This window comes from Mesorhizobium sp. WSM1293 (genome assembly GCF_000513875.1).
Lineage (GTDB): Bacteria > Pseudomonadota > Alphaproteobacteria > Rhizobiales > Rhizobiaceae > Mesorhizobium > Mesorhizobium ciceri.
On the sequence record NZ_AZUV01000005.1, the window covers coordinates 287,097 to 344,341 of the forward strand.

Consider the following 57,245-nt stretch of genomic DNA (forward strand, 5'->3'; position numbering starts at 1 on the left):
CATCGCGAACGGCGGAGGCCAAGGCGTCCACCACACTGCGCTCGACGCGGTTGGCCAGATGGCGTGAATCGGCGATGTCCTCGAAGCCACGCCAGCGGTCGGATATCTCCTTGTCCTTGGCCAGCGTGTTGGTGATCAGCGTGAAGGTGCGCAAGTTCTTGCGGAAGGTCGTGGCCAGCGCCTCGGACGCCCGGCGGCGCACCTCGCCGTCGGCGTCCTGCAGACGGTTCAGCGCCGGCTCCAACGTCAATTCCTCGCCGTCGATGTGGAAGCGAAGGTCGGTCATCGTCTCGTCGAACAGGCGGTTCCAGGCGCCGCGTCCGGTGATCGACTTTTCGTGGAAGAGCTGCTCGACGCGGTCCTCGAGCTGGTAAGGCTTGTCCTTGCGCAGATCGAGCACCCATGGCCGATAGTGGCCGAAGGCGGGATCGCCGGCGAGCGCGCCTTCGATCGACGCATCGTCGATCAGGTTGAGTTCGAGCGCGAAGAACAGAAGGTGCGCGCTGGCGTCGGTCATCTTCTCCTGGATGTCGCCATAGAGCTTGGCGCGCTGGGGATCGGCGGTGTTTCCGGCATAAACCAGTCCCGCATAGGAGACGATGCGGCCGATCAGTTCCTCCAGCGCCTCGTAGGCGACAAGCGCCTCGCCCAGCCTGCCGGCGCTGCCGCGCTCGGCTTCGGCGGCCAGCGTACCCTTCCAGCGGCTCTCGAAGCTGGTGGCATCGGTGGCGGCCTTGGCGATGTCGCGCTTCAGCTCCGGCGCGTCCATGCCGGCATAGAGGTCGGCAAGGTTCCATTCCGGCAAGTCGCCCAGCTCGGCCGCGCCTTGACCCGACGCCGGCGCCGCCAGCCGCCGTGCGGAAACCATGTGCCCAGAATCCCTATGCATTGCCGACACCTTCCGTGGCCAAGGTTCAAGGAGAAACGAGAAGCCGGTCAAATCCTAAGGAATTCATTCACCGGGTTTTTTGAAACCTTATTTAGAACCCTGTGCCAAGATGGTCCACAGGGCAGAATTCCTCGGGCGGGCAGTCACACCAGTCATGACAGGTTCCATACTCATAGTCGATGACGATCCGGTGCAACGCCGGCTGCTCGAAGCGGCGGTGACGCGGTTCGGCTACAGCGCAATCGTGGTCGACGGCGGCGCGGCCGCTCTCGACATCCTCGATGGACCCGGCGCCCGCGAGGTGTCGGTGGTCATCCTCGATCTGGTCATGCCCGGTCTCGACGGTATCGGCGTGCTGAAGGCAATGCGCGAGCGCGACATCAACGTGCCGGCGATCGTGCAAACCGCGCAGGGCGGCATCGAGACCGTGGTTTCGGCGATGCGTCATGGCGCCTTCGATTTCGTCGTCAAGCCGGCGTCTCCCGACAGGCTGCAGGCATCGATCGGCAATGCGCTCAAGGTCGAGGCCGTCGAGGGCGAGGTCAAGCGCACATCGCGCCGGCGCGGCGGCCTCCTGACCTTCAAGGACATGATCACGCACAGCCCGGCCATGGACAGGGTGATCCGCCTTGGCCAGAAAGCGGCGGCATCCAACATTCCGATCCTGATCGAGGGCGAGTCCGGCGTCGGCAAGGAACTGGTGGCGCGTGCCATCCAGGGCAGTGGCGACCGCCGCACGAAGCCCTTCGTCACCGTCAATTGCGGCGCCATTCCAGACAATCTGGTCGAATCGATCCTGTTCGGTCACGAGAAGGGCTCGTTCACCGGGGCCACCGACAAGCACACCGGCAAGTTCGTCGAAGCGCATTCGGGCACGCTGTTTCTCGACGAGATCGGCGACCTGCCGCTCGACGTGCAGGTCAAGCTGTTGCGCGCGGTCCAGGACGGCGAGGTCGACCCGGTCGGTGGGCGCTCGACCGTCAGGGTCGACATCAGGCTGATTTCGGCGACGCACCGCAACCTCCTACAGCAGGTCAAGGACGGCAAGTTCCGCGAGGATCTGTTCTACCGGCTGAACGTCTATCCGATCTTCGTGCCGCCGCTGCGCGACCGCCGCGACGACATCCCGTATCTGGTCACCCATTTCATGGAGAAGGTCGCGCCGGCCGACCCGCACCGTCGCCTGCAAGGTATTTCGGCGGCAGCGCTCGCCGTGCTGCAGGCCTATGACTGGCCCGGAAACATCCGGCAGCTCGAAAACGCCGTCTTTCGCGCCTCGGTGCTTTGCGAAGGCGATGTGCTTGCCGCCGAGGACTTCCCGCAGATCCGGGCGCAAGTGGAAGGCACCGTCAACCTCGATATGGATGGCGACGCGCCGTCGCCGTCCTTGCCTTTGCAGGCGCGCGATGACGAAGCCTTGCCCGGCGAGGGCGGCCCGGCAATCGCGTTCGATCCGCCGGCAAGGCTGCAGCCTCGCTTCGGCACGTTGCGGGCGCTCGACGAGCGCGGCAATGTGCGGGCACTTGCCGATGTCGAACTCGAGATGATCAAGCTTGCCATCGATCACTACAACGGACAGATGAGCGAAGTCGCCCGCCGACTCGGCATCGGCCGCTCGACGCTCTATCGCAAGCTCAAGGAACACGGCATCGATCCGGAGACAGGCCGCGTCGATCGACTAGCCTCCTAAGGGCGATGCCGGGCTGAGCTTTGGCCCGGCTTCCGGCTTTGCCACAAGGCCGGCGCCAGCTTGCAATGCCACAACGGGCCTTGTATCGCCGTTTCAGCGGCATTGTGGCTGTCCCGTGGACAGCTCTGTTCACGCATTAAGGCTAGCGGTAACAGATCGTGTTCGGGGCGAAGGCGAAAATCTGATCTAAACCAGCGGTTTACCAAGAAACCTTGTGAACAATTTTTGACGGGATATCGCCACGGTGTTACCGCATTTCGGCTTCAATAAGCGATGATTAACCATTAGGATCGATATTCGGGTGTGCTAATGCCACATCCGTTTGGACAAATCCGGGGACAAACGGCAGCCTGCAAGGCCTTTTGATTTGAACAGAATCGAACGACACACAAACAGGCGGCACCATCATTTGAGCGTCTGGCCGAAGTGGCTGGCAGTGTTGGTTGTCGCTTTTGGTTTTGTTGCCGCGGCTGCGAGCGGAGCCAGCGCCGAAACACGGTCGCTGAAGCTTTATCATCTCCACACCCATGAGAAGGCCGAGATCGTCTACAAGCGCAACGGCCGCTACGTTCCCGAGGGTCTCCGCAAGATCAACATCATTTTGCGCGACTGGCGTCGCAACGAGCCGACCAAGATGGATCCGCGCCTGCTGGATCTCGTCTGGGAGGCGTATCGGGAAGCAGGTGCCACGGACTACATCCAGGTCGTGTGCGGCTATCGCTCGCCGTCGACGAACTCGATGCTGCGCAGCCGCAGCAGGGGCGTGGCCGAGAAGAGCCAGCACATGCTCGGCAAGGCGATGGATTTCTATATTCCCGGCGTGCCGCTGAAAAAGCTGCGCAACATCGGCCTCAAGATGCAGGGCGGCGGCGTCGGCTACTATCCGTCATCGGGTTCGCCGTTCGTCCATATGGATGTCGGCAATGTGCGCCATTGGCCCGGTATCAGCCGGCAGGAACTGGTCAGCCTGTTCCCCAATGGCAAGACGCTGCATGTGCCGAGCGACGGCAGGCCGCTGCCCGGTTTTGAGCAGGCGCTCGCCTCCTACAAGGCGCGCAAGGGTTCAGGCTCGCCGGCCATCGAGATGGCCAGTGCCGGCGGCAGCAGCAAGAAATCGGGTGGATTCCTGTCGGCTTTCTTCGGTGGCGGCGGCGACGACGAGGCCGACGACAGCGCCGATGTCGAGACCGCTTCGGCCGCCCCCCCGCCCAAGGCGAGAAACCTGAAGCCGGCAGCGGCGGCCAAGACCAGCAACCTCCCGGGCATCGCCATCGTGGCGCCGGAGAATGCGCGGCGCGCCGAGATTCCGCAGGTGACCGAACAGCAGGCTCCGGAGCCTGAACAGGACACGCCGGAGACGATCATCGCGGCATTGCCGGCCCGAAGCATTCCGCTGCCGGATTTCGCACCGCGGCCGAAAGCCGATGTCGGCGCGCAGCAGCCTGAGAATGTTCCCTTCGCGATGGCGGAGGCGACAGCCACCACCGAGCAGGCCGTGGCGACCGCGCATGCGCCGGCGAGCGTTCCTTTCGGCATGGCCGATGCAACGGCTTCGGCTGATGCGACCCAGGTCGCGGTCAACAACATACCGTTGCCGACATGGCGTCCCGACAATTCGCTGCCGGCCGCTCTGGCTGCGCCGCCCAGCAAGGATGTGCTGATGGCGCTGGCCGAGACGGCCGACCAAGGCAAGACCGCGACCGATGCGTTCTCGGTGCTGCCGACGGCGCGGCCCGAGATGGCCAGGCCGGACGCGGTCAAGGCCGTGCTCGACGAGGCCAATGCCCAGGTCGGTGCGGCCGATTACCAGCTTGCTTCCTTGTCCGGGTCCGAGCCGCGTTCGGCGTTCAACGATCCGGGCACCAACACCGCATCGCCGCGCGATGCTGTCGTGGCCCGCCCAGTCGGTTCCGATCCGGCCGCCGCGATCGGCGCCGGCGTCAAGACGACGCGCAAGGAATCGAGAGCCACCGCCCGCGACCTGAAGCCAGGCCCCAAGGCCATGGTGGTTGCAGCCGCACCGCAGGCCGCCCGTTGGGCCTTGACCAGCGGCGAGCAGGTCGCCACCGTTTCAAGCGCGACGACGGCGCCGGGTTACGCCTACAGCATCGTGCACACGCCGCCGAGCGAGGTCTACACCGCTGGTTTCCAGCCGAGCAGCCAGGTGGCCGATGCCAATCGCTTCACCGGCAACGCCGTCAAGTTCATGTCGGTAGCCCGCTTCCAGACCAAATGACGGCAAATCAACCGACAAAGCCGCGCCGGGCAACCAGCGCGGCTTTTTGCTGCGTGGCCGGATCCGGTCGCGCGGCCCGCCGGCTTCCGATCACACCGGCCTGACATTGCCGTGATCGTGGAACGCCTCGGGCCGTCAGCGGTTTCTCCCCCGTTCGTTCAAACCGGGGATACCCATGAAGAAGATTCTACTGGCATCGGTCATCGCGTTGGCAACCGCTTCGGCGGCCATCGCCCCTACGCAGGCGGAAACCATTGTCGTCAAGACCCACGATCACATGCACATGAAGAAGCACTGCCGGACCAAGGTTGTCACGACCTGGAAGCATCATCATAGGGTGGTCAGGGAAGTCAGGGTCTGCAACTGATCCGGCCAAGGCAGGCCTGGAAAAAACATCCGGCGGAAGCCCGGTCGACGCAAGTCGGCCGGGTTTTTCCATGCCGCCATGAAAGCCTTATTTTGTGAGCTTGCTCGCCGCGCGCGCCAAGCCTTCGATCTCGTCCCATTTGCCGGCCTTGACGAGGTCGTCGGGCGCCACCCAGGAACCGCCGACGCAGACCACGTTGGGCAGACTTAGATAGTCAGCCGCGTTCTTGGCCGAGATGCCGCCGGTCGGGCAGAATTTCACATCGGCGAGCGGCGAGGCGAAGGCCTTCAGCGAAGCGATGCCGCCCGACTGCTCGGCCGGGAAGAATTTCAGAAAGCGCAAGCCGGCTTCGCGCGCGGCCATGATCTCGCCGGGCGTGATCGCACCGGGCAGCAGCGGAACATCGCTGGCGGCGGCTGCCGACAGAAGCTCGCGGGTGATGCCGGGGCTGACGATGAAGCGCGAGCCCGCGGCGGCAGCCTCTTCGAACTGCCTGGCATCAAGAATGGTGCCGGCGCCGACGATGGCTTCCTCGACTTCACCAGCGACCCGCCGGATCGCTTCCAGCGCGTCGGCGGTCCTCAGCGTGATCTCGATCGCAGGCAGGCCGCCGCGCGCCAGAGCGCGGGCCAGCGGCACGGCATTGGCGACATCGGAGATCTTCAGCACCGGGATGACGGGCTGGCCGTTGAGGAGCGACAGAAGTTTTTCGGTCTTGCTGGGCATGTGTCTCTCCGTGGCGTGGGACAATTCAACCGATTAGCAGAAGGCCGTTTTCCTGTCCACGAAACCGGCCGTGTCGCGATGTCACGCGTCGCCCATACTCGCCAAGCCCAAGTTGACAAGGGTGGCTGCCGGCTCGATGGTGCCGACAGCTTTTGTCCGGGTGGCTTTTCAGGATAGGAATTTTTTCTTGACTCCCTGATCTCAGCTATGGTACAAATTCACCCATGGTGCAGATTTGCGCCAGTGACCCGCCGAACAGGATGCCTGCTTTGCCTTGAATCGGCTTGCTCGAGCGTCTAGTGGCTTCGGCGATGACATCACTTCCACTCCTTCGCGTCGCCGCGCTCTACCGGTTTGCCCGGCTCGACGCTTTCGAAGAACTGCGCGCGCCGCTCGCCGCATTCTGCTGCGGGCGCGGCATAAAGGGCACGCTGCTGCTGGCGCATGAAGGCATCAACGGCACCGTCGCCGGCAGCGAGACGGCAATTGCCGAACTGATCGCGTATCTCGAAGCCATCGAAGGGCTTGCCGGACTCGAGGTCAAGTACAGCGCGGCCGCGGACATGCCGTTCCATCGCATGAAGGTGCGGCTGAAGCGCGAGATCGTCACCATGGGTGTCGATGACATCGATCCTTCGAAAAGTGCCGGCACCTGCGTCGCGCCGGCCGACTGGAACGCTCTGATTTCGCAGCCCGGCACTGTCATCATCGACACGCGCAACGCCTATGAGGTGTCGATCGGCACGTTCAAGGGTGCGATCGACCCGGCCACCGCAAGCTTTCGCGAGTTCCCGGCCTGGGTGGAAACGCACCGGGCGGAGCTCGAAGGCCGCAAGGTTGCGATGTTCTGCACCGGCGGCATACGCTGCGAAAAGGCAACCGCCTATGTCAAATCGCTCGGCTTCGAGGATGTCTTCCATCTCAAGGGCGGTATCCTCAAATACCTCGAAGAGGTTCCGGCCGAACAGAGCCTCTGGCAAGGCGAGTGCTTCGTCTTCGACGAGCGGGTTTCGGTGTCGCACGGCCTTGCCGAGGGCGACGCGGAACTGTGCCGCGCCTGCCGCCACCCGCTGACGCCGGGCGAGCTGACGTCGCCCAAATTCGCTGCCGGTATTTCGTGCCCGCATTGCTTCGATGCGCGTTCGGACGAGGACCGCCAGCGTTATGCCGAGCGCCAGCGCCAGGTCGAGCTTGCGCAGGCGCGGGGCAGGGGGCCGCATATCGGCTCCTGATCCAGCATCGTGCTGCTGCAAAGCGGCTGCCTGTCATTGCAATGTCAAGTTTCGGGACCTACGTCTTCGACGTTCGAAACCCGCCCGTTGGCCGGGCAAATCCTGGAGGCACTGAATGTTCGATCCCAAGAAGCTTCTCGACGATCTGCTCGGCTCGCAAATCCCCGGCACCAGCGGCACTGTTCGCGACAAGGCGGGGCAGGCCGTGCAGATGGCCAAGGACAATCCGCTGGCCGCCGGTGCGCTGGCCGCGGTGCTGCTCGGAACCGGTACTGGCCGCAACGTGACGGGCGCCGCAGTGAAGCTTGGCGGACTGGCCGCGATCGGCGGCCTCGCCTACAAGGCCTACCAGAATTACAAGGCCGGCAACGCGCCCGCGGAAGCACCGGCGGCCAGTGAACCGGAATTGCTGCCGCCGCCCAAGGAACCCCCTTCCACCCGTCGCAGGCGCCGCAAGGCGAGGACGAATTCACGCTGACGCTGGTTCGGGCGATGATTTCGGCGGCGAAGGCCGATGGCCATATCGACGATGATGAGCGCCAGAAGATCGCCGGCAAGCTCAGCCTGGCCGGCATAGGCTCCGACGCCGAAAAGTTCCTGATGGCGGAGCTGGCAAGCCCGCTCGACCTCGACACGCTGGTGGCCGGCGCCAAGACCGATGCGCAGAAGCTCGAACTCTACACGGCGTCGCGCCTGACCATCGATCCCGACACACGCGCCGAGCGCGGTTATCTCGACCTGCTTGCCGGCCGGCTCGGCCTGCCGGACGCGCTGGTCGACCATGTCGAGGCGACGGTTTCGGCGGCCAAGGTGCCGGCCAAGGCCGGGACGTCACCCAATCCGCGCTGGTAGGCCAAAACGGCACAGGGGGCACTTTCCGGGTTAACCGCTCATTAACCCAGCAAGCGCATCATTCAACACAGTCGGATCGGCTTTTCCTCCTCCCAAGCCCGGTTCAGATCAGGGGCGGTCGCCAATGGCCGCCCTTTTTGTCGGTCCGGCCGGATGGACACGCTTGCCATCGCCGCCGTCATTTGCGATGCCTTCCTTTTCGAGCCACCCCCCCAAAATCAGTCGAGCAAGCGCAGCGCTGCCGGAGGACAATAGCCATGACCGAGCAAAGAACCGCCATCGTCACCGGGGCCGGCACGGGCATCGGCAAGAGCGTCGCCACGGCGCTGCTCAAGGCCGGCTGGAACACGGTATTCTGCGGACGCCGCAAATCCGTGCTGGATGCAGCCGTGGCTGAGGCCGGGTCCACCGGCGCCAAGGCCCTGGCGGTTGCCTGCGATATCAGCAAGGCAGGCGAGGTCGACGATCTGTTCGAGACCGTGGCGGCGGCCTTCGGCCGTGTCGACCTGCTCTTCAACAATGCCGGCATGGGCTACAAATCGACGCCGATCGACGAGATACCGGTCGAAGTGTGGAACGATATCGTCGGCGTCAACCTCACCGGTTCGTTCCTGTGCGCCCGTGCCGCCTTTGGCGCCATGCGCAAGCAGAAGCCGATGGGTGGCCGCATCATCAACAACGGTTCGGTGTCGGCCTATGCGCCACGCCCAGGCTCGGTGCCCTACACGGCGACCAAGCATGCCATCACCGGACTGACCAAGACGCTGGCGCTCGACGGTCGGCCCTATGACATCGCCTGCGGCCAGATCGACATCGGCAATGCGCTGACCGACATGGCGCAGCCGATGACGGTCGGTGTGCCGCAGGCCAATGGCTCGATCGCAGCCGAAGCGGTGATGGATGTTCAGCGCGTCGCCGACGCCGTCGTCCACATGGCCAGCCTGCCGCTCGACGCCAACGTGCTGTTCATGACCGTGATGGCGACCAAGATGCCGTTTGTCGGGCGTGGGTGAGCAGCCCGGTTCGCGTAAGCGAATTCATCGTGCCAGTGGCACGATGAAAGGCCGGCGAACGCTGGGACGCTGCGAAGCAGCGGGGACCCAGCCGGATGGTTTTATTTCCCCGCAAGCGGCACGCCGGGCTTGAACAGCAGAATGGGCCTGATCTCGTAAACGGCGGTGGGATTGACGCGGCGAAGGTCGCGGGCGATCGCGATGGCCTCGTCTCGCGTGGCGCAGTCGACGACATAGAGCCCGAGCAACTGTTCCTTGGTTTCGGCGAACGGACCGTCGATGATCACACCGTCGCCCGGGCCGCGCAGGGTGATGGCATCCTGTGTCGCGCCCAGACGCGCGGACGGTCCAAGCGTGCCTTCCTCATGAAGCCGGGTGTTGATCTTCAGCAGGTCGGCCATAAGTGCTGCATCTTCCTGCGGCGTCAGCGCCTTGATCGCATCTTCCACGTGATAGGCAAGGATTGCGTAGAACATTTTATGTCACCTGCTTCGATCCTGATCCAGGGAGCGTAGCGGTTCCCGACACGCCCGCCCAGCCTTGGCCGTGCGTGTCCGGACAGATCATGACACCATCATGGTCGCCAGCCGCAACCACCCGGAAAGAGGCCACCGGCCTGCTTTGAAGCCTACTTCGCCAGGAACGCTCCGATCCGCTCCAGCGCGCGCAGGATGTTCTCCTCGGAATTGGCGTAGGAGAGCCTGATATAGCCTTCGCCGAGAATGCCGAAATCGGGACCGCCGATCAGCGCCACGCCGGCCTCGTCGAGCAGTGCCGAGGCGAGCTTCTTGGCCTTCCAGCCGGTCTTCGAGACGTTGGGGAAGGCGTAGAACGCGCCCTTGGGCGTGATGCAGGATATGTTGGGCAGGGCGTTCAGTCCCTCGACGACGATCTTCCGGCGGCGGTCGAAGGCGCGCATCATCTTGTCGACGTCGTCCTGCGGGCCGTCGATGGCCGCGATGCCGGCAAACTGGCTCGGCGCGTTGACGCAGGACCAGCAATTGACCGCCAGCTTGCGCACCTTGTCGTAGAGATGGGCGCCCTTGTCGCCATTCGGCCAGATCGACCAGCCCATGCGCCAGCCGGTCATCGCCCAGGTCTTCGACCAGCCATTGAGCACGATCAGCCGGTCGCGGATTTCGGGAAAGCCGAGCAGCGAGCAATGCGTCTCGCCATCATAGGTCATGACGTCGTAGATCTCGTCGGAGAGGATCGCGACCTGCGGATGCGCCTCCAGCCCCTTGACCAGTTTCTCGATCTCGGCGCGAGGCGTGACGCCGCCGGTCGGATTGGCGGGCGAGTTGAGGATCAGCAGCCTGGTCTTCGAGGTGATCAGCGCCAGCGTCTCCTCGGCCGAGAAGGCAAAGCCGTTTTCTTCGCGCATCGGCACGGGAATGGGTGCCGCACCCGTGAACTCGATCATCGAGCGGTAGATGGGGAAGCCGGGGTCCGGGTAGAGGATCTCGGCGCCGGGCTCGCCGAACATCAGGATCGCGGCGAACATGGTCGGCTTGCCGCCGGGCAGGATCATCACCGTTTCGGGCGATATCTCGACACCGGTGGTGGTTAGCGTGCGGCGCACCACCGCCTCGCGCGTCGCCAGCAGGCCATTGGCCGGCGTGTAGCCGTGATGGCCGTCGCGCAGCGCCTTGATCGCCGCCTCGACGATGTGCTGCGGCGTCTTGAAGTCGGGCTGGCCGATGCCGAGATTGACGATGTCGCGGCCTTGTTGGGCAAGTGCTGTGGCCCTCGCAAGCACGGCGAAGGCGTTTTCCTCGCCAAGGCGGTCGAAGGCCGAAATCGTGTGGAGCATTTTTCCCGTCCGTGTGGTTCTTGCTGTTGGGTCGCGTTTTTGTGAGCCTCAGCCCGCAAAAGTCAAACGGATTGGAGCATTCGGTGTCGGAAAATCTGAAGGATTGGCAACCGCGTCCGCGGCCCGAACGCAAGACCATCGACGGTCGATACGTCCGGCTTGAACCGCTAAGCGCTGCAAAACACGGCGACGGCCTCTATGAAGCGTCCTCCGTGTCCGACATCGACGACCGCTTCGCCTGGTTGCCCGACCATCCGCCGGAGACCCGCGCCGCCTTCCAGCCATGGCTGGACAAGGTCGAGGCCAGCGAGGATCCGCTGTTCTTCACCGTCATCGACAAGGCCAGCGGCAAGGTCGCCGGACGCCAGACGCTGATGCGCATCGATCCGGCCTACGGCGTCATCGAGATCGGCAACATCTATTGGGGACCGCTCATCTCGCGCAAGCCGGGAGCAACCGAAGCGCAGTTCCTGTTCATGAAATACATCTTCGACGGGCTCGGCTATCGCCGCTACGAATGGAAGTGCAACAACCGCAACGAGCCATCGAAGCGGGCGGCCGAGCGGTTCGGCTTCAAGTTCGAAGGCATTTTCCGCCAGCATCTCATCGTCAAGGGTGAAAACCGCGACACTGCGTGGTATTCGATCATCGACAAGGAATGGCCGGCGCTGCGCAGTGCCTATGAGGCGTGGCTCGATCCGGCCAATTTCGATGGCGACGGCCGGCAGAAGCGACGGCTCGAGGATTTTCGCGCGGAATTCGGCGCTTAGGAGTTCACTATTGGCACATACCCACGATCACACCGGGCACGGTCACGGCCCTGGTCATGTGCATGGCTCGACCGACAAGAAACGCGTTCTGATCGCAGCCTGCCTGACCGGCGGCTTCATGGTCGCCGAGGCGCTTGGCGGCATCCTCACGGGCTCGCTGGCGCTGCTGGCCGATGCCGGCCACATGCTCGCCGATTCGATCGCGCTCGGCCTTGCCTGGTATGCGTTTCATCTTGGCGGCCGGCCGGCGACCGTTCGCCTCACCTATGGCTTCGGCCGGGTCAAGACGCTGGTGGCCTATACCAACGGCATCGCCATTTTCGTCATCGCGCTGTGGATCGTCTATGAGGCCTGGGGACGCCTGCAGGCGCCGGCGCCGGTGCTTGGCGGGCCGATGCTGGTGGTGGCGATCCTCGGCCTGCTGGTGAACCTCGGCTCGTTCTTCGTGCTGCATGGCGGCGACCGCGAGAGCCTGAACATGCGCGGCGCCATCCTGCATGTGCTTGGCGACCTGCTCGGCTCGGCGGCGGCCATCGCGGCGGCGCTGGTCATCCTGGCGACCGGCTGGACGCCGATCGACCCGATCCTGTCGGTCCTGGTTTCACTGCTGATCCTCTACACGGCGTGGTCGCTGATGCGGGAGGCCGCCCATGTCCTGCTCGAGGGCGTGCCGCCAAGCCTCGACCGAGATCTGATCGCCAGCGATATCGAGGCGACCATCCAGGGCGTGCGCGAAGTGCACCACATGCATGTCTGGTCGCTCGACGGGACCAGCAATATGGCGACGCTGCATGCCTGTCTCGACGAGGGCGTCGATGCGCATCAGGCGGTGAGTGCCGTCAAGAAGCGGCTTGCCAGCGAGCACGGCATCAGCCATGCCACCGTGGAACCGGAATTCGGCCAGTGCGCCGACGATGGCGACGAGCACGACCACGGGCACGAGCATGAAGCGGCTGCATACCACGACCACCATCACTAGGACCGGATCGATCGATGTCGATCGTCCTGCCTCAGGAGTTGCAAAACCTTGAAAACCAGCTTGACGAACGCCCATCCTCCGGACGCGGCATGATGGACCGCGACACCAGGAACGCGGTCATCGCCGCCGCGTGGATCATGCTGCTGTTCGGTATAGGCGCCTACTATCTGCCGACGGTAATGCTGGCACTCGGCAGCCTTTCCACCGTGCTGGCCGGCGCCTTTGGCATCGTCTTCGTGCTGGCGTTCTTCTCGGTGTTCTGGCTGCGCGCCCGCAACCAGCGCAAAAACCAGGGTAAATAGGCAAGGGATATCGACATGCGCATTCTGATCACTGGCGCCGCGGGTATGGTCGGCCGCAAGCTCATCGCCCGGCTGGCCAAGGACGGGACGCTGCGCGGGGGCAAGATCACCGCGCTCGATCTCCACGATATCGTGCCGCCACAGGCGCCGAGCCTGGATGGCGTCAGCGTCACGCTGCACACCGGCGATCTCGCCGAAGCGGGTGCCACCGAGCGCCTGGTCGCATCGCGCCCCGACGTCGTCTTTCATCTCGCCGGCATCGTATCGGGCGAGGCGGAGGCGAATTTCGAACTCGGCTACCGCGTCAATCTCGATGGCACGCGCGCCCTGTTCGATGCCATCCGGGTGGCGGGCTTTGCGCCGCGCGTCGTCTTCACCTCGTCGATCGCGGTGTTCGGCGCGCCGTTCCCGGACGTCATTCCCGATGACTTCCATCCGACGCCGCTGACCTCTTATGGTACCCAGAAGCAGATGAGCGAAGCGCTGCTGGCGGACTATTCCAGGCGCGGGTTCTTCGACGGTATCGGCATCCGGCTGCCGACCATCTGCGTGCGGCCGGGCAAGCCGAACAAGGCGGCGTCCGGCTTCTTCTCGGGCATCATCCGCGAGCCGTTGAGCGGCCATGAGGCGATCCTGCCGGTGCCGCGCTCGGTCGTGCACACGCATGCCAGCCCGCGCTCGGCGGTCAACTTCCTGATCCATGCGGCGGGGATCGACGGCAGCGCTGTCGGGCCACGCCGCAATCTGACGATGCCCGGCGTCGCCGTCACCGTCGGCGAGCAGATCGAGGCGCTGGAACGCATCGCCGGGCCGAAGGCGGTAAGCCTGATCCGCGAGGTTCCGGATGACACGATCTGGGCGATCGTCAAGGGCTGGCCGACGCGCTTCGAGGCAAAGCGGTCACGGGAGCTCGGCTTCAGCGCCGAAAAGAGTTTTGACGAGATCATCCGCGCTCACATCGAGGATGAGCTGGGCGGCAAGATCGCGGGTTAAACTCCGAGCCTCTTGGCGCCGGGCATCATCCGCCGCTCGCCAGGCTTGCCGACAGCAGCAGCAGTCCGAACAGGAACACGAAGGCGGCGCCGCCGATCTCGACGATCGAGTGGATGCGGTTGCCCATGCGGCCGTCGCCGGCGAAATAGACCGCCCAGTTCTTGGCGGTCACCGCCAGCGTCGCCAGTGCCGAAACGGTGATGGCGGTGCCCAGCGACATTGCCAGCACCGACAGCAGGCCGCCGAGCCAGAGGCCGTTGAGCAGGGCGAAGCTGAGCACGATCAGCGCGCCGGAGCAGGGGCGGATGCCGACCGCCGCCACCGCTGTCCAGGCCGTGCGCCAGTCGAAGCGGTCGCCTGACAGCAGCGCCGGATCGGGTGCGTGCGAATGGCCGCAGGTGTCGCAGACTTCGCCGGCCGCGTGATCGTGATGAGCATGATCGTGTTCGGCATGATCGTGATGATCGTGCGAAGGGCCGTGCACATGGTCATGCGCGTGTAGCGCGTGCGAATGGGCATGCGCCGAATGGCTGTGAGCTGCATGGGAATGGCCGGCATGCGAATGCGCGCCGTGCGAATAACCCCCGTGAGAATGACCGGCGTGAGAATGGCCGGCATGAGCCGCCGACAGGCTGTAGGCCGGGCCCTTGCCGAACAGACGCAGGACGGAAGGACCGAGTTTGCGCCACAGCAGCCAGGCGCCGAACAGGGTGACGAAGACAAAGCTCATGATCTCCATGAACCAGGCTGCGTCCGTCATCGAGACGGAGGTGCCGCGCAGGACGAAATAGGCGACCCCCATCACCGCGACCGCGGTCAGGCCCTGCAGCAGCGCCGAGACGAAGGACAAGAGGATGCCGCGCCGCAACGCCACTTCATTGGCCACCATGTAGGACGAGATCACCGCCTTGCCGTGACCGGGGCCGGCGGCATGGAAAATACCGTAGGCGAAGGACAGGCCGACGAGTATCCAGATCTTGCTGCCGTCCTGGCGCATCGCCTTCATCGCCGTTGCCAGCGCGCGGTAGAATTCCTGCTGCCTGAGATTGATCCACATCAGGATATGGGCGAACGGGCCGGTGGTGGGCGCCATGCCGTCATTGACGCCGATGCCGAGCGAACTCTGGGCATGAGCCGCGTCGGCGAAATGCATCATGGCGACTGTGAGGGCCAACAGGCCGAATGCCAAACGCAGGGACGGTTTCGTCACCGGCTTCATCCTTCTGGCTGACAGGTCAGTTCGAGCTTGGTGGCGAAGATCTTGCTCATATCGGTGCCGGTCGGGTCATTGAAAAAGGCATCGGTGAGGGTCTTCTGGTTTTCCTTGATGGCCTCGTCGGGGTCGGGACGGACCACCTTGCTGGTGCAGTTCGAGGGCAGGCCTTCGACCGTGATGTTGGAGTCCTCGGTGAAGTCGATCGCCGTGTAGAATGTCGGATCGTAGACGCCGATATCGATTTTGCCGTTGAGCTTGATCGGCACCTTCGGTTCGGACTCGAACAGGATGATCAGCTGGTCGTTGTCGAAATTGGCCATCAGATGCGGCGGCGGCGTCATCGCCACGTCCTTGCCGTCGACGGTGACGAGCTGGAAGTAATTGAACTCCGCCAACGAGGCATGAACGGTGTCGGCGACTTCCTTCAGCTCCTTGTCGTCGAGCTTCAGGTCGGAGTTCTTGTCGAATTCCATCATCACCGTCGAGGAAAACAGATCGTCGAAGCGCCAGAGATGACGCAGAGCCTTCACGCTTTGGTGATCCGGGGAGAGGATCACATCGAGGCGAGCCTCGGCGAAGACGTGTGGATGCACGTAAGCGGGTCCAGTGGCGGCAAAGCTAGCCGCCAAGGCCGAAGCCAGCATGATTGCGTGCCGTTTCAGGTGCATTCTCGGTCGCGATTCCCTAGGCTTCGGAAGAGTTGCCGAGAGTTACCAGAAAGGGGGCGAAATTGGGACCGCTGCTCGGCTGAAGTGGGTCAGGCAACTTCACGCGTCCTGAACCACTGCACCAGGAAGTCGACGAAAACGCGGACCTTGGCCGGCAGATAGCGGCGGTGCGGGTAGACGGCGAAGATGCCGCCGCCCGACAGGATACGGTCATCTATCACCGACACCAGCCGGCCGCTCGCGAGGTCGGGCGCGGCAATGAAATCCGGCAGGACGGTGAATCCCAGCCCGGACACGGCCGCGGCTCTCGCCGTCATCGGGCTGTTGACCTCGATCGGACCCGACACCGAAACGCTGACCGGATCGCCATTGTCGCCCTTGAACGGCCAGTTGTTCAGTCCGCGGCCATTGGTGTCGACGATGCAAGGCATGCGGCTGAGATCCTGCGGCCGTGTCGGCGTGCCGTGCTTGGCGATCAGTTCGGGGGAGGCGCAGAGCTTTATCGAAAACGGCGCCAGACGCCTGGCGATCAGCGACGAGTTCTCCAGCCGCGAGATGCGCACCGCAAGGTCGAAGCCTTCCTCGACCAGATCGACGAAGCGGTCGTCGAGCTGGATGTCGAGCACGATGTCGGGATGCTGCTTGGCGAAGTCGATCAGCGACTGGCCGATCGGCGCGTCGGCGAAGGTGCGCGGCGCCGACAGCTTGATCCGGCCGCGCACGTCGCCGGAGGATTCGCGCACTGCGTCGGCCAGGCTGTCGACCTCGCGCACGATCTCCGAGGCGCGCCGGTAATAGGTGTGGCCGGCCTCGGTCATCGAGAACTGGCGCGTGGTGCGGTTGAGCAGCAAAGCGCCGAGTTCGTCCTCCAACTCGCGCACATATTTCGACAGCAAGGCCTTGGAGCGGCCGATCTTGCGCGCCGCCGCCGAAAAGCCCTCGGCCTCGACCACGTCGATGAAGGCACGCATGCGCGTCAGTGTGTCCATGGTCAGGCCTTTCGTGCCGCGTCGAGAAGTTTCCGGCCGAGCCGTATCAGGGCAATGTCGCTGCCGGAAGGGCCAAGCAGCGACAGGCCGAACGGGGCGCCGGCGACCGAGCCGACGGGCAGTGTGATCTGTGGAAAACCGGACAGGCCGGCCAGGCACAGAAGCTGGAGCGCCCGTTCGCGATAGGCCTGGAACTGCTCCGGCGTGCTGTCCACGTAAGGCGCCGGACCAGGCACCGTCGGCAGGACAAGGAAGCCGTCCTTGCCGAGCAGGGCGCTCAGTTCGCCGCGAAAGGTCAGACGCCGCACCTTCTCGGCCTGGGCTGTCTTGTCGTCGACGGCGCGGCCGAAGCCGAATCGCTCCTCGACGCCGGGGCCGAGGCCGCGCTCGCCGCTGGTGATCCATTCGCCATGCACCGCCCAGGCCTCCCTGGCCTGCAGCCGGCGAAAGCACCAGTAAAGTTCATCGGGAGATGAGGAGAAGCGGATTGCCGGCGTCGCCGGCGCGCCGAAAACCGCGCCCGCCAGCCCCTTCATTCCGGCATATTCGGCCAGCGCCGGGCGGGCGACCAATCCGTCCAGCCAATCCAGCGCCAGCGGCCGGTCCAACACGTGCTGGTGCGGATCGCGGCCGAGCAGCAGCTTGCCGACGGTCTCGTAGGTCTCGATGTCGTCGGCGAACCAGCCGAACGTGTCGAGGCTCGGCGCCAGCTTCATCGTGCCGTCGAGCGAAATGCGGCCATGCGTGGTGCGCAGCCCGATCAGTCCGCAAAAGCTCGCCGGTGCTCGGATCGAGCCGCCGGTGTCGGAACCAGTGGCGATATCGGCCAGCCTGCCCGCCACCGCCGCCGCCGACCCCGATGAGGAGCCGCCGGTGACGCGGTCGGGTGCCGCCGGGTTCACCGGAAACGAGAAATGCGCATTCTGACCGAACAGCGCGAAGGCGAGCTCGTCGGTCTGCGTCTTGCCGACGAAGCGTGCGCCGGCATCGAGGATCATCTGCACGGCGGGTGCGGTGCGCGAGGCTGCGTGGCTTTCGGCGAATTTTTGCAAATTGCCGCAACCGGTGCGGTAGCCGGCGACGTCGTATATGTCCTTGACGGCCAGCCGCAGGCCGGCCAGCGGGCCGAGCTGGGCATGTGCCACGGGCATCTGGCGAAGATCGAGAAAGGCGTTGAGAGGGCCGTGCGTGCCTGTCATCGTTCGATATCCGGATACGGTTGCCGCAACATTGTTCGACGCCAGAAATTTTACAACCTGCGATACGATTTTTATTGATTGTGAAAGTCTTCGCCCTTATATCGCGCTTGCCCAAAGTCGCACGTGCCTGTGGGTGTCCGCCGATCCTCGAATGGTGAGGGAAATCGGTAAGGTAACTGGAGCCAACCCCTCCAGTCGGTCTAGCGGCCAACCGCCAGCCCGAGGACACCTTGAAGCAACGACGGTGCGGGCCTTTCTGGTGTTCTGCCGGTTGTCCAAAAACCGGGGTTACTGAAGAGGCACACCTTCATTGCCGGCAGTGCGGACGGGTCTCCCATCCAAGCCAAGGCAGACAAAGCGAACCGAGGCCGGGCAAGGCCAAGGTTCACCGCCGCGAGACGGCGCTTCATGGTTCCGGGGTCTCCACCGGCTGGTTCCATGGATTTCCGTCCCGCCTTTGTCCAACGCGAGTTCGCGAGGCCGACAGCCCGCGTCCCGCAGCCTTATTGCGCGCCGAAAGGCGCTGATGGAGAGACCCCGATGGCCACCCAGCGCATCCTTGACTTCCTCGCCACCCGACGTCCGACCGGCCCCTGCCTCGTCGTCGACCTCGATGTCGTGCGCGACAATTTCCGCGCCTTCGAGAAGGCGCTGCCCGATTCCAGGATCTACTATGCGGTGAAAGCAAACCCGGCGCCGGAAATCCTGCGCCTGCTTGCTGCGATGGGCTCGTCCTTCGACACCGCTTCCGTTGCCGAAGTCGAGATGGCGATGGACGCTGGTGCGCCGGCGGACCGCATCTCCTTCGGCAACACCATCAAGAAGGAGCGTGACATTGCACGCGCCTACCAGCTCGGCATCCGCCTGTTCGCCGTCGATTGCGTCGAAGAGGTCGAGAAGATCGCCCGCGTCGCGCCCGGTGCGCGCGTGTTCTGCCGCGTGCTGACCGATGGCGAGGGCGCCGAGTGGCCGCTGTCGCGCAAGTTCGGCTGCGTGCCGGCGATGGCCGTCGACGTGCTGCGCCATGCCAAGGGGCTCGGCCTCGACGCCTATGGCGTGTCGTTCCATGTCGGCTCGCAGCAGACCGACCTGACCGCCTGGGACCGTGCGTTGGCCGACGCCAAGGTGGTGTTCGCGACGCTGGCCGAGGAAGGCATCGTCTTGAAGATGGTCAATATGGGCGGTGGTTTCCCGACGCGCTATCTGCGTGACGTGCCGGCCGCCCAGGCCTATGGCCAGGCGATCTTCTCGGCGCTGCGCAAGCATTTCGGCAATGCGCTTCCCGAGACCATCATCGAGCCGGGCCGTGGCATGGTCGGCAATGCCGGCGTCATCAAGTCGGAAGTCGTGCTGATCTCGAAGAAGGCGGCCAACGACAATGTGCGCTGGGTGTTCCTCGACATCGGCAAGTTCGGCGGCCTGGCCGAGACGATGGACGAGGCGATCCGCTACCCGATCGTCACCGCGCATGACGGCACGGAGACCGCACCTTGCGTGCTCGCCGGCCCGACCTGCGATTCGGCCGACGTGATGTACGAGAAGACGCCCTATCCGCTGCCTTTGTCGCTGACCATCGGCGACGAGGTGCTGATCGAAGGCACCGGCGCCTACACGACCACCTACTCGGCGGTCGCCTTCAACGGCTTCGAGCCTCTCCGATCCTACGTGATCTGACGGCGCTTGCTCAGCGCATTTTCGAACGGCGAACCGGACACAACTTCGCCTGAAAATGCGCTGAGAGAGCCGATCAGATCATCCCAGGTGGGCGACTTTCGTCCACCCGGGCTCGCCTGTGGAACAGATCTCCGCTCGCCAGGGATTACGGAAATGGAAATGCCAGTTGAAATTGGGGGCCACGCACCGGCCTTTGTGATGGTTGCCGAAACCGCCGCCGATGTTGCGGCGCGCGAGGCGTTGCTCGATCGGGCCATGGGGCCGAAGCGCAGGAAAAAGTCGTCGGAGAAGCTGCGGCGTGGCCGGCGGCCCTCGGAAGGCTTGGCCTTCGTCGCCCGCGATGGCTCGGGCGGCGTCGCCGGCACCGTGCGGCTGTGGGACGTCAGGCTGGGCGAGGGCGGTGCGGCCGCGCTGCTGCTTGGCCCGCTTGCCGTCGATCCGTCGCTCAAGAACGCCGGCATCGGCTCGGCCCTGATGCGCCATGCCATCGCCGAGGCGGCACGTCTTGGCCATGCCGCGATCCTTTTGGTCGGCGATGCGCCCTATTACGCGCGCTTCGGCTTCTCGGCCGAGAAGACCGGTTCACTTGCCATGCCGGGACCCTATGAGCGGCACCGCCTGCTGGCGCTGGAACTGGTGGAAGGCGCGCTTGACGGCGTGCACGGCACGCTGAGGGCGGCCGGCCGCAAGCTGAAGGCGGAATTGATATCGGCGGCCTGAGATACGAAGCCGCCAGCATTTCATGCAAAAACGCCGCCCGAAAAGGCGGCGTTTTTTCGCGATTGGTGGGCGCCACCTTGGGCGCCTGCATGCCTTCAGCCGATCAGTTGGCTGAGCGCCATGGCAACGGTCATGTCGCCTTCGACCTTTATCTTGCCGGTCATGAACGCCATTGTCGGGTTCAGGTCGCCAGCGATCAGCGAATCGAGATCGTCGAGCGAGAGCTTGATGGTGCAGTCGGTGGGTGCATCGGTGTTCGAGACGGTTGCGCCGTCGATGACGATGACGCCGTCGCTGCCGGTGTCGAATTTCACGGAACGATCGAACCCGCTGCTGGCCACGCGCGACTTGATCTTCTCGGCAATCTCCTGAACGCTCACGCTGTTCTCCTTGTCTGGTTGCATCTGTCTCGCAACGGCGCTTCGATCCAGCCGAAGCCCGTGCCGCGGTTTCGCGATCACGGTCGCTGCCGCATATAGCTTTGGGTTGACGTTTACGTCAACGCGAATTCAGGCGGTTGGTTCCTGCCGTTGCGGCAGGCGAGCCTGGAGGAGGCCGGGAATGCGAGCCCGGCAACTCAGTGTTCCTTGAACGCCTTGGTCATTTCGCTCGCCGTCTCGCTTTTCTTGCGGCGCAGCCAGTTGTCGCGGATTTCGTCCTTCGACAGGAAATTGACCTGGTCGATCAGAACCTCATGCACCAAAGGCGCCCCGACACGCGTGTTGACGGTATCGCGGATCGCGGCGCGGAAGGCATCGAGATCGATCGTCGCCTTGTTGGTGAAGTCGATCTGCGGATTGGAATAGAGGTAGGAATAAACCTGGTCGGTGATCAGCGCTTCGGCCGGAATGGACAGTTTCTTGATCTGCTCGGGTTCGACCGTGTAGACAAGCTTGGTCAGGAAATAGCCGCCGATCTCGGAGTCGCGGATCAGCGGCACCGAAATGATGTCGGTCTTGACGTAGTCGAGGCCGCCCAGCATCGGCTTCGGCGTTTCGCCGACACCGCGCTCGCCGGCCGCCTGGAAAGAATAGAACACGGCGCCCAGCGTTGCGGCGCAGATCCAGACGGCGATGGCGATGACCTTGATCATCGGGCCTTGTCAGTCCCTTGGTCAGTCCCTTGCAATGGCAACGCGGCACGGCGCCGTTGCCGAGGCAGGATCTCCGATGTGTCGCCTGTGTTCGCCATCACGCCTTTATCCAGCCGAACTCGCCGGCGGAATAGGTGCCGTCGGTCTCGGCGCGCTGGATGGCGTGCCGCAGCAGGCTGGCGACTTCGTTGACCGCGCTGAGATGCGCCAGGATCGCCGCTTCGTTCTTCGCCAGCTTCTGGCGCAGCCGGGTCAGGCCCTCGCGGTGCTGCTCGAGGAATTCGGCTTCGCTGCCGCCCTTCATGGCGCGGGTCAACTCGTAGAGGTAGCGGCTCTTGCGGGCGTTCGATGCCTTGAGATCATAGTTGGTGGCGTTACGGATGCCTGCCGTCTCTTCCTCGACCACTTCCTCGATGCGGCCGATGATGGCGGCGAGATTGCCGGGCCGCGCGAACGGGATCGGCGCTTCCGACGTGGTCGTGCGTGCTGGCAGGTTGGGGGTGGATTCCGAAAAGTCGGCCATGGCGTTTCCCAGTTTAGATCTTGATATTTGTTTTTATGGTCGTCTCGTCACCGGTCATCGATCCCGCAGCCTTGCGCTGCAATTGATGGACCAGCGAGGTCGACAGGCTGTTTTGCTGGTCGACCTCGGTCTTTTCCGGCCCGCCCGAAACCGGACCGACGGGCACGACGCGCTTGCCTTCGAGATAGTGGTCGGCGAGCATCGATTTGGCGATGCCGATGCCGCCGCGTTCGGCCATCACGTCGGCCACCCGCTCTGCAAGCTGCGATTTCCACATGTCGCCGGCCAAGCCCTTGCCGTAGACGCCCTCGGTGTCCTTGGGCAGCATGTTCTGGATGAAGGTCTGCAGCACCATCGCCTCGAACTTCTTGAATTTCTTGGCCGGGTCGGTTGCAGCGGCGGCCTTGTCGGCTGTGGCGCGCGACAGGATCGAGCCGGCATCGACGGAAGCGGCTGTGTCGAGTGAAAACGTGCCCGTAGCGCCGCCGGCCCGCTTTGCCAGCGCGGCGCGGGCGGTCTCGATATCCGCCGGGTCGACGGCTCGGGCCACATCCATAACGATGTCGCTGGGTGGAGAAATCGCCAAGAAAGTCCGCCTTTTACCGGTTTTCCCTGACCAGACCATGCCTCAACAAGCTTGTGGCAGGCTTGCGGGAAGGAGAGGGAGCGGAGTGCGGGGATCGGATCGAAGCTGCCGGCCGAGGGTGGGATTTGCGCCTCAGCCTCACTCCTTGACCGCCCCCGTCATCGAGGAGACGTAGTGCTCGACAAAGAATGAATAGAGCACCACCACCGGCAGGGAGCCGATCAGCGCGCCTGCCATCAGGGCTCCCCATTCATAGACGTCCGAACGTACCAGCTCGGTAAGCACGCCGACCGGCACGGTCTTGTTTTCGGACGACTGGATAAAGGTCAAGGCGTAGATGAATTCGTTCCATGACAGGGTGAAGGCGAAGATGCCGGCGGAGATCAGGCCGGGCACCGACAGCGGCAGAACTATCTTGGTCAGGATTTGCCAGCGGCTCGCTCCGTCGATCAGCGCGCATTCTTCCAGTTCGAAGGGTATCGAGCGGAAGTAGCCCATCAAGAGCCACGTGCAGAATGGAATGAGGAACGTCGGATAGGTGAGGATCAGTGCGAACGGCGTATCGTAAAGGCCGAGGTTGAACACCATTACCGACAGTGGAATGAACAGAATCGAGGGCGGCACGAGATAGGCCAGGAAGATCGCCAAGCCGACCTGCCGCGCCCCGGAAAACCTCAAGCGTTCGATCGCATAGGCAGCGAACACCGCCGCCAGCAGCGACAGGAAAGTTGCGGCGGTCGAGATGATGATCGTGTTGAGAAGCCAACCCGGATAGGACGTCTCGAAGAGCAGATACCGAATATGCTCGAGCGTCGGATGGACGACCCAGAACGGGTTGAAATTGGCATAATCCGTCATCTCGAGATTGGGTTTCACCGCCGTGATCGTCATCCAGTAGAACGGGAACAGCAGCACGATGACGAAGATCAGGAGCGGCAGATAAACGGTCACCACGCGCCGGGGCAGGCTCTGGAGATAGCCCATGCCGCCTTCATCCGTGTTCGGGCGGTTGCTCGTTTCTATCGCGGCCATGTCAGTCTCCACCGCCCTGCTGCCATTTACGACGTTGCAGCCCGAAATAGCTGAAAAGGATCGCCGCAAGCAGGAACGGGATCATCGCCACCGCGATCGCGGCTCCCTCGCCAAGCTGGCCGCCGGAAATGCCGCGCTGGAACGAGAGCGTCGCCATCAGATGGGTGGCATTCACCGGCCCGCCGCGAGTCAGCACATAGATCAGCTGGAAATCGGTGAAGGTGAACAGGACCGAAAAGGTCATGGTGATGGCGATGATCGGCGTCAGCAGCGGCAGCGTCACATAGCGGAACAACTGCCAACGGCTGGCGCCGTCGAGCGTCGCGGCCTCGTAAAGCGATTGGGGAATCGTCTGCAGGCCGGCCAGCAGCGTGATGGCCACGAAAGGAATGCCGCGCCAGACATTGGCGGCGATCACCGAGGCGCGCGCGTTCTCCGGATCGCCAAGGAAATTGATGCGGTGGTCGATCAGTCCCATCTGCTGCAGCGCCCAGGAGAGGATGGAGAACTGCGAATCGTAGATCCACCAGAAGGCGATGGCCGAGAGCACCGTCGGCACCACCCACGGCAGCAGGACAATCGCGCGGAAGAACGATTTGAAGGGAAGGTTCTGGTTGAGGAGGAGCGCCAGCCAGAGGCCGAGCGCGAATTTCAGGATCGAAGCGCTGATCGTGTAGAGCAAGGTGTTGAAGACGGAGAGCCAGAAGACGGCGTCGCTCCACAGATATTCATAGTTTTCGATGCCGATGAAGATGCCGGGGCGGCCGATGCGGGCATCGGTGAAGCCGAGCCAGACACCGAGCCCCAGCGGATAGGTCAGGAAGACAAGCAGCAGTGCAGCCGCCGGAAGCATGAAGCCGAAGCCAAGTGCGTTCCGGCTTTCGCTCCAGCGCGATAGAATCCGTGAGAAGATCGAAGATCGCGGCTGGATAGCAGCTGACGGCACGGCCATGGGTCGGCTCCTGCTGAGGTCTCATTGATCGGCCGGATCGGCCACGATGCAATCCGAAGCCAGCCGGGCAGCCGCGCTGCCCGGCTGAACCGGCTCAAACGCGATAATAGCGATTTGCCCGCTTCTCGGCCTCTTCCATTGCCTCTTGCGGCGTCGCCTGGCCGGTCACCGCTTTGGCGAACATATCGACCAGCACGTAGTCGGCCATGGTTGCCGCCGAAGCATAGCCGAGCGGCCCGGCATAGCCGTTAGGCCGCAGAGTAGCCGAAGCCTTGGCGTAAGCGGCGTTGTTGGGATCGGCAGTCCATACCGGGTTGTTGTCGAATGCCTTCAGGGTCTGGCAGCAATATCCGGCCGAGGAGGTGATCCAGTCCTTCATTTGCGGTTCCTCGAACATGAACTGCAAATACGCCTTGGCCGCGTTGGGGTAGGGCGTGTAATTGAAGATGACAGCCGTGGTCACCTGGAACAATTCGACGGATTTGCCGACAGGACCGATGGGCAGGTTGGTGGTGCGTATGTCCTTGGCGATTTCAGCCAGCTTCGGATCATTGTCCTTATTGATTTTGGCGGTGTTGTAGGCCGAGATGCCGTTGGCGATGACAGCCAGTTCGCCGGCCAGGAAGGCGCGGTTGTTGTTGACGTCGAGCCAGCTTTCGGTGCCTGGAATGAAGGTCTTGTACAGCTCCTGCGCGTATTCGATGGCCTTGAGGGTCTCAGGGCTGTTGATCGTTACCTTGCCGCTCTCGTCGACCATCTGGCCGCCATGGCTCCACAGCAGCCAATGAGCATAGTTGTTGCCGTCGCCGACGCCATGGCCATGCGTGAAGCCGGCCGGATGTCCCTTCGCCTGCAAGGCCTTGCAAAGTTCCAGGAAGCCTTTCGTGTCCTTGGGAAACTCCGAAAAGCCGGCCTCTTTCACCCAGCTTTCCCGATAGACGATGGCGTTTCCGATCGTGGCCAGTGGCAGGCCGATGAATTTGCCTTCCCGGGTCGCATATTGCTTTGGTCCATCATGCCAGCCGCCGTATTTCGAGCCGAGATACTCGCCCAGTTCGCTCACGTCGTGCAGCTTGTCGGGATATTGGTGCGGGTCATCGAACCAGACGAACATCAGGTCGGGGCCGGAGCCGACATTTGCCGCGACCGCCGCCTTGGGGCGGATGTCCTCCCAACTTTCCTTGTCGACGCGGACCGCGACACCGGTCGCTTCGGTGAAGCGCTTGGTGTTGGCCAGCCATTGGTCCTCGTCGCCCTGGACGAAGGGCGACCAGCGCAGCAGCCTAAGCTTGGCGCCATCCTCGGGTTTGTATTTCGGTCCGTCCTGGGCAAGGGCCGGAGAGCTGATGAACCGACTTCCCAAGGCACCCGCCGCCGCGCCGGCGGTGGTGCGGATCACGTCACGTCTGGTGAACTTCATGCTCGTTTCCTCCTGCTTGTTGTCCTTGCCTGTGGTCCTACTGATCGGCACGTGTTTGGAACCTCTGTCCGGTTTCTCCGTGAAAGAGATGGATGAGGCCGGGCTCGGCCGTAAGCCGGATGGTTTCGCCCGGCGTGAAGGAATGTCGTTCCCGGAAATTCGCGACGATCTCTTCGCCGCCGGCTGTCCGGCCGATGAGCTGCACTTCGGACCCGGTTGGTTCAACCACCGCGACGGTGACCGGAATGCCCTGGTCGTCGGACAGCCGCAAATGCTCGGGCCTTATTCCCAGCACCACAGGCTCGCCATTGGGGATAGAAAGAGCCGAGGCCAGCGGGACTGAAATCCCCCCGGCACCGCGAAACGAGGGTGAGCCGTCGGTAGCGATCTCGCCCCTCAGCAAATTCATGGCCGGCGAGCCGATGAAGCTGGCGACAAAAAGATTGTTCGGCCGGTCATAAAGTTCCAGCGGCGGCCCTATCTGCTCGACGATGCCGTCATGCATGACCACGATCTTGTCAGCCATGGTCATGGCTTCGATCTGATCGTGTGTGACGTAGACTGTCGTGGTCTTGAGGCGCTGGTGCAGTTCCTTGATCTCGGCGCGCATCTGCACCCTGAGTTTGGCGTCGAGATTGGACAGCGGTTCGTCGAAGAGAAAGACCGCCGGATCACGCACAATCGCGCGGCCCATCGCGACGCGCTGGCGTTGGCCGCCGGAAAGCTGCCGAGGATAGCGCGCCAGCAACGGCACCAGCCCGAGGATTTCGGCCGCGCGGCGCACGCCTGCATCGCTCTCCGGCTTGGAAACTCCTTTGAGCATCAGCGAGAACGCCATGTTCTCGGCAACGGTCATGTGTGGGTAAAGCGCATAGTTCTGGAAGACCATGGCGACGTCGCGCTCCTTGGGCGCAACGTTGTTGACGACACGTTCGCCAATCGCGATCTGGCCGCGTGAAATCTTTTCCAGGCCTGCGATCATTCTGAGAAGGGTTGATTTTCCGCAGCCCGACGGCCCGACCAGAGTGACGAACTCGCCGTCCTCGATGTTCACGCTGACCCCGTGCAGGATCTCGACAGCGCCGAATGATTTATAGACTTCGCCAATTGCGACAGACGCCATCGGTCCTCCCAAGAAATTCCTGCGACGTCGTCGAAGGAACAAACGCTTCCGCCAGCGACAGCCTTGGCTCCTCCCAGGCTCACGCTAGGCCAAACGGTAGCGCTACCAAACCGGGCTGTAAAGCGTTTACGGGAAGGCCCGAATCTTGGAGGGTCCGCTTCGCGCCACACAATGCTTCCAGCTACTCCTGCGTCCGCTTCAGCGCGATCAGGTCCAGCCGCCCGCGGTCGCAGCGTTCGCGTTCGTCGCGGTTGCGCACGTCCTTGTAGGTGCGCTCCGACCGGCGGCGATAAGGCTGGCTTCCTGCCTGGCGCTCGCGAGGTTCGCTTCCTGGCGTACGACCGCCTGGGCGATGCGACAAGCGGATTGAATAGCCCCTTTTCCGTCAGGGGCAGTCATTCCGGAACGATCCTTCCCGCTTGATTAGAATTCCACGTTGAGTTTTGCATTGAAGCCGTTCTGCTGGACGCCGGAGCCGAACTGACCCTGGTAGGCGACGCTGAGGGTTGCGGAATCGGTCAGGTTGAGATCGAACCCCGCTTCGATGGCGGCACTGTCCTTGGCGATCGGCACGCCAGCGATCGTGAAGGCATCACCGGCAGAGAAGGCATGTGTGCTGGTCGGTATGACGTCGCCATAGGCATGGCGCCAGCCCAGCATGCCGCGCGCTGTGGCATTGATGGCGCCGAGCGTGAAGCCGGCGGAGGCTCTGAGACCAAGCGTGGTGAAGGTGGCGTCGGTGGTCTGGCTTGCACTGGTCAATGCCGCCGCACCGCCCTTTTCCGTGAAGCCGTCCGTATGCAGGTTGACATAAGCGAGGTTGGCAAAAGGCTCGAAGGCCGCGACTGGCGTATCGATGCGATAGCCGAGTTCCCCGAACGCCTGGAAGGTGCCAGCGTTGTAGTCGCCGCTCAGGCTGTCGGCAAAGCCGGGCATGGCCACCGAGCGCGATGTCTTCATGTCATGCCACGTATAGGCAAGCCCGGAGCGGAAGGCGAGAGCGCCCCGCTGCGTGCCACCATAAAGGCCGAGATGATAATTGTCGCTCGAGCCTGACGAGGATCGGCCGTCGGCATCGAAGCTCGTGTGGCTGTAGCCAGTCATGATGCCAAGCCGCACATCCTCCGCGACAAGGCCGTCGACGCCGGTAAGAAAGCCGCCGGTGGAGGTATCGAGGCCTGCGGCATTGCCGTCGCCGTCGAAGGTGCCCCATGACCCGAAAGCCGTGCCCCAGGCGGCAAAGCGATCGGTGGTGGCAGGCGCCAGCATCGGACCGCCTTCGCCATAGGCCAGCACCGGCGTTGCCGGGATACCTACCCCCTCGAAGGCCGCACGCAGGCGGTCATTGATGGCATCGCGGACAAAATGGCTGTCCTCGATCAGCGCCGATTTGGCGGACGCATGGATCTCGCCAGATAACGCATCGAAGGCTTCGCGTGCGGTTTCATCGTCCGGAAGGCCGGCGATTGCATCGTAGATCGGGTTGCCCGGCCCGGCGCTTTCGGCGCCATTGGCGGTGGCACACTGGTTGCGGGTGCCGGCCACGTCGCAGAACGACACGTCATTGCGGGCAACGTCGAGATAGATATTACTGGCGTCATAGGCGAGTGCCAGGTCGACAAACGGGGCGTTCTGGTCGAACGCATTATAGGTGCCGGTCACGCCTTGATCCGCGCTCAGGATCGTGTAGCGGGTTCCGGCACTGTAGCCGCCCGGCGCCTTGAGCGCGAAGACGGTGCCACCCTGGATGGTGGCTTTGCCCGTCACGTCGATCAGGTCGGAATTGCCGGCCGGATTGATCTCGACTTCGTAGGTCGAGCCTATCTCCTGCGTGTAATCGCCTGACACATTCAGCGTGCCGATCGAATTGCCCGGCGTAATCGTGCCGCCAGAAGCGATCGTGGTCGTACCCACCGTTCCCAAACCGCCGAGCGTGCCGCCGGCTGCAACCGCAATGGCGCCAGCAATGCTTGCCCCGGAATGGCTGCCGTCGCCGACAACGAGCTTGCCGCCGCCGATGGTGGTCAGACCGGTATAGGTGCTGACGCCGTTCAGCGTCAGCGTGCCGGCGCCGGTCTTGACGAGGCTCCCTCCGATGCCAGTGCTGCCATCCTGGATGACGCCGCCGATGGTGTCGTTCTTATCCAATCCGCCAAGCGTCAGCGACTTCGAGCCGAGAAAGACGAGACCATCGCCCGAAAGCGAGCCAATCGCGATACCGTCCGACGTCATTTCGGAGATGTCGACCTTTCCCCCCGTATCGTTGATGATCGCGGCCCCATCCGCCGTGTTGGCGCCATGGAAGCCAACGAAGCCGCCCTTGTTGGTGATGGCGGCGCTGCCGGCAGACGCGGTGTCGTAGAAGTCGAGCGTTCCTTGGGTTGTAACGCCAATCGTGGCATTGGCGGCGCTCGAATTGCCGTTGAAGGACGTCCTGCTACCATTGCCGGTGATCGAAGCCGCACCGGCCGATGTTTCGTCGTTGAAGTTGATGCGGCTTTGGGTAGTGACGATCGTCGCCGTTCCCGCCGACGCACTGCCATCGAAGCGCATCGTTGCGTTTGTTTCCATGACGATGTCGAGGCTCTCGGCGCTTGCATCATTGATGAAGCGGAGGTCACCGGCCTTGACATTCACCGGTCCGCTGCCCAGCGCGCCTGTCGTCGCCGCGGTGATGAATCCTGCCGAAACCGTCGTCCCACCGGCGTAGCTGTTGGCGCTCGAAAGCACCAGCCCGCCGGCCCCGGTCTTGGTGAGCGCGCCGGTCCCGGAGATGACGCCGTTCGCCGTCAGGTCGGCATCGGTCTGGAACGTCCCACCGCCGGCATCCAGGGTGACGTTGCGCGCCGTCGCGAACGCCGCCGTGTTCCGCAGCGTGCCGCCATCGAATGTCAGGGCACCGCTTGCAGCGCCGAGATTGGCATCGGAAGAAACGGAAATAATCCCGCCTAGAAGCCGCGTGCCGCCCTGATAGCTGTTGCTGCCTTCCAGGACGAGCGTGCCGCCTTGCGTCTTGCTGAACCCGCCCGCGCCGGTAATCGTCGTCGCGATGGTGGCTGCCGTGCCGGCCAGCACGCGGATCTCGGCATTGCCATCGGCGCTGTCGGAACCATCTATCGCGAGCGTGCCGGAACCTTCCAGGCGGTAGCCGCTGTCGACGAATTGCAGGCCCTTGAAGCTTTGCGCTCCTTCGACGGCGATCGTGCCGCCGTCGAAGCCGCCCGGTTCGTTCTTGAACACCGCATGGTTGCCTGCCCAGGAGACGAGAGTATCGCCGCCCTGGTTCAGCCATTTTTCGTTCGTGGTGTTCCAGGTCCCGTCGCCGCCCTGCCAGTGCTGCAGCGTGTCGTCTCCCGGCGTGCCCGAAGCGGGAACAAACAGATCGACATTGCCATTCCCGGCCTGGATTTCATAAAGACTGGCATCGCGATAGGGAACCGCACCGATCGTCAACCCATCGCCGGACAGCGTTCCGCCATAGGTCATCAGCCGGTAATAACCCAAGCCTGCCGACCCGTCTCCCGGGTTTCCGCTCTGTGCCAGGTTAATCGTGCCATTAAGCGTAAGGTTGTCACGCACTGCTATCTGGTCGCTCACGCCCGTGGCCGGATTTCCGGCCGTGCCGGGACTACCCAGCTCGTAATCGAGGATCGATCCGGCCGACAGCTCCAGATTGCCATCGACCGTCAGCGTACCCACGGAATTGCCTGGCCCGATATGCCCGCCATCGGCAACCGTTGTCGTGCCCACCGTGCCCGAGCCACCCAGCGTGGCGCCGTCCTCGACATTGATCGTGCCACCGAGGAAGCCGGCACTGGCATGGTCCCCGACAAGAAGCGTGCCGCCTGCAACAGTGGTGGCACCGGTGAAGCCGGAATTGTCTGAAGCCAAAACGGTCGTGCCGCTTTCATGGAGGATGGTCCCCAAGCCGGTCAGGGATGGCCTGAAAATCAGATCGGAGCCATCGGGATTTCCCAGATGATTGAACACAACCGTACCGGTGCCAAGGCCAAACGCTATCGACGCCGTATCAACCGTGCCGGCGGCCTTCGCCACTTCCCCACTTGCCGCACCGATGTTGAGCGTTCCGAATGATCCTGGCTGGGCCGCCAACCCAACGATAGCAGGCCCCCCCGCAACCGAAACCTGCCCGCCCTCCGACAGAGTCAGCGTGCCCTTGCCAACGAAGCCAACGGCAATGAAGGCGTTGCCTGTCCAAACCGACCCGCGGCCCGTAATATTCACAACTCCGGTGGCTTGAGCATCCGCACCAATAAGGGCGTTGCCGCTGGAAACCTGCCCGCCATCTTCAATGCTGAGCGATCCATTGCCATAGTGACCAACTGAGATGGTACCATCGAGTGTCCAACTCGAATCATTCCCGGAGATCACCGCGGAGCCAGTGCTGCCCGCGCCTTGCGCCAGAACTCCTCCCGCAGCGCTGAAAACCTGACCGCCATTCTCGACGATCAAGCTCCCTTTCCCTTTATCGTGATCTCCGACAATAAGGAGGTTGGTAGTCCAGGTGGACGACCCTGAAACTCTTGCGGTGGCCGACTCGTCCGGATCAGTTCCGTCAGTATCAATGATCCCGGTAGCTGAGGTGAGCTGTGTGTGGATGTCGAGCGTGCCTGCCGAGACGGCCACGTTGCCCGCGAGGCCGAAACTGTCGCCCGACAGCGTCAGCGTACCGGCGCCGGTCTTGGCGAAATGGCCGGGGCCGGTAATGGTCCCGGCATAGCTACCGTCGCTCGCCTGGTCGAAGACGACGATGCCGCTGCCCAGGCCTGAGAAGGTGAGATTGCCGCCGAAGCTGTTGGTGTCGCCGACCAAGGTGCCTTGATCGATGGTCCAGTCCTGCGCACCCGTGCCGGTCAGGGTCACGGTATTCGTCCCGGCCTTGTTAAAGCTCGTGAAGCCGACGAACTCGTCACTCGCACCTACCGTGGCCGTATTCACGAGCTTCGAGACATCGAAGGCCGGTGTGGAAGGCAGCGTGTCATAGTCCCCGAGCATCAAAGAGCCGGTCGCGCCACTCTCCACCACGACATTGCCGGTGATAATCGAGCCGTTTCGCAGGGAAAGCGTGTTGGCGCCGCCGGTGAAGGTGATGGCGTTAGCCCGGCCAAAGAAAGAATCTCCCCCAGTAATCTCCCCGACGTTAAGCACCGCCAAATTGGCCCCAATGATGCCGGTACCACCGTTTCCATTACTGGGCGTTAGGGGAATATAGCCGTGGGCGCCGCCACTGCCGGTTCCGCCAGCAGGGCCGTCAGAGCCGCCGGCATGGCCACCGTTGCCCTCGCCGCCGATGATCACTCCGCTGTTAAAAACCGTCCCGCCATTTCTGAGGTCGATCGCTGCACCGGCGGATGCAGAAACCCCGGCGCGGCCACCGGTAATGCGACCGTCGTTGACGATGCTGCCAGTATCTCCCATCACAATGGCTGTTCCGCCGGTGGCTAAAGCCCCGCCCGTGCCACCGAGGACATCGCCATGGTTGGTCAAGTCGCCGCCGGTGTTCAAAACAATGCCCGCACCACCACCACCGCCGAAATTGGCGCCAGGATTGCCACCGTTTCCGCCAGCAACGGTGGCCGAGCTTTCAACAGTGATGGCGCCGTTGTTCAAAAGCACCATGCCGGCGCCCCCGCCGCCGCCGCCGGCAAACGGGCCATTGCCATTGCCATCGCCGCCATCGCCGCCATGAACATCAGCCGTCACGGAAATTGCCGGGTTCGTCTCTGCATTACGCACGCCATCGCCACCAGCGCCGCCGCCGCCATAGCCTCCGTCCAAAAAGCTGCCGCCGCCGCCATAGCCTCCATTGCCACCATTGAGGGGCGCGGAAATATCGCCAGCAATGATATTGCTGTAACCACCGCCGCCGCCGCCGCCACCGGAGCCGCCGTTGTCACCATTTCCACCGTCTGGAATGGCCTGCGTGCCGGCCGCCCCACCGGTCCCTGCATCCGGACCGTTGCCCGCGACGCCGGCGTCACCTGCATCGCCACCATCGCCACCGTTGCTGTCTACGTCACCATCACCGCCCCGGCCTCCGGTCGCACCATAAAGAGCCTGTGCATGCGCCGGCGCCGTCAGGACGACTGGCAGCAGCAACGACCCCGCGAGCGCCGTGGAGCACAAAAGTACAAGCGGGCGCATAAGCGAGCGACGATCGCGAATTGTCATGGAATTCCCCCTCGTGTGCCGCAAGCAACGATTCCGCCGCCGGCCCGATCGCCGGGCGTCCTGCGAAAATCATCGCTTGCCGCAGCGTCGGTTCGCATGCGTCCGCCACGCACACCGCCCCGACTGCTTCCTCACAATCCGCCCGGCGAAACCACCACGACGATCGCGGTCGATGATAAAACGTCCTCTCCCGACAATTCCACCGATCAATTCTATTGAATTCTGACCAATTCTTGCACGCGCGGATCGCGCTTGCCTCCCTGCACAACTCCTGCGAGATTCAACATTTGGCGCATCGGGGGGTGTGGCAGGGGAACCCGTGCGAATACTCGACCATGCTTGATCTAAAGACCGTTCTGGTTGTCACGTTCGCAACCGCAAGCCTGCAGGCCGTCACCTGGTTGTTTGTCTGGCTGGCGTGGCGCCGTCTCTATGAGTTGAAGTTTCTTGCGGCCGGCTTCGTCGCTATCGCGGCGGGGGTGCTGCTGATTCTCCTGCGCGGGGAGCAGCCGGCGGCCTGGGCCATCGTGCTCCACAACACGATCATCAAGCTGGGCCTGGTGTTGCTGGCCGAGGGTCTGGCGCGCTTTCTGGGGCAGCCACGCTATACCTGGATCAGCATTTCACTGCTGATTATCCAAATTGTCGTGTGGAGTGCCGCCCTCGCGATGGATCCGGGCGACATTGCTATACGCATTCACGCATCGACCTTTTTTACGGTCGTCATGATGTCGGTGATGTGTCTTGGGCTGATGCGGGACCGGACGCAACCATCCCTCCTGCGCTGGATCACGATCGGTGTGCTAGCCGAGTATATCGCGGCTAGCGTTCTCCAGAGCATCATCGAATACCGGCTGCCGGTCGATTTTCAAAGCGCCTCGGTTCTGGCCGACCGCAACGCCTGGTATCTGCTGCAGGGCGCGCTGTTCCTGATCGCCTTTTTCGGCTGCCTGCTGTTCATGGTCAGTTCGCGGCTGTCCTCCGCGCTGCTCGAGAAAAACATCGCCCTGTCGCGGGAGGTACGGGAACGACGACGGCTGGAAGGCCGGTTGAACGCGAGCCTGGCGGCCGAACGCGTGCTTCGCGACGAGCAGGCGGACTTCATGCGCGTCGTCAGCCACGAGTTTCGCACCCCGCTCGCAATCATCCGCAACGCGGCCGACATGATCGGCCTTGTCGGCGACAAGTCGCCCGAAGCGACACGAGAACGGATCGCCGGCATTGGCGAGGCGCTCGATCGCCTGTTTTCCCTGATCGACCGCTTCATGGCCAATGACCGCGACAGCGGGTTTCAGCCGGAGACGATACGCGTCGGTTTGCTCGTTGCCGATGTGCGGTTGCATTTCGGGATGACCGGGCGCGGCGAGCGCCTGATCTTTATGGCCGATGACGACGCCGTTTCGCTTGTCGCCGATCCCGAGATGCTGGCGACCGTCCTGATCAACCTCATCGACAACGCGCTCAAATATTCGTCAGAGGACCAGCCAGTCGAAATCGATGTGCGCAGCGAAGGTCGAAGTGTGGTCATTCGGGTCCGTGACCGTGGCATCGGTATTCCACAGGCCGAGCTTCACAAGATCGGCAGGCGCTTCTTCCGGGCCTCCAATACGATGGCGGGAACCGGAACCGGGCTCGGCCTCTATTCTTCGCGCAAATTGCTGGCCTATCACGGCGGCAAGCTGCAGTTGCTCGCCAACGACGACCAGGGCATTACGTCCATCGTCAGCCTGCCTCTGGCAGGCGAGGCAACGGATCGACTTTCGCCCGAGGAACTGACCGCATGACGCATATTCTGATCGTCGAGGACGAGCCCCGGCTGCGCAAGGATCTGGCGGATTTCCTGGAACTGACGGGCTTCACGGCCGAAGGCGTCGCCACGGCAGGGGAATTGCGCCAGACGCTGGCCAACGGCAGCTCGCCCGCTGTCATCATCCTCGATGTCGGGCTGCCCGATGGGAACGGGTTCGATCTGGCAACCGAAATCCGCAAATCACATGCCTGCGGCATCATCATGCTGACGGCGCTCGGTGACAGCGACGACCGTATCCGTGGCTTTGAGAGCGGCGCCGACATCTACCTGGTCAAGCACAGCACGCTGCGCGAGATCGACGCCGCAATTCGCAGCCTGCTGCGACGGACGGGAGCCCCGCCCGACTCTGCCAACGGCAGCAGCGATCGGTGGGTGCTGGACGGCACGAACTGGATGCTGATCGCGCCCAATCACCGTTCGCTTAAACTGACGGCGGCCGAGTTCGCCTTCATGAACGTGCTCTGCAACCGTAGCGGCGAAATCTGCCAGCGCGAGGATCTGGTGGAGCTTGTCGCCCGTCCCAGGTCGAACTTCGACAACAGGCATCTCGACGCAGTCGTCAGCCGGCTACGCCGCAAACTGGAGGAGCACATCAGCTTGCCCGCGCCGATCAAGGTCGTCTATGGCGTTGGCTACATCTTCACCGCGGCCGCCGCCGTGCAATGAACGTCTGCTCAACGGCTGCTTCCAGACCGAAGCATCGACTGTTCATGGCGCGGCAGGACCTCGATGTGCAGCCTGCAATGTCCGCTCTCAGGAAGCCACCATGCCCGCTCCAAAGACCGAGATTGCCGCCATTCGCAACCTGGTCAATGACGCTCACCGTTGGCCCATAGCGGAACACCCTCAGCTTACTCCTCGCCCTGCTTCTGCGCGATGATGTCGAGCCGCTCGCGGTCGGAGCGTTCGCGCTCGTCGCGGTTGCGCACGTCCTTGTAGGCACGCTCAACCATGTTGGTGCGGGCGGTCGCGGCGGCGATGAGGCCGGCTTCTTGCTTCGCGCTTGCCAGGTTCGCCTCCTGGCGCACGACCGCTTGGGCGATGCGGCGGTGGTAGAGATCGGGGAACAGGGCGGAAAGCGAATCGGGCTGGTCGAAATGGCCGACCAGTTCCCTGGCTTCAGCCTCGGCGGCACTGGCCGCGGCAAGGAAGGTGGCGTGGCGGGTTTCGTGCAGCGCCTTCAGCTGTTCCTGCACCTTGACCAGTTTCTTGAGGCGGTCCTTGCGCGTGCTCATGGTCATCTCGCCAGCGTCAGGTCGACGAAGCCGTCGACGAACAGCGACAGCATGGTGCCGACGGCGAAATAGAAGATGATCATGCCGCCGGCGATGATGAAGGGCTGGGAGATGAAATAGATCGGGATCTGCGGGGTCAGCTTGTTGACGAAGCCGATCGTCAGATTGACGAGAATGGCATAGGCGACGAACGGGCTGCCGAGGCGGATGACCAGGAAGAAGGTGTCCGACACCGTGTCGGTGACATCGACGAGGGCTGCCTGCGGGTTGAAGAAGATGTTGACCGGCGCCACCGTGTAGGAGGAAACCAGCGCGCGTATTATCTCGTGGTCGAAATCGAACACGAACAGCATCAACAGCGCCGAGAACGAGATGATGGCGGCAAGGGCTGCCTGGGGTTCGGGCTCCTCGATCGCCGGTCCGCCGGTGCCGCCATAACCGACCAGCATGGCGATGGCCGAACCCATGAAGCGCAGGGCTTCCATGTAGAGCCTGGTCATGGCGCCGATCAGGCCGCCGACCAGAAGTTCCGAGATGATCATCGGCACCAGGATCTGCGGGCGCGGGTCGACGAAAGGAAAGATCTTGTCCCACAGGAAGGCGAGCAGGCCGCCGGTGGCGGCGACCGCCACGAACAACCTGACCTGGACCGGGACGCGGGCGCTGGACAGGCCCGGCATCAGCATGAAACAGGCGCCGATGCGGCAGAAGGCGAGAAACGCCGCGATGACGACGCCGTGCGACAGCACGCTCACGATATGGTTCCGAGTACCCTGATCTCGACGCCCTTGGCGATTTCGACGTGGCTGAGCACCGGCAGCGTGGTGAACAGCCGCTCGATGATCATGCGCACATAGGGGCGGGCGTCGGGCGCGGTGACGAGGACGAAACGTTCGCCGGCTTCCAGATATTTCTTGATCGCCTTGGTGGCGTCCTGGCCGAACTCCTCGAGCTGACGCGGGTCGATGTCGAATTCGCGCACCTCGCCCTTGGCGTCGCGCTTGAGGCTCTGGTGGAAGGCGAGGTCCCAGCGGTTGCCGAGGCGCAGCACCTTCAGCACGCCGCCCTCGGACAGGTCGCCGCAGATCTGCTGGGCCATGCGGATGCGGACATGTTCGACGATCTGCTCGGTGCGGCGCACATGCGGCGCGATCTCGGCGATCGCCTCGATGATCAGGTGCAGGTTGCGGATCGAGACGCGCTCGGCGAGCAGCAGCTTCAGCACCGCCTGCAGGCCGGGATAGGAGATGTGGGTGGTGCAGATCTCGTCGGCGAGCTTGCGGTATTCCTGGTCCTGGCGTTCGAGCAGCGCCTTCATATCCTTGTAGGACAGAAGCTGCGGCAGGTTGTTGCGGATAACCTCGGAGAGATGGGTGAGCAGCACCGACATGTTGTCGGCGAAGGTGTAGTTCTCGCGCTTCAGATCCTCGGCGAAGGCTTCGACGACGGAATAGGCGCGCATGCCGAAGGCCGGCTCACGGATTTCCTCGCCCGGTATCTCGGGTACGTCGCGATTGCCGAGCAGCACCATGATCTCGCCGACGCGCATCTGGTATTCGGCCACCACGGTGCCGTGCACCTTGATCTGGTAGCTTTTCGGCGGGATGGCGAAATCGTCGGCGACACGCACTTCCGGCACGACGAAGCCGTACTGGGTGGCGAATTTCTTGCGCATCTTGCCCATGCGGAAAACCAGTTCCTGATGCGACGTCAGCAGCCTTGTCGACAGCTGCTTGCCGATCAAAAGCTCGATCTCGGCGGTGGCGAGCGAGGCCTTGACCGAGTTCTTCTCCTCCTCGACCTTGGTCGCCTTTTCCTGGTCCTTGATCGCCTCGGCTTCGGCGAGGACACGGTTGGCGCGCATCGGGATGACGTAGCCGAGACCGGCCATGCCGGCGGCGAGCGCAAAGAACGGGAACAGCGGCAGGCCGGGCATCAGGCCGAGCAGGACCAGCAGCGATGCCGCGACATAGAGGGCGCGCGGGTGGGCGCCGAGCTGGCCGAACACCGCCTGGTTGGTCGAGCCGCGGGTGCCGCCCTTGGAGACGAGCAGGCCGGCGGCGAGCGACACGATCAGTGCCGGGATCTGGGTGACGAGGCCGTCGCCGACCGACAGCTTGATGAACACGTCGGCGGCTTCGCCCATGCCCATGCCGTGCCTGATGTAGCCGATGGCAATGCCGCCGACGATGTTGATGGCGGTGATGATGAGGCCGGCGATGGCGTCGCCGCGGACGAACTTCGAGGCGCCGTCCATCGAGCCGAAGAAAGAAGATTCTTCTTCCAGTTCACGGCGGCGCAGCTGCGCGGTCTTGTCGTCGATCATGCCGGCCGAGAGGTCGGCGTCGATCGACATCTGCTTGCCGGGGATGGCATCGAGGGTGAAGCGCGCGCCGACTTCGGCGATACGCGTGGCGCCCTTGGTGATGACGATGAAGTTCACCACGATCAGGATCATGAAGACGATGAGGCCGATGACGAAGTCGCTGGCCATCACCAACTTGGAGAAGCCGGCGATGACGTAGCCGGCGGCATGCGTCCCTTCATTGCCATGCGACAGGATCATGCGCGTGGTGGCGATGTTGAGCGACAGCCGCAGCATGGTGGCGATGAGCAGCACGGTTGGAAAAGACGAAAAATCGAGCGGCCGCTGGATCCACAGCGCCACCATCAGGATCAGCACCGAAAGCGCGATCGAAAAGGCGAGGCCGACATCGATGAGAAAGGCCGGGATCGGCAGGAACAGCACGGCAAGTATGATGACGATGCCGATGGCGAAGAAGACGTCGCGGCCGTTCTTGGCGGCCGCGCCGGGCTGAATGCTTTCGCTGATCGCCATATCGTCCTCAAACCCCATAGACTGCCGAGCGCGCGACAGCCCTGTGAGGGTAGTCCGCCAAGCTTGCGCGAGGGTGGGAGACTGGCTAGTTCGAACGATCATGCGCAGGTCGCCGTGTCGGCTAGCCTCGCCAGGAAAGGGAACCCATGCTTCTGATCATCGGCACCATCCGCTTGCCGCCAAACAAATTTGAGGAAGCCAAGCCCGCAATGGAACGCATGGTTTCAGGCAGCCGCGCCGAGGTCGGCTGCATCCAATATTCCTATGCGCAGGATGTTTTCGATGCCGGGCTCATCCGGGTCACGGAAGTCTGGAGCGACAGGGCAGCGCTCGACGCGCACTTCGCCTCGCCGCACATTGCGGACTGGCGTGCGAGCTGGCCGGCGCTTGGCATAGGCGAGCGCAACCTCGTGCTCTATGAAGCCGGCGAGCCCATGTCGACCTGAACGGTCCATAGGCCGATCGATATCGCGCTGTCGCCAACATGGTGTCTGTCGGCATTGTGGTTGCCATGCCGTGCCGCCGGGCGTATCAGGCTGGTTTTCCACTGCCTTTCGATATCGGCGAGCCGCCCGGGTGCTTTCCAGAAACCACAGCGAAGTCTATGCCCGCCGGCTGCGCGCGGTGCTGATCAGGTCGTTGCCCCTGCTCGAGGCACGCGGCATCGTGGTGGTCATCCTCGCCGGTGTCGTAGGCGTAATGGCTGGCATATTGGTCACGGCGATGAGCCAGATCGTGCAGGACCTGCACGGGCTGCTGTTCGGCGTTCAGCCAGGCGGCCGGCTTTCCGGCATGTTCTCGCTCGCCAATCCGATGCAGGCGCTGATACCGGCGATCGGCGGCATACTGCTGGGGCTGACGGTGGTCTGGCTCCGGATACGGAAATTCCGCACACCGATCGACCCGATCGAAGCCAATGCGCTCTATGGCGGGCGCATGTCGCTGACCGACACCTTCATCATCGCCGGCCAGACGATGATCTCCAGCGGTTTTGGCGCCTCGGTCGGGCTGGAAGCCGGCTACACGCAGGTTGGCTCCGGGCTGGCATCGCGGCTGGCGGGCATCTTCAGGCTGCGCCGCAACGATGTCCGTATCCTGGTCGGCTGTGGTGCGGCCGGCGCCATCGCCGCTGCCTTCGATGCACCGCTGACCGGCGCCTTCTACGGCTTCGAATTGGTAATCGGCATCTACTCGGTCGCCAATGTCGCGCCTGTCATGACCGCCGCGATCTCAGCCTCGCTGACCGCTGAAATGTTCGGCGGGGTGCCTTTCCCGCTCGAGCTTTCGGGTCTGCCGGCGCTCACCGCCAGCCAGTATGTGCCGTTCCTGCTGCTCGGGCTGCTCGGCGGTGCCGCCTCGATCGCCATCATGCATCTGGTGACGCTGATCGAGCGCGGTTTCGCCAGGCTGTCGATCGATGCGTCGCTGCGCCCCGTCATTGGCGGCGTCATCGTTGGCTTGTTGGGGCTGATCACGCCGCAAGTGCTGTCCAGCGGCCATGGCGCGCTGCATCGCGAATTCTCGATGAATTACGGGCTGGCCGTGGTGGCCAGCGTCTTCGTGCTCAAGCTGGCGGCGTCGGCGGTCTCGCTGGGGTCGGGTTTTCGCGGCGGACTGTTCTTTGCCTCGCTGTTCCTCGGCGCGCTGCTCGGCAAGGCGTTCGCGGATGTGATGCTTGTTATTTCTCCGGCAACCGGCATCGACCCTGCCGTCGCCGCCGTCGTCGGCATGACGTCGCTCGCCGTCGGTGTCGTCGGCGGTCCGCTGACGATGACCTTCCTGGCGCTGGAATCGACCCGCGACCTGACGCTGACCGGCGTCGTGCTGGCCGCCTCGATCATGTCGGCCATCCTGGTGCGCGAAACCTTCGGCTACTCGTTCTCGACATGGCGCTTCCATCTGCGCGGCGAGACCATCCGCAGCGCCCACGATGTCGGCTGGATGCGCAGCCTCACAGTCGGCTCGATGATGCGCAAGGACATCAAGACCATCTATGCCTCGACGACGCTGGCAGCCTTCCGCAAGGAGGTGCCGCTCGGCTCTGCCCAGCGCGTCATCGCCGTCGACGCGGGCGACCACTATGTCGGTGTGCTGATCGTGGCCGAACTGCACAGCGATCCGTCCGATGGCGAGGTGCCGGTGCGCGATCTCGCCAAATTCAAGGACGCGGTGCTGGTGCCGAGCATGAACGTGCAGGCCGCCGCGGAAACATTCCAGCGGGCGGGCGCGGAAGAACTCGCCGTGGTCGAAGATTTCACCGACCATATCGTGCTGGGCCTGTTGACCGAAGGCCATTTGATGCGGCGCTATGCCGAGGAACTCGACAAGGCGCGCCGGGACCTGTCGGGCGAGGGGTAAGCGGGCAAAAGGGGTTACGGGCTTAATGCTCGATCGGCCCCTTGGCCATCACAAGCGCCGTGCCGGCGGTGGTCGGGCGCTCGATCATGCGTCGTACGCGGGGCGGCTCGTTGCCGCTGTGCAGTGCCCGCAGGCGCTCGCCGATGACGGCGTCGGCATGGGTGATGCGTCCATTGTGCCTGATATATTCGATCCAGGTCGGCGTGTGATAGTGCTCGATCCATATGGTGGGATTCTCGAGATCACGCGCCAGCGTCCAGTTGCGGGCGCCGTCACGGCGGCGGATGCGGCCGCGTTCGGCCATGATGGCGAGGAACTCCGGTTCGTCCTCGTGGCGGATCACATACTCGATCATGATGGCGATGGGACCACTGCGCGGCTTCAGGTCAAGCGCCAAATGCGGTTCCTTGAAGCGATTGAGCGGGTCGAGGTTGAGCACCTGCTGTTGCGGCAGCGGGAGCAAAAGACCGATGGCGCCGCCGGCCAGCATGGCGATGCTGGCGGCGATCAGCGCGGTTTCGGCGCCGTGCGCATCGGCGACGACGCCCCAGATCCAGCTGCCGAGCGCGATGCCACCGAAGGTCGCGGTCTGGTAGACCGACAGCACCCGGCCGACCACCCAGCGCGGCGTCGCCATCTGCACCGTGACGTTGAAATGCGAAAGCGCGATCACCCAGCAGGCGCCGCCGACAAGCAGGCCGAGCGACGTCTGCCAGGCATGCTGGCTGACGGCGGCATTGAAGGCGCAGACGGCGAAGCCGGCGAACGCACAGCGCACCATCGTCTCGCTGGAGAGCAACTGCCGCAGCCTGACGCTGATCAAGGCGCCGCCGACCGCGCCGATGCCGAAGGCGCCGAGCATGATGCCATAGGTAAGCGCATCGCCCTTGACGACGTCGCGCGCCACCAGAGGCAGCAACGCAAGCACAGCGCCTGCACTGAAGCCGAACGCAGCACCCCTGACCAGCACCTTGCCGATGTTGGGCGACATGGCGACATAGCGCAGGCCGGCGCCCATGGCGGCCCCCAGCGACTCGCGCGGCAAGGTCGATACCGGCACGTTCGGCTTCCAGCGCGCCAGCACGACGATCAGGCCGATATAGCTCACCGCGTTCGCCGCGAAGGCGGCTGCCGCACCGGCGGCGGCGACGATGATGCCGCCGATCGCCGGACCGACGCTGCGCGTCAGGTTAAAGCCCATCGAATTGAGGGCGACGGCCGCCGGCACCTTGTTGCGGGGAACGATATCGCCGACGGAGGCTTGCCATGACGGGCTGTTGAGCGCCGTGCCGCTGTCGATCAGGAAGGTGAAGGCAAGCAGCGTCCATGGCGTGATCAGGCCCGAATAGGTGAACAGGGTCAGAAGCACCGACACCACCAGCATGAAGGTCTGGGCGACCAGCATCACCTTGCGCCGGTCGAAACTGTCGGCGATGGCGCCGGCGACCAACGCAAACAGCATGATCGGCAAGGTGGTCGAAGCCTGGACAAGGGCCACCTGATAGGGCGAGGTGGCGATCGTGGTCATCATCCAGGCGGCGCCGACACCCTGGATCAGGCCACCGAAATTCGAGACGAGACTTGCGCCCCACACGGCGCGGAAAATGCCGTGCCGGAAGGGCGCCAGCGCCGAGACGCTCTCGCTGTCCGGCTTTTCGTCAATCATTTGGGATTCCTGCCATGTCGTGCCTGCCCGTCAGACAATCCGTTTGCGCAGACCGTTTGCCGAAAGTAGGGCATGGCGCCGCAAAGGGCAAAAAAGCTCATGGTCCAACAATGGGATAGAGGCGGTCCAGGCCTTGTCTGCCGTGCGTGCGGAGGCGCCAAGGGGATCGGCGGCGTCTGTCTTCGGACAATTACGAACGGCATGCCGCGGCACGCCTTCCCAAAACAGGTTAGAACCCGTTCTGGATGCGCTCGAAGATGACGTTGGTGAAGGCCGATATCTGGCTGCCGATGAAGGGGCCGGTCAGCGCCACCACCAGCATGATGGCGACGATCTTCGGCACGAAGGTCAAGGTGATTTCCTGCACCTGGGTCAGCGCCTGGATGAGGGCGATGCCGATGCCGACCACCATGGCGACCAGCACCACCGGAGCGGACGCGACGAGCACCGTCCATACCGCGTACTGGACGATGTCGAGAGCGTCGGCCTCATTCATGGGACTGGCTCTCTGTCGAAAGCGTCAGCTTGCCGCCTTGACCGAAACTCCCGGACCGACCGCGACTTCGGTGCCGTTCTGCAGCACGGCGATGAGACCGTTGCTGGCGAGGCGCACCGAAGCCACGGTGCCCGTCGTCAGGCCGTCGGCGGAGGTTATCGAGCGCCCGATCAGTGCGTCGGCCTGCGACAGCGCCGAGGACTGCATGATCTGATTGAGCTTGGTGTTGGTCTGCACCGATTGCTCGACCTGCGAGAAGGTGGCGAGCTGGGCGACATACTGCGTCGAATCCATCGGCTTGGTCGGATCCTGGTTCTTCATCTCGGCGATCAGAAGCTTCAGGAAGGACTGGTAGTCGACTGCTGTCTTCGAGGTGGACGCGGTGGCCTGATTGGCGCCGGTCGGAATCGTCGTCGTCATGTCCACGTTCATCAGTATCGTGCTCCCACAGCCAACGGGCGCTCGGCACCCGAAACATCGTCATTGCCACCCAGCGCGCGGCGTTCGAGCGGATAAAGTGCGCGGATCGCCTTCAGCGCTTCGTAGATATGGTCCTCGCCGACCATGCGGTCGATCTGTTTCAGCGCGCTGCAGATCTGGCCGTCCTCGAAGCTTGCCAGAAGCAGCGGCAGCGAACGACGGAACATCTCGCGTGCGGCGGCGGCGCCGGCCGGGTTCATCAGCATGACCTGCAGGATGAAATAAAGCTGCTTGAGCGGTGTCGAGGCATCTTCGGCCTGAATCACGTGGTTTTCGAGCAGGAACTGGACGTCGTTCATCAATTCGACGGTGACCTTGCGGTCGACCCGGATGACGGCGCCGTTGATGTAGATCTTTTCGTTCGGCTTCAGCGATATCTTCAGCGTGTTGGTCATTGAATGCCGTCCCTGATGATCTGGGACACCTCGATCAGCCCTTCGAAATTGTTGGTGCGGCCCTGACGGATGTCCTCCGCCTCGCGCAGCAGCCACAGGCCGATGGAAATGAGGTTGGCGCGCAGTTCCTTTGGCAGGGCGTTGTCGCTGGAGCCAAGATCCTCGACGAAGGCGGTCCAGACGCGGTTGGTGAAGTGAAGCGCCTCTATCGCCTCCATCGAACCGTGGCCGGCCACTGCTGCCGCCGCCAGCATGTCGATCGAGCGGGTCAGAAGCTCGCGCTCGCGGTCCTTCGCGTCGGCAACGGAGTTGCTCTGGATGTCGGCGTAAGAGAATTGGTACATCGTTGGGGCTCTACCGTTCCGTTAAGCGTTGTCAGGTCAGGTAATTCAACAGGCTGAGCTGCTGCAGGCGTGCGGTCAACGCGAAAGACGTTTCGATGTGCTGTGTCAGGTCCGCGACCCGTGTCGCGGCTTCGGCCGGATCGACAGCTTCCAGGTCGAGAATGTGCCGTTCGAAAAGGTCGACCTGCGTTTTCATCCGATCGTTGGCATCGGAAACCCGCTTCTGGACGATGCCGGTCTCGGATTGAAGCTGGCCAATGCCGCTCAGCGCTTCGCCAACCAATGTGGTGGAGCGGCTGACAACCGTATTCTTCGCCGCCTGGCTGATGTTGCTGGACATCAGGCTGCTGACCATGGCTGCCGCCATTGCGAGCTTCTGGATGCCGGCGCTGTTGGCGCTGGTCGACGTCGGTGTGGTTTCGTTGAGTGCGATGCGGCTGACGATCTGCTGGTCGGTGGCGTTCGACCAGTTGCCCTGCCAACCAGCGCCCGTGAACTGCGGGGCGACATCATTGGTGATGAAATCGTCCATCTGGGCAGCCGTGATGTCGGCCGCGAGCGGATCGTCCTGGGTGAAGCCGAAATTGGCGACGAAAGCGGCGTCGAATGCCGCCTTGGCGGGGGAGCCGGCAGCTGTGAAGTCGTTGATTGGCTTGACGTCGGTGTTGGTGCCGGCGAACAGGTATTCGCCATTGACGCTGGTGTTGAGGATCGAGGTCAACTGCTGGATGGTCGCCTTGCCGGAGGATTGGGTGAGGCTGTTGGATGAGTCACTTGAGGAGGCGGTGGTCAGGGCGGACAGGAACGTCTGAGCGGCGGTCGAGAGTTGACCAAGCGAGGTCTGCGTCGAGGAGAGCCGGGCGCCGACCAGGCCGTTGGAATCGATGATGACGTTGAGCCGGTCAAGATCGCGCTGGAAAGTGACGGCCTGGGTGGTGCGCCCGCCGAGAGCCAGGCCGACGTCGGCGACCCTGCCCGTCGAGGATTCTTTCGTGGCTTTGACGAGTTCGGCCTGCATGCGCATCTGCTGGGAGCGCATGGCATTGGAGATTGCGGCCGAGGAGACTGAAGTCATGGAATTATCCCACCGCGTTGAGCAAGGCCGTCATCATGTCGTCGACGGTTTTCATCATCCGGGCCGATGCCTGGTAGGTGTGTTCGAGGTCGAGCAGCAGCGACATTTCCTGGTCGACATTGACCCCGGTCGCGTTGGACAGCGCCTCGGCGCTGCGCGACGCCAGTGCTTCCTTGGCGTCGGAGGCGGTCGAAGCCTGCTGGCGCACGCCCTCGAACCAGCCGATCGAACTGGCGGCGTAGTCGGACACGCTGGACGTTGCCGAAACCCCGGCGGCGGGGTCGAAAGTCATCGGCTGGTCGAGCCGGTCGCCATAGGCAACCAGAAGGGTGGAATAGGACGCGCCACCGCCCGTGTTGGCGACGTAGGCCGCACCGTTGGCTCCGCCGTCGCGCAGCAGCATCGGGTTGCCGCCGGTGCCCGGGTCCATCGCTGCATTGACGCTGATGGACGCGGCAAGGCCGTTGACCAGCGTGCCGGCGGCCGGCACGGCCGGCGCACCAGACCAGGTGAACAGGCCGGCGGCGTTGGCCATCGAGGGTGCGGTCTCGGCAAAGGCTGTGATCAGGCCACGCGCGGTCTCGTCGAGCTGGCTCTGCATGGTCGAGGCGACGCCGTCGCGCAATTGCAGCAGGCCGGCAAGCGTGCCGCTGGCGCTGGTGTTGCCACCGGCTCCCGCCGAGATCGGCACATTGTCGATGTAGACGGCATTGCCGGCGGCACCCGCGGTATAGCCTGCCGACGCCGCGAAGGTGACCGTGCGCGGTATCGTCTCGAACAAGGTCGTGCCGTCGCCGGTGGTGATGACCATGTCATTGTCGCCTCGCGTGAAGGTCGACACCGGGACATAGTTCGAAATCTTCTTCAAAAGCGTATCGCGCTGGTCGAGCGCATCGGAAACGTCGGTGCCGGAACGGGTTCCGGACATGACGGCCGTGTTGGCATCCTGGAATTGGCCGAGCAGCGAGTTCAGGTCGTCGACGGCGGTGGCAATCTGGCCGTCGGTCTGGGTGCGGATATCCTGGACTGCCTTGGAGCCCTCATTGAGCGAGCGCACGACCTGTTTGGCGGCGTCGATGACGGAGGCGCCGAGGTTCTGATTCGACGGCGAGGTGGCGTAGAGCTGCAGCGCCTGCTGCAGGTTGGCGATCGCGGTCGAGGGCGAGGACGCATTGTCGACGCCATTGACCGCAACACCCAACTGATCCATGCCGTTGTAGAGAGCGTTCTGGCCGCTCCAGGCTGATAGCGCGGCGAGATTCTGGCGAAACAGAAGCTCGTTGGCTGCGCGCTGGATATCGACCGAGCGCGCACCCGGCGCCGTGCTGGTGACGACGGCCTGGCGCCGCGAATAGTCCGGGTTGGAGGCGTCGGCGACATTGCGCGAGACAACGCTGGTCTGTCGCGCGGTGTTCATAAGCGCCGACTGGGCGATACTCAATGCGGTAGACAGTGACATGCGGGTCTTTCGCGGGCGACGCCCGTCTTATCTCTTCAGGTTGACAAGGACGTCCATCAGATCGGAACCGGTCTGGAAGACTTTCGAATTGGCGGTGTAGCTGCGCTGTGCCGCGATCATGTTGGTCAGTTCTTCGGCGATATCGACGTTGGAATTCTCGAGCGCGCCGGAGATGATGGAGCCGAGCTTGCCTTCATTGGCAAAGCCGACACGAACCGCGCCGGACTCGGTGCCTTGCGAATAGACGTTGCCAGGCAGCGCCTTGAGCTGGTCCGGGCTCTGTACGTCGGCGAGCGGGATCTTGTAGAGCGGCTTGGTCGAGCCGTCCTTGTACTGGGCGTAGATGGTGCCGTCCTTGCTGATCTGAACCTTGTCGATGGTGCTCGGTGCGTTGCCGTTGACCTGGGCGTCGGAAACCGTGAAGCCGGTGCCAAGCTGGGTCAGCGCCGACAGATCGAGATTGAGGGTGGCGCCGTTCGGCACAGTAAATGAAACGTTGGTGGGCGTGCCGGTGAGCTTGCCGGTGGTGGTGTCGAAGGTCAGGTTGGCCGAGCCCAGCAAGCCGCCGGCGGTGTAGGGGAACGATGTTCCAGCGGTGGCCTTCGACTGATCGAAGACCGCCACCTGCCAGGTGCCGGCGCCGGTGTTGGTGAAGTAGACGTCGAGCAGCTTCTTGTTGCCGAGATTGTCGTAGGCGACCATCGAGGATTTCGACGTGTATTGCGCGGTCGCAGCGTTGGCGGCGGGCAGGTTGGCGGTCGCGACAGGTGTCGCACCCGCCGGCAGGTTGCCGGCAAAGCTGCCCTCGGTGCTCGGCGTTGCGGTCATGCCCTGGTCGGAGATGACAACCGGGACCAATCCCTCGAAGCCGTTGACCGTCGCTGCCGGTACGCCGTTCTCGTAACTGTAGGCCATCAGCTGGAAGCCGGCCGAGTTGACCAGCCTGCCCTGACCGTCGGGAACGAAAGCGCCGGCTCGGGTCAGATAGGGGGTGCCGCTCGGATCCTGAACGACAAAGAAGCCATCGCCGCTGACGGCAAGGTCGGAAACCGAGGTCGTGTACTGAAGCACGCCCGGATCGCTGACGGCCTGACGGATCGTCGTGGTGACGCCGCCGGAATTGTAGGCGCCGCCGGTCGACGGCATGACCAGCGTCGAAAATTCGGCGGAGGACCGCTTGTAACCCGTGGTATCTGAATTGGCGATGTTGTCGGCGACCGTCGACAGGCGGTTTGCCTGCGCGTTCATGCCGGAAACGCCGGTCCGCATCATTCCATAGAGGCTCATCGAAACGTCTCCGCTGTGTCCATGCTGCTGGCTGCGAGGCTACGCATGTTTTCTTGCGCGAGGCTGGCGCGGCGCTGCATCAGAAGACGAGCCGGTAGCCGAGGAAACGCTTGGAATCGATCGGGTCGGTGCCCAGCTTCTCGCGCAGCTTCTTGCGCAGTTTGCTGATGTGGCTTTCCACCACGTTCTCCTCGATCTCTTCGTCGAAGATGCCGTAGATGGCGTTGAAGACCTGGGTCTTGGTGACCCGGCGTCCGCGATTGCTCGCCAGATATTCGAGGATGCGGCGCTCGCGGCGCGGCAGGGGGAGGGGCTGACCGTCGATCTCGGGGTCGCGGCCGTCCATGAAGATGCGCATGGCGCCGATCTCGGTGTAGGCGACGTCTTCCTGGGCGCGGCGGCGGATCGCGGTGATGCGGGCCAGGATCTCACGGATATGGACGGGCTTGCGAATGACGTCATCGACGCCGCTCTCGAACAACCGCAGCGTGTTCTCCAGCGAATGCTGTTCGCTCAGCGCAATCACCGGGGCGCCGGTGCGGTCGCGGATCTGGCGCGGAGAGATGGAACCTTCGCGGCAATCGCCGATGAGGAAGGCCCTGACCGAGCGCAGATCGGTGTCGGCGGCCGAATTCACCCACTCACCGAATTCGCCGGATGCAAAGCCTGCACAGGCGATGCCCTCACGATCGAAAAGTGAATTGTATCCCTCTGTTACGAGCTCGCGCTCGTCAACGATCACAATCATCGGCCCCGCCTTCCGAATCAAATCATTTGCCCCGTGAAGAGAGGCCTATCCGCTGGCGAGAATCCTGAACAACCGTCATTTCTTATAGCTAGTTTCTTGGGAGTCTGGAATCGTATCGGTTGCATTAGCGTGCAGCCAGATACGCATTCGGCGCCAAGTTTTGGCCAGGCCAGAACAACAATTCGGGGTTGTGTGGTAGGTCTATCAGTAATGGGAAATGCGCTTATGGGTTGCAGAATCCGCGGGCGTTCGCGGTCCATTTTCCAAAGCCGGTGGCGACCATGTTGGCAATGACGCGGCAGACATAGATCTTCTGCGCCGGGTCATTGTCGGGGCCGGCATGATAGCGGGCCACGGCCATCGACCAGGTCTCGTGACGGGCATGAAGGCTGGCCAGGAAGCGCGCCGCATAGTCGACGTTCTGACGTGGGTCGAGCATGTCCTCGACGCTGCGAAAATGCGATGCGTGGTAGTGGTGGTTGATCTGCATGCAGCCGAGATCGATCAGGGTCTTGCCCTCGCGCCGGGCATTGGCGAAGGCGGCAAGGGCCTCGGTCCGGCTTCTGGGAAAGACTGCTTTTCCCTCTATATTCAAAGCGTTGGGTTGAAGGCTGCCCTTGTTGCCGGTCTCCGTCAGGCCAACGGCATAAAGGATGCCGGCGGGAACGCCATAGCGGTCGGCGGCGCGCAGGATTTCCGGCTCGCAAGGGTTGGTCGCGGCTGCGGCAGCTGTTACCGCGCTAGATAAAGATATCGCCGCCAGCGCGCTCGCGAGAAGGCGAAGTGCCGCGGCCGTAGTCCTGCGCGTCATCGTTGCGGTTCCCTGAGGATTGCTGACCCGGTTGCTGGCCGCCGGCTCCACCATTGCCGCCGCCCGAATTCCCCGGTTGAAAGGATGCTGGATCGCGGCCTGTTGCGGCCGCCAACGGAGCGGTTGCATCCGTCCGGGTTGTAGCGGGAACTGCTACCAAAGGTTGCATTATCGTGACCTTGTCAACCTCGAAGCCGAGCCCTCGCAGCGACTTGACGATGGCCTCGCTGTCGGCCGACAGCCGACGATAGGCATCGTGTGTTTCAGGCTTCAGCTCAATCGAAAGTTGTTCCCCGGAGAGGCGAAGATTGGCCGTCACCATGCCGAGTTCGGCAGGGTGAAGTTCGATCTTCAACACATGTGTCGGAACGGCAACAGAGCTGGCCAGATGGGTGGTCGTGGGTGAGGCTGAAAGCGCCTTTTGCGGCCCGGCGTCGGCGGCTATGGCGTTGATCACATTGAGGGCCGCCTGGCTGATGGGACCCTGCGGCGGCGCGGGGAAGCTCCGTTCCGACACCACGTCGATGCGCGCGGCGGACAGGGACTGTTTTCCCGCTTCGGGACGCATCGAGGACTGCACATCCTCGATGCTCCTCATCGCATTCGTGGTGGGCTTCGACGGCACGCCGGGCACATCGGCAGCCGGCGCGTCCGACAGCTTCCGGGCCGCCGCTGTGACGTCGCGTTTTGGTGCGCTGGAGGCAGCGCTCGGCGACTGACCGTCAAGCGCCGTCAAAGGTCCGTCGACGATCGACGCCTGCTCCGGCTTCGACATGGTTTCGAGTGCTTCGCGTCCGCCCGACGATTTTGAGCGGTAGGTCTTTGGCAGTGCAGCCTGTCCGCCGAGCATCGGGTCCGAGGGATTCTCGCCGGTGGCCGCATTGCCCCCCGCTGCCTTGGCCGCTGTCGAGAAATGCCGCAGGTCATGAAACGCGATCAGCAGCGGCAGGTCGTCCTGAAGCGGCGCGGTATCCGACGCCGTCTGTTCGGCGTCGGCCTTGTGCGCCTTTGCTTCCAAATCGTCCTTGCCGGTTTTCACGCTTGCGCCTTTGGCCGAGGTGGTCCTTCCGGGCTCGGCCGATGCCGGTTCGGCCTTGGCGCCATGCCCGGCGAGGCCGGCAGCGAGCTTGCTCCAGCGCCGGTCGCGCGATCCCGCCTCTGTCGACGCCTGCCGTTCCGGGCGGGCGTCGTCGCGCAGCATTTTGCCGAAGCCGGCGTCATCGTTCCTGCCGTTCGCGGCAGGCTGCTCCGACGTCGCGCGCGTGGAGGCAAATCCTGGCAAGGCCGAGCCGAGGCTGGTGGTCATTTAGGGGCGGCTCCAAGCATCTGGTCGATCAGATCGAGCTGTCGACGTGTTCTGGTCATGGCGGCGTCGGTCGGATCGGCGGGCTCTGGACCGGCGGCGGGCGAAGGTGCCGACGCCGGCACGACGGTCGCAGGCTCGGCGGATGTGGCTGCAACTGCCGCCGTGTCCGGCGCATTGGGGGCCGGTCCGCCGGAGGCCGCGGTGGCGGCGGGTTGCTCCGAGATGGCGCCTTCGACTGGTGGCAAGCCACTGTCATCGGCGTTTTGCGGCGTGGCGATCTCGGGAGCCGGAGGTTGCTCGGCCGCGACAGGGGCAGGCTTTTCCGCCGGAAGGGCGGTGGGCGGCGCGACGACCTCGCCGGCAATGGCCTGAGCGGCGTCGAGCAAGGCGCGGTCGCCCTCCGACAGCCGGCTGCGATCGATCTTGCCGAGCTTGGCACGAATGTCCTCGATTGTGCCAGAGGTGACGGTGGAAAGGCTGGCATAGAGCAGGGCGCGTGGATCGTCCTGATTGGTGTTGCCGTCGCGGCCCTGCTCGGCGCGCGCCGAAGCGAAGGCCGAAAGGTCGTTCAGGCCGTCTATCGCGGCACGGCGGGCGATGCGCAGATAGATCACCTTCTCGCGCTCGGCATCCATCATCGAGGTGATGTCGCCCAGCTTGTCCTGGCTGATCGACATGTGCAGCGCGATGACGCCGGAGACAAAGGAGTCCGCGAACTGGCTGGCATAGGGCGAATAGAGGTAGCGCTCGACATACTGGGTGGAAGCAAGGGCGAAACGTGCCGCGTCGCCTTGCGCGACTGCAAGGCCGACCGAACGGCGAAGTGCCGCTTCCTCGACCAGCGTGCCGGGGCTGAGCAATCTTGCCTCGTCGAGCAGACCGAGTGCGGTCGCCGGTTGATCGCCGGCAAGCAGCGAGCCTTTGACCAAAGCGAGGAAGGCGCCGAGATCCGGAGGCAGCGCCATGGGATCGATCGGCCTCAAGGCTTCGATAGCCTTGCCGGGCCGGCCGTTGAGGTACTCAATCACGCCTTTGGCGATGGCAAGGCTTTGCGGGTCCGCCGTAGCGCGCGACGTGGCCGCTTCGACGGTCACCGGGTTGCCGCCGCTCATGCCGTAGACAAGCAGGGCCCGAAAATTCTTGGGATCCTTGTAGTCCTCGGCATTCGCCGCGCGCAGGCGCGCATCCGTCATCTCGAGCAGCTTGGCCTGCATCGGCAGGGCGGCATGATCGCCGGCGGCTATGCGGTCCTGGATGAGCTGCAGCGAGCGCACCAACTGATACGGCTGCAGGGCCTCCTGGGCGAAACCAGTGGACGGGTGTCCGCCGGCCAGCAGCAACAGGCCAATCAACCGGCGGGTGACGGCCGCTCGCTTCATCCGCCGGTCGCCATCAGGATCTCGATGCGGCGGTTCGCGGCCGCCAATGGATCGGCTGCTATTTTCGGCTGGCGGTCCGCGAAACCGGCGACCTCGGTGATGCGGCGTTCGTCGACGCCGCCGCGCACGAGCATGTAGTACGCGGAATGCGCGCGCGCCGTCGACAGCCGCCAATTGTCGTAGCTGTCGCTGCGGAACGGCCGGGCATCGGTGTGGCCGTTGATGCTGATGGTGCCCTTCTGGCTGTTGACGATGCGGCCGATCTTCTCCATCGCCAGCACCAGTTCGCGTCTCGGCAACGCCGAGCCGACCTCGAACATGCCGAAGTCGAGCTGATCGGTGATCGAGATGACGACGCCCTTGTCGGTGGCTTCGACCGAGACGCCGTCGTGCAGCTTGTCGCCAGGCTTGAAAGCATCGGCCAACTGCCGCTTGACGTCGGCCGCTGCCTTCACGGCAGCAGCGGTTGGCGCCTTCTCCCCGATGTCGGGCTGGACGGCCTTTTGCGCCTCAGGCTCAGCCTTCGCTACCGCGGCCTTGGTGCCGTCCGGTTTCGTCTCGCCGGCCAATGCCGTGGCAGGGTTCGCGGCCTGTTTACTGGTCGCGTCCTTTGCCAGTGGCTCGAGCGGTGCCGCGACAGGCGGCACGGCTTTGACTTTGAGCACCTGCGTTTCGGCGGTCTTGTCGCCGGGCTTGGCCGGATCGCCCTCGATCTTGGTGCGCTGGGCGCTGGCCTCGGCGCCGGGCGCGGCGACCTGCTGCGACCAGAAATCCGGCTCGAAAGGATCGCGGTAGGAGGCGCCACCGGAGGCGCCGGTAGCCGGGCCGGCAGCCTGCACGCCGCCATCGCCTTTCTGGCTGACATTCTGCATGACGCCGGTATCTGTGGCGATTTCCGAAAGCACCGCGTAGGGGTCGGCGAAGAGATGGTCGTCGGAGTGTTCCGCCTGCTGTGGCTCCTGCTTGTCCTGCTTGCGCTCCGACGCGCCCGCGCCGGCATTGCCGTTCTGTCCGGCTTTGCTGGTCGCCTCTTGCGGATCGTCGGCCGTCAGTCCCATGGCGCGCGGGCCGTCGCCGAGATCCTCCAGGCCCTTGCGGCTCGAATTGCGGTCGACCAGCTTGACCGGGTTGAAGTAGCTGGCGACGGCTGCCTTGGTCTGCTCGTTGGCGGCGTTGATCAGCCACATGACCAGGAAGAAGCACATCATGGCCGTCATGAAGTCGGCGAAGGCGATCTTCCAGACGCCGCCATGGTGGGCCTCGTCATGGTCGTCATGACTGCGCCGCACGATGATGATCTCGTGGCGGCCCTGATCGGCGTTGGCGACGCTCATGCCAGGACCTCCGAGAGGGTCGTCGACCATTCGGCCATGCGCGTTTCGAACACCGCCTCGTCGATAGCCACGGTCAGGTCGAAGCCTGGCGCCTCGACAAAATCGAGATTGGCGGCGCGGGGTCCGAGCGATGCCTTCAGTGTTTCGAACATCGAGAGCGGGCCGCGCACGACGATGCGCACAGCCTCGGCGTCGCCAACCGCTTCGCGGACGGCGTCTGCCAACGCATCGATCGAACGTTTCTGCAGATCGTCGCTGACGATGCCGCCGATGATGCGGGCGACCGTGCCGGCGACAAGTCCGGTCACGCGCGCCTCCATCGCATCGATGTGCAACGAGACCGCCTTGCCGACATCGTCGCCAAGGCTTTCGAGAAATATCCTTGCTTCCTCAGCACTGGCCTGGCGTTCGGCTTCGAGCGCGGCGTCATGCGCAGCCGCCAGGCGGCCCTCCAGCGCTGCCTCCGCCTGGGCAACCGCCTCGGCGATCAGCGTGCCGATATCGGCTTGTGGCGCCGGCGTCTCGGGCTTGTGTTCGGGATCGACTGCTGCCCGGGGCTGGCCGGCACGCTGCGCGCGCGTGCCGAAATCAGGCAGAAGGTCGAAGAGGGCTACGGAAGGCATGGTTTACACCGCCACTTCCTGGGAAGCCCATTTGCGCAGGATCTGCGCGGTGCGCTCCTCGTTGAGGTCGACCATCCTGGCAAGCCGGTCCTGCGGCGCCGGCCGGATCTTCTGGCGAAGATCGTCGAGCGGAGTGGGGCCTGGGCGTGTGCCTGGCAAGGCGCCAACCGCGGCATTGTCGGTGGCCGCCATTGCCTCCGGCGTCGGCAGCGAGCGCTGGACGTCGTCGAAGCTGGGACCTGCCAGGGCTGGAGCAGCCTTTGCCGTCAGCGCCGCGGCCATCGGCCTCAGGCCGAAGAAGGCCACCAGGAACACCACGACGATGAAGGCACCTGCATTGATCATCGTGCCGGCATGCTGGCCGATCGAATCGAGCATTCCCGCCTGCGGGATCGCCTCGCCATCCAGGCCATCGATGAACTCGACCGCCGAGACGTCGATGATGTCGCCGCGCTTTTCATCCAGGCCGGTGGCGGATGTGACCATCTTCTGGATCTCGGCGACGCGCTTGGCGATCTGCTCCGGTGTGGCATCCTTGCCGAGGATGGTCGTCAGCCGCTGCTGGTTGACGACCACGGCAATCGACATCTTGGTGACGGTGTAGCCGTTGGAGACGGTGGCGATCTTCTTGGAATTGATCTCGTAGTTGGTGATCTCTTCCCTGCGGTCGTTCTGCGAGGAGGATTGCGGGCCATCGGTGGCGGTTGCCTGGGTCTCGGGCAGGTTCTGCTCGACGCTGGCCGGAGTGGAAGCCTGCTTCTGGTTGTTGTTCTCGTTGGCGCGCACCGACTGCACCGAGCGCTCGACGCGGGAATTCGGATCGAAGATGGTCTCTTCCGTCTGGCGGGTGTCGGTGTTGACCTCGGCCTTGACGCTGGCGCGGAAATTGTCGGGGCCGAGATAGGCCGTCAGCGCACGGCGGATGTTGTCTCCGATCTGCGCCTCGACGGTCTGCTCGACGCCGAGCGTGCGGGCGGCGCTGGTGTTGGAAGGATCATCGCCTGCGGCCAGCAGATTGCCGCTGGAATCGAGAACAGTCACCTTGTCGGCCGACAGGCCGGGGACGGCGGCGGCGACGAGATGGCGGATCGACATGGCGCTCTTCTCGGCGTCGATGCCGGCGTAGCGGATGACCACGGAGGCCGAGGGCTGCTGCTCGTCGCGGCGGAAATTGGCGCGTTCGGACATGACGATGTGGACGCGCGCCGCCTTGATGCCCGATATCGACTGGATGGTGCGGGCGATCTCACCTTCCAGCGCTCGCACGCGGGTGATCTGCTGCATGAACGAGGTGAGGCCGAGCGAGCCAACATTGTCGAACAATTCGTAGCCGGCATTGGCGCTGGTCGGCAGGCCCTTTTCGGCGAGCAGCATGCGCGCCTGGGCGGTGGTGCCGGCCGGCACCAGAACCGAGGTTCCGTCGGCGCCGACATCGAAGCCGATACCGGCTTCGCCGAGCACCAGGCCGATCTGGTTCACGTCGGCGCGGTCGAGCCCGACATAGAGCGTGTCGTAGGCGGGGCGGTTGAGATAGACCGAGGCGATGCCGATGACGCCCATCACCAGAACGGCGATGCCCGCCAGCATGGCGAGGCGCTTCACGCCAAACCCGCGGAGATACGAGATGATGCTCTGGATCTGTTCCGGCACGGTTCGACGACTCCCAGCATGATTGTCCGCCGGAACTCTAGTCTTCGAAGCTTGTGCGAAAATGAAATCGGGCCGCGCTTGCGGCGCGGCCCGTCAGTTGGGATGCGAAAGGAGGGCGCCGGTGGCGCCCGCGATTAGTTCTTGAACAGCGACAGGATCGACTGCGAGGAGCTGTTGGCGATCGACAGTGCCTGGATGCCGAGCTGCTGCTGCACCTGCAGGGCCTGGAGGCGGGTCGATTCCTTGTTCATGTCGGCGTCGACGAGCTGGCCGACGCCGCGGTCGATGGAGTCCATCAGGCTCTGTGTGAAGGTCTTCTGCAGGTCGATCGAGCTCTTGGCCGAACCGATGATGGTGGCGGAATCAGTCAACTGGGCCATGACCTTGTCCATCATGGTGACCATCTGGGTGATGATGCCGTCGGTCACCCCTGGGGCCGTGATGTCGAGGTTGTAGGCGGAAATATTGTCGACCTTGGTGACCGCTCCCGCCGCCGTCTGGCCGGCAGTGTTCGCGGCGATATCCGTTCCTCCGCCCGCGATCACGCCAGCATAGGCGTTGTCATACAGGGTCTGGGCGGCGCCCGTGGAATAGATGGAGGTCTGGCGATCGAGGACGCCCTGGTTCTTGACCTCGGCGGCAAGGCCGTAGTCGAAAAGCTTGGTGCCCTCGACATTGATGTTGATCGTTCCGATCGAGAC

Annotated in this window: 53 protein-coding genes and 1 pseudogene (2 of these 54 cut by a window edge); 17 read left to right on the forward strand and 37 right to left on the reverse strand. The window is 63.7% G+C overall.

Annotated features, from left to right (window positions below):
- A protein-coding gene (locus tag M729_RS0109280) for a M3 family oligoendopeptidase (RefSeq protein WP_027161407.1) crosses the window boundary here: on the reverse strand, window positions 1-868 show its start. 965 nt of this gene lie to the left of the window's left edge; only the first 868 of its 1,833 coding nucleotides appear in the window; it begins with the start codon at window positions 866-868; its stop codon lies beyond the left edge, outside the window.
- A 175-nt stretch (window positions 869-1,043) separates the two neighbouring features.
- Between M729_RS0109280 and M729_RS0109285 the strand changes: the two genes are divergently transcribed.
- From M729_RS0109285 to M729_RS0109295, 3 genes are all read left to right on the forward strand, one after another.
- Window positions 1,044-2,579 (forward strand): sigma-54 dependent transcriptional regulator, encoded by a 1,536-nt coding sequence (locus M729_RS0109285; RefSeq protein ID WP_024502726.1) that lies wholly within the window; start codon window positions 1,044-1,046, stop codon window positions 2,577-2,579.
- A gap of 409 nt (window positions 2,580-2,988) precedes the next feature.
- On the forward strand, window positions 2,989-4,815 hold the full coding sequence (locus M729_RS0109290) for a DUF882 domain-containing protein (RefSeq protein WP_024502725.1): 1,827 nt from the start codon (window positions 2,989-2,991) through the stop codon (window positions 4,813-4,815).
- A 175-nt stretch (window positions 4,816-4,990) separates the two neighbouring features.
- Window positions 4,991-5,182, forward strand: coding sequence for a hypothetical protein (locus M729_RS0109295; RefSeq protein ID WP_013529739.1), 192 nt, complete (start codon window positions 4,991-4,993; stop codon window positions 5,180-5,182).
- Window positions 5,183-5,269: 87 nt separating this feature from the next.
- Here M729_RS0109295 and M729_RS0109300 read toward each other — a convergent pair whose 3' ends face one another.
- Window positions 5,270-5,908, reverse strand: a complete 639-nt coding sequence (locus M729_RS0109300; protein WP_027161408.1) for a 2-dehydro-3-deoxy-phosphogluconate aldolase — start codon at window positions 5,906-5,908, stop codon at window positions 5,270-5,272.
- 311 nt (window positions 5,909-6,219) lie between these two features.
- Between M729_RS0109300 and M729_RS0109305 the strand changes: the two genes are divergently transcribed.
- From M729_RS0109305 to M729_RS0109315, 3 genes and pseudogenes are all read left to right on the forward strand, one after another.
- Window positions 6,220-7,140, forward strand: a complete 921-nt coding sequence (locus M729_RS0109305; RefSeq protein WP_027161409.1) for a rhodanese-related sulfurtransferase — start codon at window positions 6,220-6,222, stop codon at window positions 7,138-7,140.
- A 115-nt stretch (window positions 7,141-7,255) separates the two neighbouring features.
- A pseudogene (locus M729_RS01000000134790) lies at window positions 7,256-7,992 on the forward strand (tellurite resistance TerB family protein).
- A 257-nt stretch (window positions 7,993-8,249) separates the two neighbouring features.
- A complete protein-coding gene (locus tag M729_RS0109315; RefSeq protein ID WP_013529743.1) occupies window positions 8,250-9,005 on the forward strand; it encodes an SDR family oxidoreductase in 756 nt (251 codons plus the stop codon).
- Window positions 9,006-9,106: 101 nt separating this feature from the next.
- Here M729_RS0109315 and M729_RS0109320 read toward each other — a convergent pair whose 3' ends face one another.
- Together M729_RS0109320 and M729_RS0109325 are read right to left on the reverse strand one after the other, a co-directional pair.
- Window positions 9,107-9,481, reverse strand: coding sequence for a YciI family protein (locus tag M729_RS0109320; protein WP_013529744.1), 375 nt, complete (start codon window positions 9,479-9,481; stop codon window positions 9,107-9,109).
- A 152-nt stretch (window positions 9,482-9,633) separates the two neighbouring features.
- Window positions 9,634-10,818 (reverse strand): pyridoxal phosphate-dependent aminotransferase, encoded by a 1,185-nt coding sequence (locus M729_RS0109325; protein WP_027161410.1) that lies wholly within the window; start codon window positions 10,816-10,818, stop codon window positions 9,634-9,636.
- Between the two features lie 83 nt (window positions 10,819-10,901).
- Between M729_RS0109325 and M729_RS0109330 the strand changes: the two genes are divergently transcribed.
- From M729_RS0109330 to denD, 4 genes are all read left to right on the forward strand, one after another.
- Complete coding sequence (locus tag M729_RS0109330; protein WP_027161411.1) at window positions 10,902-11,588, forward strand: GNAT family protein; 687 nt, start codon at window positions 10,902-10,904, stop codon at window positions 11,586-11,588.
- A 10-nt stretch (window positions 11,589-11,598) separates the two neighbouring features.
- Entirely contained in the window at window positions 11,599-12,567 is a 969-nt protein-coding gene (locus M729_RS0109335; RefSeq protein ID WP_024502717.1) for a cation diffusion facilitator family transporter, read from the forward strand.
- Window positions 12,568-12,656: 89 nt separating this feature from the next.
- Window positions 12,657-12,869 (forward strand): hypothetical protein, encoded by a 213-nt coding sequence (locus tag M729_RS0109340; RefSeq protein WP_013529748.1) that lies wholly within the window; start codon window positions 12,657-12,659, stop codon window positions 12,867-12,869.
- Between the two features lie 15 nt (window positions 12,870-12,884).
- Window positions 12,885-13,862 carry a D-erythronate dehydrogenase gene (denD, locus tag M729_RS0109345; RefSeq protein ID WP_024502716.1) on the forward strand — a complete coding sequence of 326 codons (978 nt, stop codon included), beginning with the start codon at window positions 12,885-12,887 and terminating at the stop codon, window positions 13,860-13,862.
- A 25-nt stretch (window positions 13,863-13,887) separates the two neighbouring features.
- Here denD and M729_RS0109350 read toward each other — a convergent pair whose 3' ends face one another.
- The 4 genes from M729_RS0109350 to M729_RS0109365 form a co-directional block, all read right to left on the reverse strand.
- Complete coding sequence (locus M729_RS0109350; protein WP_027161412.1) at window positions 13,888-15,081, reverse strand: nickel/cobalt transporter; 1,194 nt, start codon at window positions 15,079-15,081, stop codon at window positions 13,888-13,890.
- Entirely contained in the window at window positions 15,078-15,746 is a 669-nt protein-coding gene (locus M729_RS0109355; protein WP_027161413.1) for a DUF1007 family protein, read from the reverse strand. Before M729_RS0109355 ends, M729_RS0109350 begins: the two co-directional genes overlap by 4 nt.
- A gap of 89 nt (window positions 15,747-15,835) precedes the next feature.
- Window positions 15,836-16,735, reverse strand: a complete 900-nt coding sequence (locus M729_RS0109360; RefSeq protein WP_024502714.1) for a LysR family transcriptional regulator — start codon at window positions 16,733-16,735, stop codon at window positions 15,836-15,838.
- 2 nt (window positions 16,736-16,737) lie between these two features.
- Window positions 16,738-17,934 carry an amidase gene (locus M729_RS0109365; protein ID WP_027161414.1) on the reverse strand — a complete coding sequence of 399 codons (1,197 nt, stop codon included), beginning with the start codon at window positions 17,932-17,934 and terminating at the stop codon, window positions 16,738-16,740.
- A 540-nt stretch (window positions 17,935-18,474) separates the two neighbouring features.
- On the opposite strand from M729_RS0109365, the gene odc2 reads away from it, so the two are divergent.
- Window positions 18,475-19,608 (forward strand): ornithine/lysine decarboxylase, encoded by a 1,134-nt coding sequence (gene odc2, locus M729_RS0109370; protein ID WP_027161415.1) that lies wholly within the window; start codon window positions 18,475-18,477, stop codon window positions 19,606-19,608.
- A gap of 153 nt (window positions 19,609-19,761) precedes the next feature.
- Window positions 19,762-20,328, forward strand: coding sequence for an N-acetyltransferase (locus M729_RS0109375; RefSeq protein ID WP_027161416.1), 567 nt, complete (start codon window positions 19,762-19,764; stop codon window positions 20,326-20,328).
- A 95-nt stretch (window positions 20,329-20,423) separates the two neighbouring features.
- On the opposite strand, the gene M729_RS0109380 is transcribed toward M729_RS0109375, so the two are convergent.
- The 10 genes from M729_RS0109380 to M729_RS1000000136455 form a co-directional block, all read right to left on the reverse strand.
- Window positions 20,424-20,708, reverse strand: a complete 285-nt coding sequence (locus tag M729_RS0109380; RefSeq protein ID WP_013529756.1) for an SCP2 sterol-binding domain-containing protein — start codon at window positions 20,706-20,708, stop codon at window positions 20,424-20,426.
- 197 nt (window positions 20,709-20,905) lie between these two features.
- A complete protein-coding gene (locus M729_RS0109385) occupies window positions 20,906-21,421 on the reverse strand; it encodes a hypothetical protein (RefSeq protein ID WP_013529757.1) in 516 nt (171 codons plus the stop codon).
- A 97-nt stretch (window positions 21,422-21,518) separates the two neighbouring features.
- On the reverse strand, window positions 21,519-21,944 hold the full coding sequence (locus M729_RS0109390; RefSeq protein ID WP_013529758.1) for a hypothetical protein: 426 nt from the start codon (window positions 21,942-21,944) through the stop codon (window positions 21,519-21,521).
- Window positions 21,945-21,957: 13 nt separating this feature from the next.
- Complete coding sequence (locus M729_RS0109395) at window positions 21,958-22,569, reverse strand: rod-binding protein (protein WP_032808145.1); 612 nt, start codon at window positions 22,567-22,569, stop codon at window positions 21,958-21,960.
- A 99-nt stretch (window positions 22,570-22,668) separates the two neighbouring features.
- Entirely contained in the window at window positions 22,669-23,562 is an 894-nt protein-coding gene (locus M729_RS0109400) for a carbohydrate ABC transporter permease (protein WP_013529760.1), read from the reverse strand.
- A gap of 1 nt (window position 23,563) precedes the next feature.
- Window positions 23,564-24,514 (reverse strand): sugar ABC transporter permease, encoded by a 951-nt coding sequence (locus M729_RS0109405; RefSeq protein WP_013529761.1) that lies wholly within the window; start codon window positions 24,512-24,514, stop codon window positions 23,564-23,566.
- Between the two features lie 94 nt (window positions 24,515-24,608).
- A complete protein-coding gene (locus M729_RS0109410) occupies window positions 24,609-25,934 on the reverse strand; it encodes an ABC transporter substrate-binding protein (RefSeq protein WP_013529762.1) in 1,326 nt (441 codons plus the stop codon).
- Window positions 25,935-25,971: 37 nt separating this feature from the next.
- A complete protein-coding gene (gene ugpC, locus M729_RS0109415; RefSeq protein ID WP_027161418.1) occupies window positions 25,972-27,057 on the reverse strand; it encodes a sn-glycerol-3-phosphate ABC transporter ATP-binding protein UgpC in 1,086 nt (361 codons plus the stop codon).
- 181 nt (window positions 27,058-27,238) lie between these two features.
- The gene (locus M729_RS1000000138770; protein WP_027161419.1) at window positions 27,239-27,418 is read right to left on the reverse strand and encodes a hypothetical protein; all 180 of its coding nucleotides are present in this window, start codon (window positions 27,416-27,418) and stop codon (window positions 27,239-27,241) included.
- A gap of 62 nt (window positions 27,419-27,480) precedes the next feature.
- Entirely contained in the window at window positions 27,481-32,496 is a 5,016-nt protein-coding gene (locus tag M729_RS1000000136455; protein WP_198032084.1) for an autotransporter domain-containing protein, read from the reverse strand.
- A gap of 57 nt (window positions 32,497-32,553) precedes the next feature.
- Between M729_RS1000000136455 and M729_RS1000000138775 the strand changes: the two genes are divergently transcribed.
- Genes M729_RS1000000138775 through M729_RS0109445 form a run of 3 tightly spaced genes read left to right on the forward strand, consistent with a single transcriptional unit; the run spans window position 32,554 to window position 35,725 of the window.
- Window positions 32,554-33,468 carry a hypothetical protein gene (locus M729_RS1000000138775; RefSeq protein ID WP_198032085.1) on the forward strand — a complete coding sequence of 305 codons (915 nt, stop codon included), beginning with the start codon at window positions 32,554-32,556 and terminating at the stop codon, window positions 33,466-33,468.
- A 14-nt stretch (window positions 33,469-33,482) separates the two neighbouring features.
- The gene (locus tag M729_RS01000000134800; protein WP_224675593.1) at window positions 33,483-35,033 is read left to right on the forward strand and encodes a HAMP domain-containing sensor histidine kinase; all 1,551 of its coding nucleotides are present in this window, start codon (window positions 33,483-33,485) and stop codon (window positions 35,031-35,033) included.
- Entirely contained in the window at window positions 35,030-35,725 is a 696-nt protein-coding gene (locus M729_RS0109445; protein ID WP_013529766.1) for a response regulator transcription factor, read from the forward strand. Before M729_RS01000000134800 ends, M729_RS0109445 begins: the two co-directional genes overlap by 4 nt.
- Before the next feature lie 185 nt (window positions 35,726-35,910).
- Here the strand turns inward: M729_RS0109445 and M729_RS0109450 are convergent, their stop codons facing one another.
- The 3 genes from M729_RS0109450 to flhA are packed head-to-tail and all read right to left on the reverse strand — an operon-like array spanning window position 35,911 to window position 39,133.
- Window positions 35,911-36,294 carry a hypothetical protein gene (locus M729_RS0109450; RefSeq protein ID WP_013529767.1) on the reverse strand — a complete coding sequence of 128 codons (384 nt, stop codon included), beginning with the start codon at window positions 36,292-36,294 and terminating at the stop codon, window positions 35,911-35,913.
- 2 nt (window positions 36,295-36,296) lie between these two features.
- A complete protein-coding gene (fliR, locus tag M729_RS0109455) occupies window positions 36,297-37,049 on the reverse strand; it encodes a flagellar biosynthetic protein FliR (RefSeq protein WP_027161422.1) in 753 nt (250 codons plus the stop codon).
- Window positions 37,046-39,133, reverse strand: a complete 2,088-nt coding sequence (flhA, locus tag M729_RS0109460) for a flagellar biosynthesis protein FlhA (protein WP_027161423.1) — start codon at window positions 39,131-39,133, stop codon at window positions 37,046-37,048. The genes fliR and flhA overlap by 4 nt, the downstream gene beginning before the upstream one ends.
- Before the next feature lie 146 nt (window positions 39,134-39,279).
- Between flhA and M729_RS0109465 the strand changes: the two genes are divergently transcribed.
- The gene (locus M729_RS0109465) at window positions 39,280-39,579 is read left to right on the forward strand and encodes a putative quinol monooxygenase (RefSeq protein WP_013529770.1); all 300 of its coding nucleotides are present in this window, start codon (window positions 39,280-39,282) and stop codon (window positions 39,577-39,579) included.
- 130 nt (window positions 39,580-39,709) lie between these two features.
- Complete coding sequence (locus tag M729_RS0109470; protein ID WP_027161424.1) at window positions 39,710-41,491, forward strand: chloride channel protein; 1,782 nt, start codon at window positions 39,710-39,712, stop codon at window positions 41,489-41,491.
- A 22-nt stretch (window positions 41,492-41,513) separates the two neighbouring features.
- Here the strand turns inward: M729_RS0109470 and M729_RS0109475 are convergent, their stop codons facing one another.
- The 16 genes from M729_RS0109475 to M729_RS0109550 form a co-directional block, all read right to left on the reverse strand.
- Window positions 41,514-43,157 (reverse strand): MFS transporter, encoded by a 1,644-nt coding sequence (locus tag M729_RS0109475; RefSeq protein ID WP_027161425.1) that lies wholly within the window; start codon window positions 43,155-43,157, stop codon window positions 41,514-41,516.
- Window positions 43,158-43,386: 229 nt separating this feature from the next.
- Entirely contained in the window at window positions 43,387-43,653 is a 267-nt protein-coding gene (gene fliQ, locus M729_RS0109480; RefSeq protein WP_013529773.1) for a flagellar biosynthesis protein FliQ, read from the reverse strand.
- A 24-nt stretch (window positions 43,654-43,677) separates the two neighbouring features.
- Entirely contained in the window at window positions 43,678-44,085 is a 408-nt protein-coding gene (flgD, locus tag M729_RS0109485; protein WP_013529774.1) for a flagellar hook assembly protein FlgD, read from the reverse strand.
- Window positions 44,085-44,528: a flagellar biosynthesis repressor FlbT gene (gene flbT / locus M729_RS0109490; RefSeq protein WP_013529775.1), complete on the reverse strand. Its 444-nt coding sequence runs from the start codon at window positions 44,526-44,528 to the stop codon at window positions 44,085-44,087. Before flbT ends, flgD begins: the two co-directional genes overlap by 1 nt.
- Complete coding sequence (gene flaF / locus M729_RS0109495) at window positions 44,525-44,872, reverse strand: flagellar biosynthesis regulator FlaF (RefSeq protein WP_013529776.1); 348 nt, start codon at window positions 44,870-44,872, stop codon at window positions 44,525-44,527. Before flaF ends, flbT begins: the two co-directional genes overlap by 4 nt.
- A 31-nt stretch (window positions 44,873-44,903) precedes the next feature.
- Complete coding sequence (locus tag M729_RS0109500; protein ID WP_013529777.1) at window positions 44,904-45,947, reverse strand: flagellar hook-associated family protein; 1,044 nt, start codon at window positions 45,945-45,947, stop codon at window positions 44,904-44,906.
- A gap of 4 nt (window positions 45,948-45,951) precedes the next feature.
- Window positions 45,952-47,406: a flagellar hook-associated protein FlgK gene (gene flgK, locus M729_RS0109505; RefSeq protein ID WP_027161426.1), complete on the reverse strand. Its 1,455-nt coding sequence runs from the start codon at window positions 47,404-47,406 to the stop codon at window positions 45,952-45,954.
- Window positions 47,407-47,433: 27 nt separating this feature from the next.
- Window positions 47,434-48,693 (reverse strand): flagellar hook protein FlgE, encoded by a 1,260-nt coding sequence (locus tag M729_RS0109510; RefSeq protein WP_013529779.1) that lies wholly within the window; start codon window positions 48,691-48,693, stop codon window positions 47,434-47,436.
- A 79-nt stretch (window positions 48,694-48,772) separates the two neighbouring features.
- Window positions 48,773-49,441 (reverse strand): response regulator transcription factor, encoded by a 669-nt coding sequence (locus M729_RS0109515; RefSeq protein ID WP_027161427.1) that lies wholly within the window; start codon window positions 49,439-49,441, stop codon window positions 48,773-48,775.
- A gap of 223 nt (window positions 49,442-49,664) precedes the next feature.
- Entirely contained in the window at window positions 49,665-50,252 is a 588-nt protein-coding gene (locus M729_RS0109520) for a transglycosylase SLT domain-containing protein (protein ID WP_050596211.1), read from the reverse strand.
- Window positions 50,182-51,558 carry a flagellar hook-length control protein FliK gene (locus tag M729_RS0109525; protein WP_027161429.1) on the reverse strand — a complete coding sequence of 459 codons (1,377 nt, stop codon included), beginning with the start codon at window positions 51,556-51,558 and terminating at the stop codon, window positions 50,182-50,184. Before M729_RS0109525 ends, M729_RS0109520 begins: the two co-directional genes overlap by 71 nt.
- Window positions 51,555-52,937 (reverse strand): chemotaxis protein MotC, encoded by a 1,383-nt coding sequence (locus M729_RS0109530; protein WP_027161430.1) that lies wholly within the window; start codon window positions 52,935-52,937, stop codon window positions 51,555-51,557. Before M729_RS0109530 ends, M729_RS0109525 begins: the two co-directional genes overlap by 4 nt.
- A complete protein-coding gene (locus M729_RS0109535) occupies window positions 52,934-54,271 on the reverse strand; it encodes a MotB family protein (protein WP_013529784.1) in 1,338 nt (445 codons plus the stop codon). The genes M729_RS0109530 and M729_RS0109535 overlap by 4 nt, the downstream gene beginning before the upstream one ends.
- Window positions 54,268-54,894 carry a hypothetical protein gene (locus M729_RS0109540; protein WP_013529785.1) on the reverse strand — a complete coding sequence of 209 codons (627 nt, stop codon included), beginning with the start codon at window positions 54,892-54,894 and terminating at the stop codon, window positions 54,268-54,270. The genes M729_RS0109535 and M729_RS0109540 overlap by 4 nt, the downstream gene beginning before the upstream one ends.
- 3 nt (window positions 54,895-54,897) lie before the next feature.
- Window positions 54,898-56,544: a flagellar basal-body MS-ring/collar protein FliF gene (gene fliF, locus M729_RS0109545; RefSeq protein WP_027161431.1), complete on the reverse strand. Its 1,647-nt coding sequence runs from the start codon at window positions 56,542-56,544 to the stop codon at window positions 54,898-54,900.
- 134 nt (window positions 56,545-56,678) lie between these two features.
- Window positions 56,679-57,245: the 3' portion of a flagellin gene (locus M729_RS0109550; protein ID WP_027161432.1), read on the reverse strand. Its footprint extends 498 nt past the window's final position; the window shows 567 of its 1,065 coding nt (coding positions 499-1,065); the start codon falls outside the window, past its right edge; it ends in the stop codon at window positions 56,679-56,681.

Bases quoted from the DNA above. Each gene is read 5' to 3' on its own strand.
- M729_RS0109285 (WP_024502726.1), top strand. From the start codon at position 1,044: ATGACAGGTTCCATACTCATAGTCGATGACGATCCGGTGCAACGCCGG.
- M729_RS0109295 (WP_013529739.1), top strand. From the start codon at position 4,991: ATGAAGAAGATTCTACTGGCATCGGTCATCGCGTTGGCAACCGCTTCG.
- M729_RS0109300 (WP_027161408.1), bottom strand. From the start codon at position 5,908: ATGCCCAGCAAGACCGAAAAACTTCTGTCGCTCCTCAACGGCCAGCCC.
- M729_RS0109305 (WP_027161409.1), top strand. From the start codon at position 6,220: ATGACATCACTTCCACTCCTTCGCGTCGCCGCGCTCTACCGGTTTGCC.
- M729_RS0109315 (WP_013529743.1), top strand. From the start codon at position 8,250: ATGACCGAGCAAAGAACCGCCATCGTCACCGGGGCCGGCACGGGCATC.
- M729_RS0109320 (WP_013529744.1), bottom strand. From the start codon at position 9,481: ATGTTCTACGCAATCCTTGCCTATCACGTGGAAGATGCGATCAAGGCG.
- M729_RS0109325 (WP_027161410.1), bottom strand. From the start codon at position 10,818: ATGCTCCACACGATTTCGGCCTTCGACCGCCTTGGCGAGGAAAACGCC.
- M729_RS0109340 (WP_013529748.1), top strand. From the start codon at position 12,657: ATGATGGACCGCGACACCAGGAACGCGGTCATCGCCGCCGCGTGGATC.
- denD (WP_024502716.1), top strand. From the start codon at position 12,885: ATGCGCATTCTGATCACTGGCGCCGCGGGTATGGTCGGCCGCAAGCTC.
- M729_RS0109350 (WP_027161412.1), bottom strand. From the start codon at position 15,081: ATGAAGCCGGTGACGAAACCGTCCCTGCGTTTGGCATTCGGCCTGTTG.
- M729_RS0109355 (WP_027161413.1), bottom strand. From the start codon at position 15,746: ATGCACCTGAAACGGCACGCAATCATGCTGGCTTCGGCCTTGGCGGCT.
- M729_RS0109360 (WP_024502714.1), bottom strand. From the start codon at position 16,735: ATGGACACACTGACGCGCATGCGTGCCTTCATCGACGTGGTCGAGGCC.
- M729_RS0109365 (WP_027161414.1), bottom strand. From the start codon at position 17,934: ATGACAGGCACGCACGGCCCTCTCAACGCCTTTCTCGATCTTCGCCAG.
- odc2 (WP_027161415.1), top strand. From the start codon at position 18,475: ATGGCCACCCAGCGCATCCTTGACTTCCTCGCCACCCGACGTCCGACC.
- M729_RS0109375 (WP_027161416.1), top strand. From the start codon at position 19,762: ATGGAAATGCCAGTTGAAATTGGGGGCCACGCACCGGCCTTTGTGATG.
- M729_RS0109385 (WP_013529757.1), bottom strand. From the start codon at position 21,421: ATGATCAAGGTCATCGCCATCGCCGTCTGGATCTGCGCCGCAACGCTG.
- M729_RS0109390 (WP_013529758.1), bottom strand. From the start codon at position 21,944: ATGGCCGACTTTTCGGAATCCACCCCCAACCTGCCAGCACGCACGACC.
- M729_RS0109395 (WP_032808145.1), bottom strand. From the start codon at position 22,569: ATGGTCTGGTCAGGGAAAACCGGTAAAAGGCGGACTTTCTTGGCGATT.
- M729_RS0109400 (WP_013529760.1), bottom strand. From the start codon at position 23,562: ATGGCCGCGATAGAAACGAGCAACCGCCCGAACACGGATGAAGGCGGC.
- M729_RS0109405 (WP_013529761.1), bottom strand. From the start codon at position 24,514: ATGGCCGTGCCGTCAGCTGCTATCCAGCCGCGATCTTCGATCTTCTCA.
- M729_RS0109410 (WP_013529762.1), bottom strand. From the start codon at position 25,934: ATGAAGTTCACCAGACGTGACGTGATCCGCACCACCGCCGGCGCGGCG.
- ugpC (WP_027161418.1), bottom strand. From the start codon at position 27,057: ATGGCGTCTGTCGCAATTGGCGAAGTCTATAAATCATTCGGCGCTGTC.
- M729_RS1000000136455 (WP_198032084.1), bottom strand. From the start codon at position 32,496: ATGGGAGATACTGGCAGCATCGTCAACGACGGTCGCATTACCGGTGGC.
- M729_RS1000000138775 (WP_198032085.1), top strand. From the start codon at position 32,554: ATGGTTGGTCAAGTCGCCGCCGGTGTTCAAAACAATGCCCGCACCACC.
- M729_RS0109445 (WP_013529766.1), top strand. From the start codon at position 35,030: ATGACGCATATTCTGATCGTCGAGGACGAGCCCCGGCTGCGCAAGGAT.
- M729_RS0109450 (WP_013529767.1), bottom strand. From the start codon at position 36,294: ATGAGCACGCGCAAGGACCGCCTCAAGAAACTGGTCAAGGTGCAGGAA.
- flhA (WP_027161423.1), bottom strand. From the start codon at position 39,133: ATGGCGATCAGCGAAAGCATTCAGCCCGGCGCGGCCGCCAAGAACGGC.
- M729_RS0109465 (WP_013529770.1), top strand. From the start codon at position 39,280: ATGCTTCTGATCATCGGCACCATCCGCTTGCCGCCAAACAAATTTGAG.
- M729_RS0109475 (WP_027161425.1), bottom strand. From the start codon at position 43,157: ATGATTGACGAAAAGCCGGACAGCGAGAGCGTCTCGGCGCTGGCGCCC.
- fliQ (WP_013529773.1), bottom strand. From the start codon at position 43,653: ATGAATGAGGCCGACGCTCTCGACATCGTCCAGTACGCGGTATGGACG.
- flgD (WP_013529774.1), bottom strand. From the start codon at position 44,085: ATGAACGTGGACATGACGACGACGATTCCGACCGGCGCCAATCAGGCC.
- flbT (WP_013529775.1), bottom strand. From the start codon at position 44,528: ATGACCAACACGCTGAAGATATCGCTGAAGCCGAACGAAAAGATCTAC.
- flaF (WP_013529776.1), bottom strand. From the start codon at position 44,872: ATGTACCAATTCTCTTACGCCGACATCCAGAGCAACTCCGTTGCCGAC.
- M729_RS0109500 (WP_013529777.1), bottom strand. From the start codon at position 45,947: ATGACTTCAGTCTCCTCGGCCGCAATCTCCAATGCCATGCGCTCCCAG.
- flgK (WP_027161426.1), bottom strand. From the start codon at position 47,406: ATGTCACTGTCTACCGCATTGAGTATCGCCCAGTCGGCGCTTATGAAC.
- M729_RS0109510 (WP_013529779.1), bottom strand. From the start codon at position 48,693: ATGAGCCTCTATGGAATGATGCGGACCGGCGTTTCCGGCATGAACGCG.
- M729_RS0109515 (WP_027161427.1), bottom strand. From the start codon at position 49,441: ATGATTGTGATCGTTGACGAGCGCGAGCTCGTAACAGAGGGATACAAT.
- M729_RS0109520 (WP_050596211.1), bottom strand. From the start codon at position 50,252: ATGACGCGCAGGACTACGGCCGCGGCACTTCGCCTTCTCGCGAGCGCG.
- M729_RS0109525 (WP_027161429.1), bottom strand. From the start codon at position 51,558: ATGACCACCAGCCTCGGCTCGGCCTTGCCAGGATTTGCCTCCACGCGC.
- M729_RS0109530 (WP_027161430.1), bottom strand. From the start codon at position 52,937: ATGAAGCGAGCGGCCGTCACCCGCCGGTTGATTGGCCTGTTGCTGCTG.
- M729_RS0109535 (WP_013529784.1), bottom strand. From the start codon at position 54,271: ATGAGCGTCGCCAACGCCGATCAGGGCCGCCACGAGATCATCATCGTG.
- M729_RS0109540 (WP_013529785.1), bottom strand. From the start codon at position 54,894: ATGCCTTCCGTAGCCCTCTTCGACCTTCTGCCTGATTTCGGCACGCGC.